The organism is Nitrosovibrio sp. Nv4, from assembly GCF_900215485.1.
GTDB lineage: Bacteria > Pseudomonadota > Gammaproteobacteria > Burkholderiales > Nitrosomonadaceae > Nitrosospira.
Genome location: NZ_OCMZ01000001.1, coordinates 633,942 through 691,612, shown reverse-complemented (window position 1 = coordinate 691,612; position 57,671 = coordinate 633,942). Strand labels below are relative to the sequence as shown.

At 53.5% G+C, this 57,671-nt stretch carries 51 protein-coding genes and 1 pseudogene (2 of these 52 cut by a window edge); 14 read left to right on the top strand and 38 right to left on the bottom strand.

All coding sequences use genetic code 11. The features are described from left to right. The 18 genes and pseudogenes from pstC to CRO05_RS15440 all read right to left on the bottom strand — a co-directional run. On the bottom strand, positions 1 to 210 hold the 5' portion of the coding sequence (pstC, locus tag CRO05_RS03110) for a phosphate ABC transporter permease subunit PstC (RefSeq protein ID WP_097065767.1). It extends 669 nt beyond the left edge of the window; only the first 210 of its 879 coding nucleotides appear in the window; its start codon is at positions 208 to 210; its stop codon lies off the left edge, out of view. Then, positions 164 to 997 (bottom strand): phosphate ABC transporter substrate-binding protein, encoded by an 834-nt coding sequence (locus CRO05_RS03105; protein ID WP_097065766.1) that lies wholly within the window; start codon positions 995 to 997, stop codon positions 164 to 166. Before CRO05_RS03105 ends, pstC begins: the two co-directional genes overlap by 47 nt. A gap of 168 nt (positions 998 to 1,165) precedes the next feature. After that, positions 1,166 to 3,298, bottom strand: coding sequence for an FAD-dependent oxidoreductase (locus CRO05_RS03100; protein ID WP_097065765.1), 2,133 nt, complete (start codon positions 3,296 to 3,298; stop codon positions 1,166 to 1,168). Between the two features lie 110 nt (positions 3,299 to 3,408). Continuing rightward, positions 3,409 to 4,362, bottom strand: a complete 954-nt coding sequence (locus CRO05_RS03095) for a radical SAM protein (RefSeq protein ID WP_097065764.1) — start codon at positions 4,360 to 4,362, stop codon at positions 3,409 to 3,411. A gap of 2 nt (positions 4,363 to 4,364) precedes the next feature. Beyond that, complete coding sequence (locus tag CRO05_RS03090) at positions 4,365 to 5,417, bottom strand: methyltransferase domain-containing protein (protein ID WP_097065763.1); 1,053 nt, start codon at positions 5,415 to 5,417, stop codon at positions 4,365 to 4,367. Between the two features lie 36 nt (positions 5,418 to 5,453). Beyond that, on the bottom strand, positions 5,454 to 6,149 hold the full coding sequence (locus tag CRO05_RS03085; protein WP_097065762.1) for a TIGR04283 family arsenosugar biosynthesis glycosyltransferase: 696 nt from the start codon (positions 6,147 to 6,149) through the stop codon (positions 5,454 to 5,456). Further along, a complete protein-coding gene (locus CRO05_RS03080) occupies positions 6,142 to 6,828 on the bottom strand; it encodes a DUF2064 domain-containing protein (protein ID WP_097065761.1) in 687 nt (228 codons plus the stop codon). The genes CRO05_RS03085 and CRO05_RS03080 overlap by 8 nt, the downstream gene beginning before the upstream one ends. 393 nt (positions 6,829 to 7,221) lie before the next feature. Beyond that, a pseudogene (locus CRO05_RS03075) lies at positions 7,222 to 8,990 on the bottom strand (asparagine synthetase B). Between the two features lie 189 nt (positions 8,991 to 9,179). After that, a complete protein-coding gene (locus CRO05_RS03070; protein ID WP_097065760.1) occupies positions 9,180 to 10,415 on the bottom strand; it encodes a pyridoxal-dependent decarboxylase, exosortase A system-associated in 1,236 nt (411 codons plus the stop codon). Beyond that, entirely contained in the window at positions 10,412 to 12,001 is a 1,590-nt protein-coding gene (locus tag CRO05_RS03065) for an acyl-CoA ligase (AMP-forming), exosortase A system-associated (RefSeq protein ID WP_097065759.1), read from the bottom strand. Before CRO05_RS03065 ends, CRO05_RS03070 begins: the two co-directional genes overlap by 4 nt. Before the next feature lie 76 nt (positions 12,002 to 12,077). Next, the gene (gene prsR, locus CRO05_RS03060; RefSeq protein WP_097066635.1) at positions 12,078 to 13,430 is read right to left on the bottom strand and encodes a PEP-CTERM-box response regulator transcription factor; all 1,353 of its coding nucleotides are present in this window, start codon (positions 13,428 to 13,430) and stop codon (positions 12,078 to 12,080) included. A 203-nt stretch (positions 13,431 to 13,633) separates the two neighbouring features. Further along, a complete protein-coding gene (gene prsK, locus CRO05_RS03055) occupies positions 13,634 to 15,712 on the bottom strand; it encodes an XrtA/PEP-CTERM system histidine kinase PrsK (protein ID WP_097065758.1) in 2,079 nt (692 codons plus the stop codon). A gap of 209 nt (positions 15,713 to 15,921) precedes the next feature. Further along, positions 15,922 to 17,319 (bottom strand): TIGR03013 family XrtA/PEP-CTERM system glycosyltransferase, encoded by a 1,398-nt coding sequence (locus CRO05_RS03050; protein ID WP_097065757.1) that lies wholly within the window; start codon positions 17,317 to 17,319, stop codon positions 15,922 to 15,924. Positions 17,320 to 18,114: 795 nt separating this feature from the next. Continuing rightward, entirely contained in the window at positions 18,115 to 18,780 is a 666-nt protein-coding gene (locus CRO05_RS03045; RefSeq protein WP_097065756.1) for a response regulator transcription factor, read from the bottom strand. Positions 18,781 to 18,807: 27 nt separating this feature from the next. Next, complete coding sequence (locus CRO05_RS03040; protein WP_097065755.1) at positions 18,808 to 19,293, bottom strand: response regulator transcription factor; 486 nt, start codon at positions 19,291 to 19,293, stop codon at positions 18,808 to 18,810. A 190-nt stretch (positions 19,294 to 19,483) separates the two neighbouring features. Then, positions 19,484 to 20,269: a serine protease gene (locus CRO05_RS03035; protein WP_097065754.1), complete on the bottom strand. Its 786-nt coding sequence runs from the start codon at positions 20,267 to 20,269 to the stop codon at positions 19,484 to 19,486. 81 nt (positions 20,270 to 20,350) lie between these two features. Further along, positions 20,351 to 20,608, bottom strand: a complete 258-nt coding sequence (locus CRO05_RS03030) for a DUF2024 family protein (protein ID WP_097065753.1) — start codon at positions 20,606 to 20,608, stop codon at positions 20,351 to 20,353. A 38-nt stretch (positions 20,609 to 20,646) separates the two neighbouring features. Then, positions 20,647 to 20,802 carry a hypothetical protein gene (locus tag CRO05_RS15440; RefSeq protein WP_159462691.1) on the bottom strand — a complete coding sequence of 52 codons (156 nt, stop codon included), beginning with the start codon at positions 20,800 to 20,802 and terminating at the stop codon, positions 20,647 to 20,649. A gap of 148 nt (positions 20,803 to 20,950) precedes the next feature. Between CRO05_RS15440 and CRO05_RS03025 the strand changes: the two genes are divergently transcribed. Beyond that, positions 20,951 to 22,639, top strand: a complete 1,689-nt coding sequence (locus CRO05_RS03025) for an OprO/OprP family phosphate-selective porin (protein ID WP_097065752.1) — start codon at positions 20,951 to 20,953, stop codon at positions 22,637 to 22,639. An 85-nt stretch (positions 22,640 to 22,724) separates the two neighbouring features. On the opposite strand, the gene CRO05_RS03020 is transcribed toward CRO05_RS03025, so the two are convergent. Beyond that, on the bottom strand, positions 22,725 to 25,856 hold the full coding sequence (locus CRO05_RS03020; protein ID WP_097065751.1) for a DUF748 domain-containing protein: 3,132 nt from the start codon (positions 25,854 to 25,856) through the stop codon (positions 22,725 to 22,727). Positions 25,857 to 25,989: 133 nt separating this feature from the next. Continuing rightward, entirely contained in the window at positions 25,990 to 26,379 is a 390-nt protein-coding gene (locus tag CRO05_RS03015; RefSeq protein WP_181319854.1) for a DUF2784 domain-containing protein, read from the bottom strand. Positions 26,380 to 26,783: 404 nt separating this feature from the next. Here CRO05_RS03015 and CRO05_RS03010 point away from each other — a divergent pair, with 404 nt between their 5' ends. Beyond that, the gene (locus tag CRO05_RS03010; protein WP_097065750.1) at positions 26,784 to 27,761 is read left to right on the top strand and encodes a sulfite exporter TauE/SafE family protein; all 978 of its coding nucleotides are present in this window, start codon (positions 26,784 to 26,786) and stop codon (positions 27,759 to 27,761) included. Between the two features lie 470 nt (positions 27,762 to 28,231). Next, a complete protein-coding gene (locus CRO05_RS03005) occupies positions 28,232 to 28,957 on the top strand; it encodes a DUF2490 domain-containing protein (protein WP_097066633.1) in 726 nt (241 codons plus the stop codon). Positions 28,958 to 29,172: 215 nt separating this feature from the next. Here the strand turns inward: CRO05_RS03005 and CRO05_RS03000 are convergent, their stop codons facing one another. The 4 genes from CRO05_RS03000 to CRO05_RS02985 all read right to left on the bottom strand — a co-directional run bounded on the left by CRO05_RS03000 (position 29,173) and on the right by CRO05_RS02985 (position 33,090). Next, positions 29,173 to 29,724 (bottom strand): TlpA disulfide reductase family protein, encoded by a 552-nt coding sequence (locus CRO05_RS03000; RefSeq protein ID WP_097065749.1) that lies wholly within the window; start codon positions 29,722 to 29,724, stop codon positions 29,173 to 29,175. A 118-nt stretch (positions 29,725 to 29,842) separates the two neighbouring features. Next, entirely contained in the window at positions 29,843 to 31,798 is a 1,956-nt protein-coding gene (dsbD, locus tag CRO05_RS02995) for a protein-disulfide reductase DsbD (protein WP_097065748.1), read from the bottom strand. A gap of 16 nt (positions 31,799 to 31,814) precedes the next feature. Continuing rightward, positions 31,815 to 32,144: a divalent-cation tolerance protein CutA gene (gene cutA / locus CRO05_RS02990; protein WP_200814296.1), complete on the bottom strand. Its 330-nt coding sequence runs from the start codon at positions 32,142 to 32,144 to the stop codon at positions 31,815 to 31,817. Then, positions 32,107 to 33,090: an SDR family oxidoreductase gene (locus CRO05_RS02985; RefSeq protein ID WP_097066632.1), complete on the bottom strand. Its 984-nt coding sequence runs from the start codon at positions 33,088 to 33,090 to the stop codon at positions 32,107 to 32,109. Before CRO05_RS02985 ends, cutA begins: the two co-directional genes overlap by 38 nt. Before the next feature lie 57 nt (positions 33,091 to 33,147). Between CRO05_RS02985 and CRO05_RS02980 the strand changes: the two genes are divergently transcribed. Continuing rightward, positions 33,148 to 34,188 (top strand): CDP-6-deoxy-delta-3,4-glucoseen reductase, encoded by a 1,041-nt coding sequence (locus CRO05_RS02980; RefSeq protein WP_097065746.1) that lies wholly within the window; start codon positions 33,148 to 33,150, stop codon positions 34,186 to 34,188. A gap of 99 nt (positions 34,189 to 34,287) precedes the next feature. Here CRO05_RS02980 and CRO05_RS02975 read toward each other — a convergent pair whose 3' ends face one another. Genes CRO05_RS02975 through hemC form a run of 4 tightly spaced genes read right to left on the bottom strand, consistent with a single transcriptional unit; the run spans position 34,288 to position 38,319 of the window. Then, the gene (locus CRO05_RS02975; RefSeq protein WP_097065745.1) at positions 34,288 to 35,499 is read right to left on the bottom strand and encodes a heme biosynthesis protein HemY; all 1,212 of its coding nucleotides are present in this window, start codon (positions 35,497 to 35,499) and stop codon (positions 34,288 to 34,290) included. Then, positions 35,496 to 36,557, bottom strand: coding sequence for a uroporphyrinogen-III C-methyltransferase (locus tag CRO05_RS02970; RefSeq protein ID WP_097065744.1), 1,062 nt, complete (start codon positions 36,555 to 36,557; stop codon positions 35,496 to 35,498). Before CRO05_RS02970 ends, CRO05_RS02975 begins: the two co-directional genes overlap by 4 nt. Further along, complete coding sequence (locus CRO05_RS02965) at positions 36,554 to 37,357, bottom strand: uroporphyrinogen-III synthase (protein WP_097065743.1); 804 nt, start codon at positions 37,355 to 37,357, stop codon at positions 36,554 to 36,556. Before CRO05_RS02965 ends, CRO05_RS02970 begins: the two co-directional genes overlap by 4 nt. Next, a complete protein-coding gene (gene hemC / locus CRO05_RS02960) occupies positions 37,354 to 38,319 on the bottom strand; it encodes a hydroxymethylbilane synthase (RefSeq protein ID WP_097065742.1) in 966 nt (321 codons plus the stop codon). Before hemC ends, CRO05_RS02965 begins: the two co-directional genes overlap by 4 nt. Before the next feature lie 125 nt (positions 38,320 to 38,444). Here hemC and ppc point away from each other — a divergent pair, with 125 nt between their 5' ends. From ppc to CRO05_RS02910, 9 genes are all read left to right on the top strand, one after another. Beyond that, entirely contained in the window at positions 38,445 to 41,258 is a 2,814-nt protein-coding gene (gene ppc, locus CRO05_RS02955; RefSeq protein WP_097066631.1) for a phosphoenolpyruvate carboxylase, read from the top strand. 112 nt (positions 41,259 to 41,370) lie between these two features. Then, a complete protein-coding gene (gene miaB / locus CRO05_RS02950) occupies positions 41,371 to 42,717 on the top strand; it encodes a tRNA (N6-isopentenyl adenosine(37)-C2)-methylthiotransferase MiaB (RefSeq protein WP_097065741.1) in 1,347 nt (448 codons plus the stop codon). Positions 42,718 to 43,158: 441 nt separating this feature from the next. Then, complete coding sequence (locus CRO05_RS02940) at positions 43,159 to 44,133, top strand: PhoH family protein (RefSeq protein WP_097065739.1); 975 nt, start codon at positions 43,159 to 43,161, stop codon at positions 44,131 to 44,133. After that, entirely contained in the window at positions 44,117 to 44,671 is a 555-nt protein-coding gene (gene ybeY / locus CRO05_RS02935; protein WP_097065738.1) for an rRNA maturation RNase YbeY, read from the top strand. The genes CRO05_RS02940 and ybeY overlap by 17 nt, the downstream gene beginning before the upstream one ends. A gap of 79 nt (positions 44,672 to 44,750) precedes the next feature. After that, the gene (locus tag CRO05_RS02930; protein ID WP_097065737.1) at positions 44,751 to 45,587 is read left to right on the top strand and encodes an HlyC/CorC family transporter; all 837 of its coding nucleotides are present in this window, start codon (positions 44,751 to 44,753) and stop codon (positions 45,585 to 45,587) included. Between the two features lie 46 nt (positions 45,588 to 45,633). Continuing rightward, on the top strand, positions 45,634 to 46,146 hold the full coding sequence (locus CRO05_RS02925; RefSeq protein WP_097065736.1) for an inorganic diphosphatase: 513 nt from the start codon (positions 45,634 to 45,636) through the stop codon (positions 46,144 to 46,146). A 130-nt stretch (positions 46,147 to 46,276) separates the two neighbouring features. Next, a complete protein-coding gene (locus CRO05_RS02920) occupies positions 46,277 to 48,199 on the top strand; it encodes an ATP-binding cassette domain-containing protein (protein ID WP_097065735.1) in 1,923 nt (640 codons plus the stop codon). A gap of 134 nt (positions 48,200 to 48,333) precedes the next feature. Then, entirely contained in the window at positions 48,334 to 48,627 is a 294-nt protein-coding gene (locus tag CRO05_RS02915) for a cytochrome c (protein WP_235001263.1), read from the top strand. A 25-nt stretch (positions 48,628 to 48,652) separates the two neighbouring features. Continuing rightward, positions 48,653 to 48,979: a cytochrome c gene (locus CRO05_RS02910; RefSeq protein WP_097065733.1), complete on the top strand. Its 327-nt coding sequence runs from the start codon at positions 48,653 to 48,655 to the stop codon at positions 48,977 to 48,979. Between the two features lie 276 nt (positions 48,980 to 49,255). Here CRO05_RS02910 and CRO05_RS02905 read toward each other — a convergent pair whose 3' ends face one another. Genes CRO05_RS02905 through CRO05_RS02890 form a run of 4 tightly spaced genes read right to left on the bottom strand, consistent with a single transcriptional unit; the run spans position 49,256 to position 52,139 of the window. Further along, positions 49,256 to 49,684 (bottom strand): DUF1841 family protein, encoded by a 429-nt coding sequence (locus CRO05_RS02905; RefSeq protein WP_097066630.1) that lies wholly within the window; start codon positions 49,682 to 49,684, stop codon positions 49,256 to 49,258. Positions 49,685 to 49,730: 46 nt separating this feature from the next. Further along, the gene (gene nth, locus CRO05_RS02900; RefSeq protein WP_097065732.1) at positions 49,731 to 50,363 is read right to left on the bottom strand and encodes an endonuclease III; all 633 of its coding nucleotides are present in this window, start codon (positions 50,361 to 50,363) and stop codon (positions 49,731 to 49,733) included. Continuing rightward, entirely contained in the window at positions 50,360 to 51,097 is a 738-nt protein-coding gene (gene rsxB / locus CRO05_RS02895) for an electron transport complex subunit RsxB (protein WP_097065731.1), read from the bottom strand. Before rsxB ends, nth begins: the two co-directional genes overlap by 4 nt. Before the next feature lies 1 nt (position 51,098). After that, positions 51,099 to 52,139, bottom strand: coding sequence for a quinone-dependent dihydroorotate dehydrogenase (locus tag CRO05_RS02890; RefSeq protein ID WP_097065730.1), 1,041 nt, complete (start codon positions 52,137 to 52,139; stop codon positions 51,099 to 51,101). Between the two features lie 252 nt (positions 52,140 to 52,391). Here CRO05_RS02890 and CRO05_RS02885 point away from each other — a divergent pair, with 252 nt between their 5' ends. Beyond that, complete coding sequence (locus CRO05_RS02885; RefSeq protein WP_097065729.1) at positions 52,392 to 53,339, top strand: tetratricopeptide repeat protein; 948 nt, start codon at positions 52,392 to 52,394, stop codon at positions 53,337 to 53,339. A gap of 45 nt (positions 53,340 to 53,384) precedes the next feature. Here the strand turns inward: CRO05_RS02885 and CRO05_RS02880 are convergent, their stop codons facing one another. The 6 genes from CRO05_RS02880 to pal all read right to left on the bottom strand — a co-directional run. After that, the gene (locus tag CRO05_RS02880; RefSeq protein WP_097065728.1) at positions 53,385 to 54,140 is read right to left on the bottom strand and encodes an arginyltransferase; all 756 of its coding nucleotides are present in this window, start codon (positions 54,138 to 54,140) and stop codon (positions 53,385 to 53,387) included. Then, positions 54,124 to 54,822 carry a leucyl/phenylalanyl-tRNA--protein transferase gene (gene aat, locus CRO05_RS02875; protein ID WP_097065727.1) on the bottom strand — a complete coding sequence of 233 codons (699 nt, stop codon included), beginning with the start codon at positions 54,820 to 54,822 and terminating at the stop codon, positions 54,124 to 54,126. The genes CRO05_RS02880 and aat overlap by 17 nt, the downstream gene beginning before the upstream one ends. 91 nt (positions 54,823 to 54,913) lie before the next feature. After that, entirely contained in the window at positions 54,914 to 55,588 is a 675-nt protein-coding gene (queC, locus tag CRO05_RS02870) for a 7-cyano-7-deazaguanine synthase QueC (RefSeq protein ID WP_097065726.1), read from the bottom strand. 42 nt (positions 55,589 to 55,630) lie between these two features. Further along, the gene (queE, locus tag CRO05_RS02865) at positions 55,631 to 56,323 is read right to left on the bottom strand and encodes a 7-carboxy-7-deazaguanine synthase QueE (RefSeq protein WP_235001338.1); all 693 of its coding nucleotides are present in this window, start codon (positions 56,321 to 56,323) and stop codon (positions 55,631 to 55,633) included. 52 nt (positions 56,324 to 56,375) lie between these two features. Beyond that, entirely contained in the window at positions 56,376 to 57,269 is an 894-nt protein-coding gene (gene ybgF / locus CRO05_RS02860) for a tol-pal system protein YbgF (protein ID WP_235001262.1), read from the bottom strand. 62 nt (positions 57,270 to 57,331) lie between these two features. Continuing rightward, positions 57,332 to 57,671 carry the 3' portion of a peptidoglycan-associated lipoprotein Pal gene (pal, locus tag CRO05_RS02855; RefSeq protein ID WP_097065723.1) on the bottom strand. 176 nt of this gene lie beyond the right edge of the window, so only the last 340 of its 516 coding nucleotides appear in the window; its start codon lies off the right edge, out of view; its stop codon occupies positions 57,332 to 57,334.

Here is a 57,671-nt window from a genome sequence, read left to right as displayed (position 1 = left end):
GTACATGCTCTCTCCGGGATTCCATGACGGATCGATGAGAAAGCGCCCGATAGAGATATGTCTTAACGCGGGCCAGGACTCAACCAAGAGGAACAAGAAGATCAGCAACACCAGAGCAGTCGCGGTGCCGGCTGCGCCGCGCAGCAGCCATAGCATCCGTGCATCAGCGGACGCTGACGGGGACGAAATATTGTGCCTCGACCAGATCATATACCTGCTTCGAGCGAGTAAAGTCAATGAATTCCCGGGAAAGCCCTTCCGGTGGAGCTCGTGTCACCAGGTTAAGCGGACGAGAAAGCGGGAAAGTACCGTTACGCACATTTGCCACCGTCGCGGCGATGCCATCGAGCGGCAATAATTTGATCGGGACACCGTGTCCTGCTTCGTATTCCGCCGCACCGATCGATACGTAGCCGACGGCATTCGGGTTGCCGACCACCGTCTTTATTCCCTGCGCGTTGTCGCCGATGATCACGTGCGGCCTGATATCGCTGTTCTTCAACTGAAAATAAGCCAGAAACAGCTCAAGTGTCGAGCGTCCTTCAGCCTTGTTAACAACCGCGATTGGCGCATCTCGTCCGCCCACCGTCTTCCAGTTGTCGATTTTACCGGTATAGATATCGGCAATCTGCTGCCGGCTTAACGCGGCGACCGGGTTGCTCGCGTGAAGGATAATCCCCACACCATCCCAAGCGATGGTATGCGCTTGCAGATCCTGCTCTTGCGGTTTCAAAGGACGGGATACCATGCCGATGTCGGCAGTTCCATTGCGGGCGTCATTAATGCCGCGCGCAGAACCGCCGGTCTGCACATCTATTCGTGTTCCGGAATGCTGCGACTCGAAGCGCCTGCCGATTTCCGTAGCCAGCGGCGCGATGGTGCTGGCGCCGGTTAAAACCAGTTTTTGTGAAGCGGCATTAACGGGCTGACTCCAGCCGGAGCCCGACAATAGGACAGCGGTAAATATCATGTAGTGTATTGCTGATATGATTTTCATGCTCCTAGCAGCCTGTCGGATTTAAAGGGAATCGGCTGCAAAAGCGTCTGGCTGGTCCATATTTCGCCGCTTTTTCGGCCAATAGAATAACTATTTGCCTTCAAAATCCTCAAAATCTGTCCTCACCCAGTCACTTTTTTGCTTCGATTCTTCAAGTCCGACAGGCTGCTAGCCACCGCGCCGCCAGGCATGGTATTTTTCCGCCCAGTCGAGCAGACGACGCGGCATGTGTGCCCCGCGCCATTCGCCGGCAGCATTTCTGTTAGCCTCTGCCCAGGTCGGATAAGTATGGATGGTGCCGAGTATCTTGTTGAGGCCAAGGCCATGTTTCATCGCCAGTACGAATTCCGCCAGCAGTTCGCCAGCGTGCTCTCCAACAATGGTCACACCCAGAATGCGATCCTTTCCCAGCGCCGTGAGTACCTTGACGAAGCCGTGTGCCGCCTCGTCGGTAATGGCGCGGTCCAGGTCTTCCAAACCGTAGCGGATTACCTCGAACTTGATGCCGCGCTTGTTCGCTTCAGCCTCCGATAATCCGACTCGAGCAACCTCCGGGTGCGTGAAAGTTGTCCACGGGATTACCGAGTAGTCCACCTTGAAACGTTTCACGCCGCCGAACAATGCATTGACTGATGCATACCATCCCTGATGCCCCGCGACGTGGGTAAATTGATATGGTCCGGCCACATCGCCACAAGCATAGATGTTGGGATAGAGTGTCTGCAACCACGCATCCGTTTCAATAGTGCCCTTTGGCGAAACCGGAATTCCTAACTCTTCCAGACCGAAACCTTTGGTATGCGCTGTTCGTCCCACTGCGCATAACATGGCGTCGAACGGAAGCGCTTCTTCAGTTCCATCCGGATGACGCACGAGCAACCGTTGCTCACCGGCTTCGCTTTCACAGCGGATGGCATCGGTTTGAGTCAGTACCCGCACACCGTCGGCGCGGAGCGCGGCTTCAATCAGCGCGACGGCATCGGCATCCTCACGCGCCATCAAACCCGCCCTCTCCACTTGCGTAACCCGACAATCGAGGAGCGCAAAAGCTTGAGCCAATTCGCAGCCGATGGGCCCGCCGCCCAGAACCACCAGCCTTTCAGGGCGTTCAGTAAGTGCCCAGATGGTGTCGGACGTATAGTATCGTACCTGCTCCAGGCCGGGAATCGCGGGGATAGCTGGGCGGGAACCGGTAGCGATAACAATCGCGCGGGTAGTCAACGTTTGCCCGTTGACCTCGACCGTCCAGGGTGAGGTAATGCGCGCACTGCCTTGAATTACGTCCACCCCCAGTTTTGTATAGCGTTCCACTGAATCATGCGGCTCGACTGTTTTTATGATGCGATGTACACGCGCCAGCACCTCGCCAAAATTGTATTCCGCTGCGGCGCGCGCAATACCGATGTCATTGGCATATCGCGTCTGCCGGAGGAAAGTAGCCGAACGAATCAATGCTTTCGAGGGCACGCATCCAAAATTGAGACAGTCGCCGCCCATCTTGTGTGCTTCAATCAACGTAACTTTGGCACGGGCAGTGGCCGCAACGTAGGATGCCACCAAGCCTGCCGCGCCCGCGCCGATAACCACCAGATTGCGGTCGAACCGACTTGGCTTGGACCAATGCGCATGTATTTTCCTCATCCTGACACGACCCACACCCCATTTTGCCAGCCAGGGAAATACGGCGAGCAGGGCGAAGGAACCGATCAGCGCGGGCGAGAGAATATCGGAAAGGCTGGTGAGCGAACCTAGCTGGGTCCCCGCGTTGGCGTAAATTGCTGTGCCGGGCAGCATGCCCAACAGGCTTGCCCAGAAGAAGGTGCCGGTCTGTATGGCCGTCAATCCCATTAACAGGTTGATGACGAAAAAGGGAAATACCGGGACCAGGCGTAAAGTGAAAAGATATAATGCGCCGTCACGCCTGATACCCGCGTCGACCGCCGTCATGCGGTCACTGAAGCGTTGCTGTACCACATCCCGAAATACGTAGCGCGCCATCCAGAAGGCGAGCGTCGCACCCGCGCTGGCGGAAAGGACCGCCACCGGAGCGCCAACCCCCAGCCCGAAAATCGCGCCGCCCGCCAGCGTCATCACTCCGGCGCCTGGCAGAGAGAGTGCCGCTATGACAATATAAACGATGGCGTATAAACCAACTGTTTGCAATGGCCGCGACCGGTAGGCTTGCTGCAACTCATCGCGGCCACTCTTGAGCGCTTCGAGGCTGAGGAAACGGTCGAGATCAAAGGCAAAGAACAATCCGGTCAACAACACCAGTAATCCGAGCAGCCACCAATGTTTCATAACGGGGCGCCTTCTATAAGTTTAACGCTGTAATAAAGCTCTTTCGTTCCCTTGGCGCGGAAAGCAAAGTTTATTCAATTGCCACGCTTCATCGCGTCGCATTCATTTCACTACTTCAGTTCACTACATGAGGCGCCGTATTTGAAGCAACTGTAACAGCGGTGGTGTTTCATGCTGACAGACGCCTGCATGGCTTCCGTCAGCGTTTTCCCGAGAATGTAATCCGGATCGTCATCCACGAGCGTGCAGGCGTAAACGTGCATGCGGCCGCAGCTTTTCGCGATCATCTTGCTGAACGCGCACATGAATTCACGACGGGTCTCTTCGGTGTGGAAATCCGTCATGCAGCGCTCGGTGATCTGCGGTGGTTTCACTTGCGCGCCCGGCGGGTGGAATTCGGGGAATTCGATACGCGGCAGATCGTCCGGCAGACCGGCCGCGCGGAAAACTTTGGCAAAGTGCGCGGAGACCACGTGTGGCGCAATGCCAGGCAAGAACTGGTTTGCCACCGACACTTTGAAGCCCATTTCCAGGAGTTCTCGCAAGCCTTCCAGCGCCAGCTCAAACATGCCTGCGCCGCGACCCGCGTCGTGTCGCGTAGCGTCGGAATAATCGAGACTGACGCGAAAACTCAGCGGCCACGGCCGATTGCGAAGCGGTTCCAGCTGCTTCAAGCGCTTGATCAGCGGCGCGGTTGCATTGGTCAGCACCAGGCAGGGCCTGTGCATCAATGCGTAATCCAGGATACGTATTATGTCTTTATTGACGAAAGGTTCGCCTCCGGTAAAGGAAAATTGCTGGACGCCAAGCTCAAGCGCCTCGTCCACAAATGGAGCAACCTCGTCAAAGCGCATCATTTGCAGGCGGTTGTCGCCGGGTTTCGAGCCCTCCAGACAAAATGGACAAGCGAGGTTACACGCAGTACCGGTGTGAAACCATAATTCATCCAACGCATGCGGCTGAATAAATCCGCGCGGCTCATCACTGGTTGTGCGGCGCCAGTATGGGGAACGGCTGTGCCGGGCTTCAGGGACAGGCGTGGCCTCGTCCCGCCGGAGGCTCATGGCTAGCAGCACCCCCCTGCCTGATTGCCGACATCTTTATTCGTACCATCAAAGGGCAGACCCATCCCACAACCAGGAAAGATACCGTAGTGCCGCGCAAAATTGCCATGGAAGTCAAAATGTGCGGCAAAGCGGGTGTCATGCAGCATGCGCCAGGTATTGCCGCAGACAGGAAAATGCTTTCCCATCTCGATGCGATGGTGCTTGTCGAGTACAAACACGTGGGGGTGGTGCGGTATTGTGCCGCGATAAACCACGGCCTGGCCATAATCTTCGCAAGCCGGCTCGAGGTCGTACAATTTGAATAAGCGGTAAGTGGCAGAGTAAAAACGAATGTTCCCGGTGCGCGCCGCCAGATCCGCGTTGCCAATGACAATCCCACGATCGTCGATCAGTCGCGGGTCGGCAAAGCCATGCTCACGGGACAGGTGGAGAAAGTCGTTCCAGTACAGCGCTCCACTCAGACACTCCCCGTATAACACCGGGTCGCTGGTGAGCATGCCCGGTACCCGTCGATCAGTATAAACATCTGAAAAATAAAATTCGCCGCCCGGCTTGAGCACACGCCAGGCTTCTTTCAAAACAACCGACTTGTCCGGCGCAAGATTTAGCACACAGTTGGACACGATTATATCCACGCTGGCATCAGACAGGTCGAGTTCCGACAGGCGCTCGATATAGCCATGCAAAAAACACACATTGCCTGCAGCATAGCCGAATACTTTCCGGTGATATTCCTCGTGCCGGCGCGCGACCGCCAATTGCTCTTCAGTCATGTCCACGCCGATTACCCGGCCGTGCTCCCCCACGAGTTTCGACAGCACGTAAACGTCGCGTCCGGCGCCACAGCCCAGATCAAGCACCGTTAGACCCTCGAGCGATTCCGGCAGCACCAGGCCACAGCCGTAATATCGCGTCAGTACCTCATGATGTATCTGCGTCAGTATCGGCTTTACATATTCAGGCAGGCCCGCATCCGTCTTGCAGGCGTTAGTCTGAAGATCAAGCGAAGAGCTCAGCGTATCGCCGTAGTATTGCTGGATAGTGTCATGCATAGTCTTACCTCGTATAGTCTCAGCTCGTGATTGGAGTCAGACCGTCGTGGAGCGATAGCGGGCAGCGAGCTTGTCGGGCGGCGCGCCGCGTGCAAAGGCTAATGCCAGATTGCGGTTTACCCAAGTGCGGTACCACCAGCCATCCCGATGCCAGCGGCGCGGATCGATGAGAATGGGTTCGCGTAATGGCAGAAAATGCCCCAGGCGGCGTAACCCGCGTACCAGGGACACTTCCTCGAACAGTGGCCAGGGCGAGTGTCCGCCTGTCTCTTCATAGGCGCGTCGCGTCATGAACAACCCCTGATCGCCGTAGGGAACGCCAAACCGGCAACGGAAGGCTATAGCCGGTTCCAGCAGCAGTGCGGGCCAGGCGCGCGGAGCGTCAAAACGGAAGCGGAAATAACCGCCTACCGCGCCTTGCTCAAAAGCGCGTTCCATCGCTACTATTGCGTCGGGAGACAACCGATTGTCAGCATGCAGAAACCAGAGTTTGTCGCCTTGCGCCAGCGCGGCGCCTGTCAGTAATTGCCGCCCACGGCAGGGTTCGCCTGGCACCCAGCGCACGCTGTATCCATGGCAAACCTTGCGGCAGGCGTCGTCGGCAGCACCATCCACCACGATTACCTCCATCGGCTGGCGATGCAAACGACGCAGGTTTTGCAACTGGCGAAGCAGGTAAGCCAGCCTGGTTTCATCATGATAGCAGGGAATAATCACACTAAACCTAGACATGATTTTCTTCTTTTGAGTGGATCAGATCACAGGCCAGTGTGCGCAATGCGCTTCGCGCCGGACGCTGATCGGTTTTCAAGGCTGCGATCAATCGAACGACGTCATCTTGCTGATCCACGTCGAAACTGTGAGTCAGCGTCGCGATGGATTTCCCCGCGGCGCGGCAACAATCGGCCAGCGCTGCGCCCAAGCGGACTGTGCTCCAGGGCAAGCCGCTCAGCATCGGCCACGGCTGGCGGCTCGCCATCAGGACCACTCCGCCATCCGCCGCGGGCTTCAATACAACATCATGCTCCAGCAAAGCCTCGCCAGCTGCTGCGTAGTCGGCTGCTCCGAGCAGAGGAGCATCACTGCCGATATAAACCAACTGCTCCAGTCCCCGCATGCGCAGCTTATGATCCAGCGCATTCAGCCGTTGTCCCAGATTGCCCGTTGTCTGCGGCTCTATATGTACTTTTGACCGCTGCGGCAATAACGCGCCGCCCCAAGCGTAATCTTCAGGATGCGCGGGCGCAATGATCACGGGGCCCGGCCAGTCGCCTGCGTCTTCGAGCGCGCAGGCGAGCAATGCCTCGGCAATGCGGCTCGCCGCTTCCAGACCCAGGCTGGCGGCCAGCCGTTGCTTGCCGATGCCCGACGCCGGCCGCTTGCATACGAGCACTAGAGCGGCCTTGGTCATACCGGCTCCTTTTGGGCGGAAGTTGGCATAAAATGTTTAGTTGATGGCATGACTGCCATGGGCTATTTTATCGATTACCCTGAACGACGAAATTCCTTACATCATAGACAGCATTTGTCTGTTGAGCATCAAAATTTTCGAGGTGAATCGTCCAATCGACTATCCAGAGGCGACGCGCGACGAAGCCTCTGCCAGTATCATGAACGTTGGCGAATTTTGCAATCGGAGTGGGATAGATTGGGAATGGCCTTGGGGGAGCCCCCTTGAGGCTTATCCGCATCGCGCTACGTGAAGTGCGCCAAATGGACCTTGTACGAGCGCGGAGGGGGCGAGAGTCAGCAAAAAACAGACGATTGCAGCCTCGATTACAAGTCACGAGAATCGGGTTTGGTACTACCTCTGCCTGTACCACTGCTCCAGCATCATCAGCACCCAAACCATGGTGCCGTGGTATCCCGCATGTTCGTCCAGATGCTGATCCAGTAGCTTGTCGATAAAATCAGCGCGTATGATGTTACGTGACTTGAGGTCGCTCAGGCTGTCCGCCGCCAAGGCCTGCAATGGCTTGTGAGTTTGGAGCCATACGCCGAAAGGGAGTCCGAAGCCGTGTTTTTGCTTGGCGATGATATCGTCCGGCAGGAATCCTCGAAGCGCTTCTTTGAAAAAATAACGCAATTTGGTGCCCTTGAGCTTCAGATGAGGTTCAAGCCGCAGGGAAAAAGCCACTATCTCGTCACTGATAAGTGGAAACGCCACATCCATTCCTGCCAGCTCGCAAGCCTTCGCTACTTTGGGCAGATCATTATCCGCAAGCGTGAACTTTCGATCGAAAGCGAGCATGCGGTTTATCAAACTTTTGGCATTGCCCCGGTGGTAGATTTCGCTTAAAAGGCCAGCCGGATAGCCGGGGTTTACCGTATCCAGAAATTCCCGGGTAAAAACAGCTCCATGACCGTAGCGGTCCAGCAAATTATAAGTCTCCGTACGCGCCGGCATCGGGATCGATGCCTGCTCGATATAACTGCGGGCCTTGCTTATCAGCGGCAAGGCCGCTCCGCCGGGAACGCCGAAAACCAGCGGCTCAATAATTCCCTTGCGCACCAGGGACGGCGCTTGCTCATAGAGGGAAAACAGATGCTGCTTGGCATAACGAACATTGCCGCCGAATAGTTCGTCCCCCCCATCTCCCCCAGCATCATGGTCAGACCGTCAGCTTTAGCCATGCGCGCACAATAATAGGCGGGTATTGCGGAAGAGTTACCGAAAGGTTGATCGAAAATCGCAGCAACCTGAGGAATGGCGGCCACGATGTCCTCGGGCGTGACATAGTATTCCTGGTGCCGGGTAGCGAAATGTCTCGCTGCAATGCGCGCGTATTCCATTTCATCATAACCGGAGGCATCGAAACCAATGGAATACGTGCGCGCCGGTTGTCCGGTTACTTCGCCCAATATTCCAGCTATCGTCGAGCTGTCGGTTCCGCCGCTAAGAAAAGCACCGACCTCCTGATCTCCAGCCGCATCGCGCACACTTGAACGTAATACGTTCAGAAAATCCTGCTGGAGCTCCTGAAAAGGACGCCTGTCATCTTCCAGGAATTTCATTTCCCAATACTGGCCAGCCTCAACACTTCCGTTTCGATAAACCAGATATTCACCAGGCAAAAGGCGCTTCTGCCCCTGATAAATCGTGTCGGGGCCCGGCACCATGTGAAAATAAACGTAGTTGTACAAGCTCTGCGGCGCAATCTCCGATTTAATCATCGGGTGCAAGTTTATGGCGTCCGCCGAGGAGCCGAAGACCAATCCTCCTGCTGACGCCTCATAGGAAATGGGGTATGTACCCATACGGTCGGTTGCCAGTGCGACCTCATTGGCGTTTTCGTCCAGGATGCAGCAGGAAAACGCGCCTGTCAGACTCGTAAAAATTTTATCCCTTCTTTCCCTCCAATTGTCAGCCAGTGTTTTTGCAACACCCTCGGATTGCGCAAGCTGGGCCAGGCGCGGTTCGAGAAAGCCGGCTCGTCCCCATAATGCAACGTGAAGCCCGTCCTTTTGATAAATACTGGCACTATGGGCATGCGCGACCACTGCCAGAGCGCCATTGACTCCTGCAGATGTATGCGCACCACTGCCGTCGGCACGGGCTAGCGGCCCGGCCATTAGCCGGACAAGCTGCAAGTTTTCAGCAACGGAATTACCATGACCTATCCAGCCGCACAATCCGCTCACAGCAACTCTCCGTTTTTTTTGAACATTATCCTTCCCATGCTTTTGGTAATTGCTGGCTTCCTGCCATGCGCGTGAATGGATGGCGCTGCGTCGCGAAATCCATAAATGTTGCTGTTGTTACTAAACCAGCACTTCTGCGGGTGCCGGATGGCTGAGGAATGCCGTCGGACTCGCGGTCAAGCCGTAAGCGCCCGACTGAAAAACGACAATCAAGTCGCCCGCTTCCGCTTTGCTCATTTCCATCCTGTCCGCCAGCAGATCCAGCGGCGTGCAAAGCGGCCCCACAACCGAAACAATTTCCCGTTCTGCGCTTTCCACCCGATTGCCGACGACAACAGGATAATTCTTGCGGATCACCTGGCCAAAATTTCCGGAAGCGGCGAGATGATGATGCAAGCCGCCATCAGTCACCAGGAACAATTGCCCCCTGGATTCTTTTCGTTCGAGTACCCGGCAGACATAAATGCCAGCCTCCGCTACCAGATACCGTCCGAGCTCGATCACTACGCGCGCGTCTGGAAGCTGCCGTTTGACCTCAGGCATGAGCTGCCGCAGGTTTTTGCCGACCGCCGCCACGTCCAATGCTTCATCGCCTGGGAAATACGGTACACCGAAACCGCCACCGATATTCAACAAACGAACTGGACCGGGGGCGTGTTCGGCAAGCGCGATGCCGAGCTGGATTGTTTTTTCATGGGATTCTTGAAGGGCCGCCACCTTCAGGTTTTGTGAACCACTGAAAATATGAAACCCTTCGAAATCCAGCCCAAGTTTCCCTATCCGGGCAAGCATGGCGGGGACCCGCTCTGCGTCGACGCCAAATTGCTTCGGGCCGCCGCCCATTTTCATGCTGGAGGATTTGAGTTCGAAATCCGGATTGACACGAACCGCTACCTTAGGACGTATGCCCAAGTGATTCCCCAGTTTGGCAATACGCTCCATTTCCTGCTCTGACTCCATGTTCAGGACGATGCCTGCGGCAATCGCGGAGGAAAGTTCGTTGTCGGCCTTTCCTGGTCCGGCAAAACTGATCTGACACGAAGACGTTGGCGTATCGAGCGCGATTTTCATTTCGCCTGCCGATGCCACATCTATCCCATCCACCAAGCTCGCCATATGCTGCACGACCGCAGGCATGGGATTCGCCTTCATCGCGTAGTGGAGGTGAATCTCTGCAGGCAGATGTTGACGCAGAAGGGCAACCCGTCCGGTAATCCGTTGCCGGTCATAAGCGTAGAATGGAGTTCTGCCTACTCGCTGCGCCAAGCGGATGAGGGACATGCCCCCGATCTGAAGACAGTCGTCGCGAACTGGAAATTGAATGGCGGGCGCGTGCTTCGGCCGAACATTACTCATACCTCAGGTTCCATGGCATCCTGCAGTTCCTGTGCAAGGAGTCTGCGATCAATTTTGCCGTTAGGGTTGCGGGGTAAACTGCCCTCCCTGCATTCGATCCGGCTGGGCAGCATAAACGCGGGAAGCTGAAGCTTGCAGGCCGCCAGCAATGCGTCCTGGTCAAGCTTCGTGCCCGCCCGGGGCGTTGTGATCAAAACGATAGCCTGACCCAACACCGGGTGAGGGACGCCGACCGCAGCAGCTTCTCCCACCAGTTCAGTGCCATAGATCACTTCTTCGACTTCGGTAGGGCTGACACGATAACCGGACGTCTTGATCATTTCGTCGCGGCGCCCGATGAAATACAGGAAGCCTTCTTCATCCATCCGTACGGTATCGCCCGACCATACCGCCAATTCGGGAATAGTCAGCCCGGATTGCTGGGATGGAACGGGTTTGAAACGTTCAGCAGTCTTTTCCGGATCGTTCCAATATCCCATCGAAACCAGCGCGCCCCGATGCACCAGCTCTCCCGGTTCTCCCGCAGTGCAGAGCGACCCATCGTCGCGCACCACCATCACTTCGGCGTTTGGAATGGCCTTGCCTATGGAGTCGGGACGCGTCTGCACTTCCTCCGGGGGGAGAAAAGTCGACCGAAACGCTTCAGTCAGGCCATACATAAGATATATGGCGGTACCGGGAAGGGCACTGCGCAACGAGTCGAGCGTCGCGCGCGGCATAGCGCCGCCGGAATTGGTAATATAACGCAGCGAAATATTCCCTGGCCAGTTCAATCGGGTCAATTCAATCCACAAGGGAGGCACGGCAGCAAGACCTGTGATCTTCTCTTCCTCAACGGTATCGATGATATCCCTCGGAAGCAGATAATTCATCAGGACGCCGGTAGCGCCGACATGAAATGCCGTGGTAAGCTGGCTGAGCCCGTAGTCAAAACTCAGCGGCAGTACCGACAGAATCCTGTCATCCGGGGTATTTTTCAAGTACTGGGCTACGCTCTTTGCTCCTGCCACCATGTTGCGGTGGGAAAGAACTACACCTTTTGGCTTTCCGGTGCTTCCGGAAGTGTAAAGAATGGCGGCCATATCGCCGTCGATACTATTACTATGATGGGCCTTGATGTGCCCGCCTTCAACGAGCGCGTTCTCCCAAGGTACGATGTTCAGACCCGAAATGGTCGTTGGAGCCGCTGCAGGATTGACCACCATCACTGCGTGCAGGTCGTGACACTGGCTTAAAACCGTGGAGAGCAGTTTTAACCGGTCGGCTGAGGTCACCAGAATCCTTACATTGCAATCGCGCAGGATATAAGCGACCTGTTCCGGTTTCAGGAGCGGGTTGACCGGTACGAAAACACCGCCCGCCGCTGTCGCGCCGAATAGGGCGATAACGGTTTCCAGGCGCTTTTCCAGATAAACGGCAACGCGCTCCGCCCGGCCAAGTCCCAAAGCCAGCATGGCCGCGCCAACTGAATTAATATCCTTGGCCAGGTCGGCATAGCTTATCCGGTTTTTCTGATGAATCAACGCTTGCTGGTCGGGAAAACGATCAGCGGATCTAAAAATGAACTCGTGGAGGAGGTCTGTCATCGGAATAAGAAGCCGGCAGGTAAAAGAGAGAGCTTGAAAGATGTTATTGCTTAAAAGATGTTATATATAGCTGGGTCTATTTTAGACGGTGCCGACTCATCAGATCGTATATGGTGGGGCGGCTGACGCCCAGCAGTTCCGCCGCCTTGACCACATTCCCATCCACTCTTGCCAGCGCTTTCATCAAGGCATCGCGTTCTGCCTTGTCACGCACCTGACGGAGGTTGATTGGTTCCGTTGAACCGGCTGAAGCCTGCAACCCGAGATCATCCGCGCTGATGATGGGACCATCAGCCATGATTACGGCGCGCTTGATGCAGTTCTCCATTTCCCGCACATTGCCCGGCCAGGGATGGCTTTCAATCGCCGCAAGCGCTTCCTGGCTGAAATTGAGGGAGGGCCGCCTCTCCTGGGCACTGAACTTATTCTTGAAGTGATGCGCAAGCAGCGCTGCATCTCCCACCCGCTCTCGTAATGGAGGAATTGTGATAACGATTTCGCTCAGACGGTAATAAAGGTCTTCACGAAAACGGCCTTCTTCTATCAGTTTCTTCAGGTTCTGGTGCGTTGCGCAAACAATACGGACGTCGACCGGGATTTCTTTACGCCCTCCGACTCTTTCGATTACCCTTTCCTGCAAAAAGCGGAGAAGTTTTGCCTGTAACGGCATGGGCAAATCACCGACCTCGTCAAGAAAAAAAGTACCTTCATTCGCCAATTCAATTTTACCCGGAGTCTGTTTGACCGCTCCAGTGTAGGCACCTTTTTCATAGCCAAATAATTCGCTTTCCAGAAGCGTTTCGGGAATCGCTGCACAGTTGATCGCCATGAAGCGTTTCTCTCGCCTGGCGCTGGATTGGTGAAGCGCTCTTGCCAGAATTTCCTTACCTGTGCCGCTCTCGCCCAATAGTATAACTGTGGCATCCGATGGCGCCACTTTTTCGACGTTGCGACACACCTTAACCAGCGCCGGGTCGCGGGTTAAAATTCCACCGATAAGTGAATACGCCTGGGTTTGCAACAATCTGAGGTTCTCTTGCTGCAATGCATACAAGTAGTAAGCTCTTTCCACCACCAGGCCCAGCATGTCCGGGTCAAAAGGTTTCTGGTGAAAATCGTAAGCGCCGGCGCCGATAGCCTTTAACGCGTTTCCGTGATCCTGATTGCCGGTTAAAACAATCACTTTGGTGTCTGGCGCAAGCTCAAGAATCTGGGCCAGCGTAGCCAGTCCTTCCGAAGCGCCGTCGGGGTCGGGGGGAAGTCCCAAATCCATGGTAACAACAGCCGGCTCATGCCGCCGAACCAGAGCGAGGGCGCTTTCACGATCACTTGCAACCAGCACCTCATGAGCATCAAAGCTCCAGCGCATCTGGCGCTGAAGGCCCGGGTCATCTTCAATTATTAACAGACTCTTTTTATCTTGACTCACTTGGGTCCTCTTCATTAACGGATACTGATATGGATCAATCCAACTTGCTTCTTAAAAAACATCTACTATTCGAAACGCTACTCAACACTCTAAACGCCAGGCATTGACCAATGAATGAGATGACATAGTTTGTCAGCTCGCTTCGCGCTTGGATCGGACGTACCTTACTGTCATCTGCCAGGAGTATCGAATTTATCATCACGCTATGTAACCGCTTTGAAGACCTGATCTGCTTGATGAAGAGGCAGGACGATGCGAAAAACGGTGCCATTCGATTCGCTGCTGCTAACCTCCAGTTTTCCGCCCAATTCAGAGACATATTCCCTGCTTTCAAAGACACCTATCCCCATACCGGCGGATTTCGTGGATTCAAACGGCTTGAAAAGCTTTTCACGAATGAATTCTTCGCTCATTCCATGACCCGTGTCCTTTATCTCGACTATGGCAAATTCTTGTTCTCTTTTCAGCCGAACCTGGACCTGCCCATTTCGTGAAGTCGCTTCAATCGCATTCTGAATCAGGTGGCCGAGAACGCGTTCAAGGCGCGATGAGTTTGCGCATACTGTAATGCTGGAATCCTGTATATCAAGGAGGGGTTTTGGCTCGGCAACGGATTTGCTCTTTACTGCCTCTTGTAACAACCGCGCAATAACGAGAGGAACCGCTTTGTCCGGTGAATCGCTGCTGCTCAATTTTTCCAGGAGCCGTTTCATCTTTTGAACCGAGAGATATACGGTTTCGACCATATCCCGCTGAAACTCCGGATTTGTCTTATGTTTTTCGGCATTGGAAAGCAAAAGAGATAATTGGGAAACCAGATTCTTCAAGTCATGCACGACGAAAGTCGACATGCGGTTAAAAGACTCAAACTGGCGCGCCACCATGAGCGCATTGGCCGCCTCATGCTGCGCAAGATAACTTGCTGCCTGATTGCCGGCCACCTTGAGCAGGTCGCTCACCTCCCAGTTCAGTTTGACTCTGCTTCTCGGCTCCGCCAACACCACAAAACCAAACAATTTCCGGTGCTGGATCAGTGGTACCACAAGCCACGCCCTGTAGATGTGTGGCAACCATTGGGGCAGGGGGACTCCCGAATATTTTTCGGGATTTGCAGCGTATTCCTGCAAATCAATCACCCATTCCCTGTTTCCCAGAAATAGACAGAAAGGGCTATCCAGCGGCTCAAGTCCGCCCGCCGACGGCATATTCCAATGTGTTACAGGTTCGCAATTACCGGATTCCCGGCATAACCACAAGCCGCCGCCGGGGCTTTCCACCAGTTGCGCCAACGCCTGGATCACGCGTTCTCCCAGTCCGTGTTCGCCCTCTGAGAGAGTGCGCGTAAAATGCAGCCATTCTTCCCGATAGTCGTAGTTGTAACTGAAAAAATGTTTACTGATAAAGACTCTGAGCCAGGAACGCAACGTGCCCGAGAACAGTACGACCAATAGCAGAATCACAGCGCCAAACAGGAAACTCACCTGCATGACCGTGCCCCAGCCCCCCCCGAAAAAACGCAGATAGTAACCGGCAGCGGCCATTGTCAGCAGATATGCGGCGGCGCCAAACAGTGCGACTGAATAGAAGAGAATGCGACGGGACACCGTGATGCCGACCGACCATTGGGGATTACGTGCAGCCGACACGGCGATAAGTGGAACGACCAGCGCATTAACTATCCCGCGCGCGGCCCAGATTTCGGGGTTCACTTGCCTAAGGAGCAATGCGTCGCTATAGAGAAAAAAATCATAAGCAAAAATTGCACCTATGCCGAGGCAGGCGAATTTTATGCCCCAACGTTGCTTGACAGGCGTATTCCTGTAAAGCTGCTCAACCAGAATCATGCCGAGTATTGCCATTGCCAGACTTCCAACAATGTTGTTGATGAAGTCGATCGTTTCATGCGACGAAAAGTCGAAATTCCCGTGAGAGTAAAAGGCGGCAATAATGCACCCAACGTAAAGCGCCACGATTGCCGCCATGACCGGACTCATCTTCGGAAATGATGAATTTTCCCGTCGATACAGCCCCAGCAATGTAATTAAAAACGCGGACCAGCCTGCGTTTCTTAGGATTTCCAGCACATCTGTCAAAAGAGATAGAGCAAGATCATGGATAGCTCGAGACGCGAGCAATGCCGCCCACAGCGCAGAAAGGAGACAAGCGACAGGCAGCACTATCCCATGCAGACGACCCCGCCAACTCGTCAACAGGAGCACGGCCAGAGCAAAATGCGCCACTGCAGCGATGGAATAACTGGCTGTCGCGATGCTCGTCAGCATGTCAGACCGCTGCTCGGTCGACGGCTGAGCTGTCAAAACCCGAGTGCCTGCAGGTGACGAGACAAAGGCCGGAGCCGGCGCATCCACCTTGATTGAGGCGCCCGAGGGTGGAACGCAATGGATATCCGGTTTTGCCGCTCATTTCCCAACCGGTTGAAGAAATAGCGATCCGTTCCACCAGACTCGGGGCCTATTCAGAGATTCCCGAATCATCTCCCGCCCTTACCCAGCACAACAACTTCAACGGTATCTATCAGAATAATGACATCCAGGAACAAGCTATGGTTCTTCACGTAGTACAAGTCGTACTGAAGCTTTTCGATGGCGTCATCCACGGACGCGCCATACCTGTAGCGGACCTGTGCCCACCCCGTGATTCCCGGCTTGATGCTGTGCCTTACATTGTAATAAGGAACTTCCATGCAAAGCTGGTTTACAAAATATGGCCTTTCCGGACGAGGACCGACGAAACTCATATCCCCGTTTAAAACATTGAATATCTGTGGAAGCTCGTCAATTCTCAATTTTCGGATAATTCTGCCCACGCGCGTTACGCGAGGGTCATCTGCTGCCGCCCATTGCGGTTTCCCGCTCTTCTCCGCATCATTTCGCATACTGCGGAATTTTAGAACCATAAATGTTTTCCCGCCTTTTCCAACCCTTTCCTGTCGGTAAAAAACGGGCGCACCGTCCTCAAAAAGAATACAGAGAGCCGTGACGAGCATTACAGGTAACGTAACAGCCAGAAGAACGCCGCTCGCAGCAAGGTCGAAAATACGCTTGATACCGGATCTGAGGAGACTTTGATCGAACCCCCCACCAAAAACCAGCCAGCTCGGATAAAGGGAATTCAACCGGATCTGGCCCCGTTCCCGCTCGAAGAAAGCGGCTGAGTCGGTCACTTTTATTCCGTTCAGCTTGCATTCCAGCAGGTCTTGAATAGGGAAGCAGCCGCCTCTACGTTCCTGAATCGCGATGATGATTTCCCGCACGCCGTAGCGGTTGACCAGCGACATTAACGAATCCACTTTGGGCAAGACAGCGGAGGCTGGGACATGAAGCTCTTCATCTGGCAGCGGGACAAAACCAACGATCTGGAATCCCCGGCGGACAGGGTCATTTTTAGCCTGTTCGATGAATTCCTTTGCCTTGCTGCCTATGCCCAGGACGACCGCCTGAGATTCCAGAATGCCCAAACTTGACCACTTGAGAAAAGCGGCTCGCGTCAGGAGAATCCCGGGCAACGCAAGAAACATTACTAATCCCAGTATGCCCCGGCCAAGATAGAGGTCGGGAAGCAGATAAAAAATCAGGGTCGTTACTCCGAACCCCAACACCATGGATGGCATGAGACGGAATAAAGTGTCCTTGATATCCAGTCGGGAATCGAGTTGATACAGCCCCATGACCGACATGGACACAATCATGACGAAGGTGAAGGTGACGGCCTCTGGAAACAGGGATGAGAAAGAGAAGGGAAAGAGTTTAACGGGATCAAAAAAACGAATAGCGGCTCCCAGATAAACCATAAACATCAGCACGCAAACTTCCGCACTAATAAGCAGAATGACCGTTCTGGAAATGAAATGGTTATAGATACGAAACAATTTTCTTCCTCATCAGTGCTCTGCCACACTTTTTTTCTATGGGTCCGCCTGATGGCGGTATCGGTTGCTTGTCTGGTGCTCGTGCCGCGCCTGCATCACAGTTTACATCCGACTAAACGCTTGGGGCCTCGGCTAGAAACTTCGTTTCCTCTCGTTATGCTGCGGAACACCTGTTCTGAGAAGATGATTTGGCCTGTCGACAATCCCGAAATATAGCCTGAGCAGTCGTTTTTTGCCTTCCAGATACAAGAAACGTGACTTTCCTTTCGCAATGGATTGCTGAACTGTCACGGCGATCAAGCACCAACCCATCATTTCAGCCAATTGCAATAACTGGCCTACCAGAGATAAGTCCCTAATTTATGAAAGCATTATATGAGATGATTCTTCCAATGAGTAGTCATCTTTGCGCCAGGCAACAAGCGCATCATATCAACTTCACCAGCAAGAACAATTGGACCTTGGTACGCTAATGGAGGGACGGGCCTTCGGAGGTTTTCAAACCGCTTGATTTTTCCCGGGATGGCTTGAAAGGGGACGATATGATTGAAGAATAAAGCAAAGCGAATCCCAATTGATTCGAGTTATCGGTCTGCGGAGATGCAGCATGAAAGCGCCCAGGATGGAAGCGGAACGGCACTATTAACTGCCCCCGGAATTGGGTCGTCGATTCAGTTACAGGCGGGTTCCTGTTGGCAAATATCGACCTATGCCAGGTGGAGATTTTTCAGATTAGGACTACGAATACGAACGATCAGAATGAAACAGGCAAGCGTAAAGGGTAAAGGCATAATACTAATGTTCTATTTGCGTCGGGTTGCGTGAGGATATGGAACCTTTTACAATCAACGCCAGCTTGAGCCGGTCGGCAACGTCCAGTTTGCGAAAAACCTCGGTCAGATGGGCCTTCACTGTGCGCTCGGTAATAGCCAACCGGCGTGCGATCTGTTTGTTGGTTTCACCATTTCCGACAAGCGTCGCAATTTCGTACTCGCGCCGAGTCAGATTTGCGAGTAAATCGCCTACGGCCTGCTTGATCTTGTTCTTTTCCCGCGTAATCACAACCAGTTCATTCAGCAGATGCCAGCTAAGCGTACGTCGTATCCACAGTTCGCCTCGCTGAACAGCTATAACGACATTTTTGAGCTGCTCAGGTTCGATATCTCGCCGGCAGCATCCCCTTACTCCCGTCCTGAATAATCCCCACTCTACCTCGTCGCCTATCGCGCCGCTCAAGATAACGACTTTAGTCTCCGGATTCAATTTCATGAGGGCCGCAATTCCGCTCGGCCCATCCAATTTGGGCAAATCGTGATCGAGCAAGAGGACTTGAGGCTTTATCCGCACCAGTTCATCCCTGAGCGAGGCAAGGTTGGTTGAGCAGAATACGGGAGCGAGGCTATGCACCCCCTGTTCCCAGCCATACAAGTCGTCCTGGGACGAACTAGCAAGCAAAATCAAGAATCTCTCCCATCAAAATTCGTGGTATCAATGCAATACCTTATCCATAATTTTACCCAGCATTTTACGTGTGACCCAGATCTCACCGCGATCAACCACACGCACAGCCTTTAAAAAATAAAATGGATCCGCTTCGTGGCTCAACCAACCACGCGCGCCATTAGCCAGAGCTTGAATTATCTGCTCCTCCTGCGCCGCCCTATCGGTTAATAACAGCACAAGTGTCTCCGGACATTCGCGGTGCAAAGCCTCCAGCAAGGCAAAGTCTCCATAGATAATCTGATCCAGATTGACAAAAAGGATGCGAGGCTTGAGCTGGCTGATTCTGGCAACTACCTCGTCAATTGCTATAACGGCCGCAGGGGGCTCAAGTTGAGGATCGTTTGAAATATCGCTTCCAGCGTGCATGACATTTGACAGCACCCTGATGCCCGGTCCGCCTTGCAGGAACTGTTCTAATTTTGTTCGCCTCCCGGAGTCTGTATCCGCTATTGCCACGGTAACCATTTGCATCGTTTCTCCTTCCAGCCCGCTCGTCAATTATTGAAGGTAAAGAAGCTGTACCATTCATTCACTCAATTACCTTTCAGGCCATTTTGCGCTCAACCCCTAACCCTGTTTACAATGGTCCAGGATCGGAGCCCATGAACAGTACAGGGTGTCATGAAATGGGGCCTTTAAAACAGTTCGTGTTCATCACTGATTACTTGTGCTGCAGCAGCTCGCGGATATAGTTGCCGGGAATGGCATATGTTATGCCGCTCGGATTGCTGAGCGCAGCCTCCTTTTTACCCTTTACAAATACCATATTGATCACGCCGTATACCAGCCCGGTTTCAGGGTCATAGAGAGGGCTTCCGCTGCTACCCGGATAGGCAGTGCCATCCAGTTGAAATACTGCGTAAGCGGGTTTTTGCAACTGGCTGATCATCTTCGCATTAAGTTGCCTCGAATTGTGCGCAGGCAAAATGATCGGCGTAATCGAGGAAACCATGGCGCGGTGAGTGACCGGATAAAATCCCAGAATCATACCAATCGGGAATCCCGTAAAAATGAGGGTCTGTCCTTCGCGGACCTTGCTCGCGTCCCCCAGTTGCATGGCGGGTAAGGCCTCCCCGCTGATTTTTAGCAACACCAGATCATGATCCTTATCGATCGCGGCGACGGTTGCTGCCCTGAGTTCCGGTTTTTTTCCCTTGCCTGTAATCACCGTATACGACTCATTGTTCGCATTATCCAATACCTCTGGAACAACATGCGCGTTGGTGATTACGTGAAGGCCATCGTCCAGCACAAAACCGGTACCCAGAAAATTTACCGGTGGCGACCGCGTTTTCTGGACAGTTCCTATTCCGACTATCGATGGTTTGACATGTTCGATAGTTTTGACAAGCTCGCTCCCCCACAGCGGAGAAACAAATACAAGACAGAAAATACCGATGTTAATACGGCAGGCGAACAAGGTCGGGAGAGTGTGCCGAATATTCATCGTCTTTCAAATTCATTCGCCGTTTCTACCCCCACGATTCTCTCATGCTCATGCCGTCTTCCTCTTGAGCGCGAATGAGAACTAACTGCACCCTTCCATCTTGTAGATGAAATATCCATCCTTGTTGATTGCGTCAGCAACATTAGCGGGGGCACTTTGACTGTGGCAAAAATTGCACTCTCTATTGGTCACTGCGGCATCGCCTTCACCAATGGAAGTTAACCACTGTTTCGCGTATTCGATTGCTTTCTTGTCGTCTTTTACTGCGGTAAACACATCAAAGTGCATCGTGTGGCCATCTTTAGCTTTGACATAGGTGTCATATACGTGAATTTCCATGCTGTTCCTCTTCAACGGTTATGGATGATGGAGCGAAGCTAGACCGGTTTACTCAATAGCTCAAGTAACGACGCATAGACTATCACGGCGGCGAGAAAAGTGGAATGCACGACATGTCCATAGGAATGGATGCCGTATTGTCTATGGTCAATACGTTTTTCAGGACCGGCCAATCCCGCAGTAGCTTGCTTCAAATTACCCGCCTAAATATTCCCTAGCCCAAACTCATCATCTTTGTCATAAAACTGTTACAAAACTGTTACAAAACTGCAATCAAACAGACATTTTCCCGCAGTATTCTCCCACCAGTTTTTTTATAAACAAACCGAGAAGAGAAAACTGATGAGACTATCCCGACTTACCTTAGCGATCACCGCCGTGTTAGGCTCGAGTGTATCCACCGCGGCTTTTGCCATCGACCTTTATGTCGATACCAAAACCGAGCAGATTTATGCAAAACCGGGGCCCGGCCGCGTGCATATGGGCTCTTTTGTGAAAGAAGATGCGGCAAAGCCGGCCGGCAATATGACAGACAGGGCCGGAGACAAGGCAGTTGCCAAGACAGGTGACACCAGGGCAGACAGCACGGCTGATAGCGCAACCGAAAAGACCGACGCGGCAGAGGTAATGGCCCTCCGCAGGGACATAGAATTGAAGGCCAAAATGCGCGAAGCGCGTCTTGTCAGCGATATGGCCTCGCTCGAAGAGCGAGTCAAGGAAACCGAAAAAACCAAGATGAAGTATGGACCAGGGTTGCATTTTGAAAGCAAGGATGGAAATTTTACGGCGGCGATTGATGGACGGCTGCAAGTCGACTCTCAATACAATATTATCAATGATGTCCAGTCGCCCGCTGCAGAGGACCGACCTTATGAATTAAATAGCGGCGCCACCATCCGGCGCGCCCGTCTTGGTGTTGAAGGGACGTTTTACAAGAAGTGGGATTATAAATTCGAGTACGATTTCAGCCGCGGAAATGGCGCGGTGACGTCCGGGATCACGGATGCTTTTATCCGTTATAACTTCGACAATCCCTTGTCAGTCAAGGTAGGCTCGTTCAAGGAACCGTTCAGTCTGGAAGAAGCTACCAGTAACCGCTTTTATACCTTCGTTGAACGTAATATGGCCGTCAACACGTTCCTCGATAACCCCAACGTCTATAAAACCGGTGTAGGCGTCAACTACGCTGTCCCGCGCTGGCAAACCGGGATAGCGTTTCAAACCGAACCGGTTGGCAGCTGGTCCAGCGCCGCCACATCGATTAACCCGAATGGCAACAATAGCCGCAACAATGGTTCGGGCGACATCAGCTGGGCGAGCACAGGGCGTATATCGGGCAGGCCGTGGCTGGAAAGTGAAACCAAATTCTTGCATATAGGGGCTTCGGCATCGCACACCAGAGTCAATACCCAATACTTCGGCAATGGCAATTTTGCGAATGGCGGGATGAGTTTCGGCGCATTTCCAGCCGTCAACGTGGATCGTACCAATGTATTGAACACCAGCAACTTGAGCACGGGAAACAAGAATGACCCTGACTCGCGCCGGGTAGAAAGTTACAATCGCTGGGGAGCGGAAACTGCCCTGGTTTATGGGCCCTTTTCGGCTCAGGCGGAGTATCTGCAGACAGATATTTATGGCCATGGTTATAGCGGCGAGTCGTTGTTCGGCTATTACGGCTATGCCAGTTATTTTCTAACGGGTGAATCGCGAACCTATCACGTCAAGAATGGCGCCTGGAATCGATTAAAGCCCCACCAAGCCTTTCAGTTGAACGGCCCGGGTTGGGGCGCTTGGGAAATTGCTGCTGGTTATGACTATCTGAATATGAACGATGGGGTAATCCGGGGAGGGGAGGCTGATCTCGTCAAATTCGGCCTTAATTGGTATCCTCATTCGAATATGCGCGTAATGACCAACTATGTTCATGTGCTGGATGTCAATACGGCCGGGGTTACTGACAGACGCAGTGCCGCCTTCAATAATGCCAACCTGGACGCGTGGGTAACGAGGTTTGCAGTTGAGTTTTAAGGCAGCGGGAAGTACGGTCGGCGGCAAGCGTGGATTGCGAAGATTTCCGGTATTTCCGGAAATCTTCGGCAAATGGCTGAGTGGCTCACCTGAGCGAGAATTCCACCCCGCTGCCGGATTTCGTGCCGCCAGCTTCCGCCTCGATTTTTGGCGCAAGCACAAACATTCGATCACCCGAAACGCCGCCATGCTCGATTAGCCAGTCTCGTACGGTCATCGCGCGGAGCGCGGCAAGTTCCCGCATTTCGCTGTCCCCCGCGTCGATGTTTGCCAGCATTAATTGCTCCATTTCGGGTACCGGCAGGCTTTTTGTAAGCCCAATCACATTCTTTGGCTTCTCGAATTTTTCTTCTTTGTAGGCTAGAGTCAGATACTTGGCATACTCCTCGGGTTCCAGCTCGACCTCATCCAGAGAACCTGCCGCCTCTCCCTTTTTTACCTTCTCCGACAGCTTTTTTGCTTTAACTCGACGTTCAAGAATCGTATGTTTCAGAGCTTCAGGATCATTTGAGGGATCCGCCCGGCCCGTGATCTCGAGTTTGAGGGCGGGCCGGTCTGCCAATGCCTTCGACAACGTCTCAAGGCGTTTCTCGGCTTCGGACGTAAGCTGTGCCTGACCCGGTAAAAAGGTTATTTCGGATAACTCTTCACCTCCAAAAAGTGAGCCCAGCATCGCGAAAGGCGCGGTCACAGCTTTTGTAAGCAGATTGATGATGGCATTGACTATTACTCCACCCAGGCTGAACTGCGGGTCACTGAGGGAGCCGCTTATTGGCAGATGAACATCAATTTCTCCCTGTCTGTTTTTTAGCACTGCCAGCGCGAGATTTACCGGAATAGACAGCGCATCCGGGCTTTCAATTTTTTCGCCGAAAGTCAGTTGATCAAGGAAAATGTTGTTTTCCGCCGTCAATTCCCCTTTTTCGACGTGATAATGGATATCGACCGATAACTTGCCTTTTTCAATTGCGTAGCCAACATATTTGCCGGAATAAGGGCTGAAAGTGGGCATATCGATGCCCTTTGCCGAGGCCGTGACGTCGAGGAAGAGCTCGCTCCCCAATGCATCGACTTTGCCCACGATTTTTAGTGGAGCCGTTTTATCCACGGCGCCACGTATATCGATTTCTCCAGACTTCCGGGGATCCAGAGGACCAACCCGGCCGGCAAGACCCGTCAATCTTGCCCGATAGTTGGGTTTGATGAATTGGTCGTTGAAATTGACGTTTCCTCCCTGCATCACAATGCGTCCGATATGAACGGGAATGCGCTTGCGAGCTGGCGGCTGCGACGCATCTGTCGCGGTAGTCTGCGTAGCCTTGGCGGAAGCAGCTTGCTGCTCCACAGGACGCGGCTCGGCCGGAACTGCTTGCGCTGGCGTCCGTCCGCTATCGTCCTGTCGAACGATATGCTTAAGATTAAGTTCTCCTTCCGGAGAGAGTACGACACGGGCAAAGAAATCGGCAATCGCGATAGACGCTATATCTACGCGCAATGGTTCATTAACAAACTTGATGTCGTTAATGTCAAGACTTCGCCAACGCATGAGATCCGTCGTGCTGACCTTGTCTAGAACGTTGAAATTGGTAAAACGGCCCTTGCCGTTTACCGCCACTTTTAATGGCGACCCATCTGCGTTGATGTTGCCATGGAAGGATGCGGCGCCTTGCGTGAGCAGTACATTCAACCGGTCACCCGCCCAACCCTGAAGCGCGACCAGGTCAACATCGTTGGCATTTACCGCGAAATCAGCCGCTAATGGCGCCCAAGCCAGAGAACCATTTGTTTCAACGCTTCCATGTTGATTTATTGCTGCTTTCAGCACCAGTTTCAGTGGCGCTGCGCCACTGAAGTCGATGTCGTTAATGGTCAAATCCAGTGGATCGACAACCATTGGCGCTACGTTTATCAGTGTATCGTCTTCAAAGCGCAAGGCCGCGGCGGTTAACTTCAAGCTGCCAAGCTGTGCCGCCCATGGCTTCCCCGTCTCCGCTTTAGCAGGGGACTCCGGCACCGATTCAGTCCCCGGCGCCTGCGCAACAAGTTTTACCAGGTCGAGGCGGCCATCGGCCTCGCGGCGCGCGGCGGCTTTGAACCGATCCAGCACCACTGCGCCTATGGCCACACTCTGCCGTTTGGAATCGATCACGACCTCATCCACACTTAACGTCGGCAGCCTCAGCACCGGATCCGACTCACCTTTTCGAACCACTGCGGCTTCGGTCAAGGCCAGTGCGGCATGCGATGGTTTCGACCCGTTGAGATTGATTTCAGTCAACTTGACATCGAGCTGGTCGAGCTTTGCGCGATAAGGCATCTCCGCTGCCTGATTCTCGATTTCCACTCCCCGCAGCGCCGCCCGGCCTGTCAAAACCATACTTGGGGATTCCCCGGCAACCTGGGTAAAAGTCACCAATAAATCGCTGTCAAAATAGCCTGAAAGCAGACTGATGCCTGTCGGGATCGGTGAATATTCATCTATATTGGTCAAATCGACGTCATTGAGCTTGAGCTCAAGCGTTGCTTCGCGATTTTCAGTGAAAGGTCGCAGTTTACCGTTCAGGGTGAGCGGCGCCCCATTGACTTTGGCGCTGAAATGCGGCTCGACCCAGGTTTCCTCATCACTTTCAAAGTTGGCAATAAACGGTACGCCGACGCGGATCTCGGAGATTTTCTGGCGACTCTCTTTGAGTCGATCGACAAATTCGAACTGTCCATCTTCAATAACAATGTTGCTCACGGAGAACATTGCTTCATCGCCTTTATCGGCCTCGTCGGGCCGTTTCATCAAATTTTCGATCAGGTCTGTAATATTGAAACGGTTTTCGGCTTCCCGAACCAAACGCAGCGCGGGTGCCTTTAGCGATACGGAACTGATCACCGGTGCACGGCGTGCAACAGAAGCAATGCTGAGATTGGTATACAACTCGTCGAGCGAAAAAAGAGCCTTCCCGGCGTCAATACCCGATTCCTTTTCGCCGATGCGGAAACCACGCACCGTCAGCTCCAGCGTATAGGGTTGAATATCGATTGATTGCACTGTCACCGGCCGCTGCAGGGCTTCTGACAGGGCATTCTCGAGCTTGTTTTTGGCGTAGCCCGGCAGCCAGAAATAACCCAGCAGTCCGAACAGGACAATGACAGCAACAAAAATGCCGAGGCCGATACCTAAACGTCTGTGGCGGGCGAAACGATGAAGGAGTGTTCTCGCAGACATGTTCGTACGATTTCCTGGAGGTGGTTCTAGCAGCGACAAAAAAGCTTGAGAGCAGAAACCTCAACCTTTTCGAGCCCAACTTTACGCTTAGCCGAAAGATGGGTCAATTATCCCCGCAGAAATCAAATGTGATTCATGGATGAGGCTTACGAGGGCGCGGCGGAACCAGCCTGAAAGTAATGATGACCAGAAGCGCAAACAATACATAAACTATTGGAAATACCCATTCCGGAATCTCATAGAAGAGGATGCGATGCAACCAGCGTTCAATGAAACCAGCGCCGGTCGGCCTGTTGCGTAAAGTGTCTTCCAGCCATGTGAGCGGACATATCATGCCAATGAGCGACTCGGCGGCAACGTACAGGATAGCGGCAAGATGCGCAAACCGAAACCGGCGGTTGCGCACTAAACGTGATCTCATCCTTGCACCGACCCAGATCAGCGGCAAACTGCCGACGACAAATAACACGAACATGAAATGAATGATAAGTACAATATCAGCCAGCAGGCCGCCAAGGTTCATCGTAGAGTACAAAATCTATTTATGAATACATGGGAACCCTGAGCCGTCCCTTGCGGATCGCCAGACCGGCAAACAATTGCAAAATGGAATGATCAGAGACGCGCGATACTAACTTCAGCCTAGTCGATGATGCCAGAGAGTGCAACGCGGTGCGCCCAGTTTTCCCGCAATCCGGAGGTCGAGGCCCGGCTTAAGCTATCGCCAGACGCAATTAGATAGGGCCCAGTCATCCACTGGTTTGCTATTGGCGCTTGTCCTGCGCGGAAAATGCCGCGCTTTTTGATCTCTCTCCTCCTCAAGGCCGGGAAAACAAAAGAATAAACATATTCTATTAGGTTATTTCTTCATAGCTGCTCGTATCGGTATAGTGTTGCGACATATGGAAGAGGCAGGAAACAAAGCTTATGAAGATTCGCAATCTGGATCTGACCGGTAATCCGATAAACGTGGAACACCAGCAGTTGGGGCTTCCTCCTGTTGAGGAACCCGTCTCCCATCCTGGCGCCCACCCTCTCCTTCAGGCTGCGGTGTGGTTCGTTGTTGTGGTTATGATCGGGTTGGTCCTCTTTTTGACTGGGCGTTTTTTTATTTCCAATAACTGGTTCGGCGGTTGGCAAATTATTGGCGAGACACTCAGCGGCACGATGTTCTGGAGCGCGGTACTGGTCGGGTTTTTTGCACAAGTGGTGGACGGCGCGTTGGGCATGGCTTATGGCGTGACGGCAACGACGTTCCTGCTGGCGACGGGCGCCACTCCCGGTGCGGCGAGCGCCAGCGTTCATATCGCCGAGATTTTCACCACCGGCGTTTCAGGAATTTCGCACGTAAAATTCGGTAACGTAAATAAGGCGTTGTTTATACGTTTGCTGGTGCCGGGAATTCTGGGCGGCATATTGGGTGCAGTACTGGTGACCCAGGTCGATGGCGCTATGTTCAAGCCATATATCTCCACGTATTTGCTGCTGCTGGGTATTTACATCCTCAGCAAGGCGTTTCGCCCGCTACGCTTGCGCGACGATGCTCCCAGGCACGTCGGGAAACTGGCGCTATTTGGTGGTTTTGTCGACGCAGCGGGCGGCGGCGGCTGGGGTCCGGTGGTGACATCAACATTGATGAGCTCGGGAAATGATCCCCGTACCACCATCGGCTCGGTAAATTTCGCCGAGTTCTTTCTGACGCTGACAGGCGCCACCGTTTTTACATTGCTGATGGAAACAAATACATGGTCCATCATCGTGGGACTGGTATTTGGCGGATTGTTCGCGGCACCGTTCGCGGCAGTGCTATGCAAGAAGCTCCACGCGCGCACGCTGCTTATACTGGTGGGGACGTTGATTATCATTATCAGCTCATACAATCTATACCGAGCCCTTGCTGTCTAGCAAAAAACGATTCAATCTCCGGCGTTCCCCGAGCCCGTTGGGGCGGAATGAAAAAATTTCGCGAACGCGGCCACTGTTATAGAACCGTCCCCCTGTTGTTCAGATAGCAAAACTTCTGCTCTGAATCCATGATTTTGATCATGTCAGGTATGGTTTTTTATGAATTATGCGCAAATTTACACTCATGTCCCCACTTAAAATACGTGCTTCACAATTTTCTCACATCTACATGATGCTTTCTTGACGTGTGTTGTGATAATTTCACGCAAAATTCACTTTTAAGTAACAGATTGCTATTTCGGACAGATGGTTTAAGGGCGCGAGATATCGAGCGCATCTGCATCAATCCTAACGCGTCAGCCTGCTTTACGGCCGTGCAACGCATCGTCATCATTCTGCGAGGGCGCAGTTTTCAGCGACTCGTTTCCCGTTCTTTGAAATTATTTTCCATATCAAATGAAGGAGAGCACGTGCGACAAAACATTTTTACGGCGTTAGCGCTATCGGGTCTGATACTTCTTTCCAGTCCAGTAGCTGCTCAAGAGTTTGCGGACGATTTATCGGATTTCCAAACCTGGGGTAACATCACGGCTACCGGTAATTTCGGATTCGTCAATCCAGATAACCCAACCTTGAAGAAAGTACTGTGGTGGGCGGAAGGACAAGGGCGTTTTGGCGACAATTCAAGCAAGTTTTCTCAAGCCCTGATACGACCCGGCCTGGGTTACAAGATTAACGACACTACCAGTATCTGGGCGGGATACGCCTGGGCCCCAACCTCGACACCATTTGTCAGCGTTCCGTTTGACGAGCAGCGAGTGTGGCAGCAATTATTATGGAGCGATAAATTTTCGTTCGGGAAAGTCACCGCTCGCAGCCGTCTGGAACAACGCATGGCTCCCCGTCTCGGGGATGATGTCGGCGTGCGTTACCGGCAGCTGCTTAAACTCGCGGTACCGCTGACTTTTGCGCCAGGCTTCAGCTACATAATTCAAGATGAGGTTTTCGTCGCCCTCAACACTAACGATTGGGTTTCTAGAAGAGGTATGGATAACAATCGGTTCTTTACCGGAATCGGCTATGCCATCAATAAAAATATCACAACCGAAGTCGGCTATATGAACCATTATGTTATCAGGCGGGGAGCTAACCTGATGGATCATATATTATCCGCTAATCTTTTCTTGAACTTTTAAATGACATGCTGCCACGGAGATCAGGGAGCTTGTTCTTCCTTTCTTCGTGGCGATCAATGGCAGAATATGACATCGGTTTGAACGTGCTACCGTTTGTCAAAGATGCGCTTCCAAACCAATTTCTCTCCTGAGTATCCAGAAACATCGAAGTAATGAAGCCCCACCTACAAACCAATCCGGCTGGGATATTTTAACGCTTGAAAACAAGGCCGCGTCTACAGTAAGGGCTTGACCATGGATTCAAGTTTATCCTGGCTGAGGCGGCCCAATTTGGTTCCAATGATTTTCCCGCTCCGGTCAATAACAACCGTGAAAGGGAGCGCCCCCTGGCGATTTCCCGCTGCGTCGGCCAATTCCATGGCTTTCATATCGCCTACCAGCACCGGATAATTGATCCCTATCTCCTTGCTGAAAGCGATGGCTTTTTCTTTCTGATCCACTGCAATACCGATAAAAATCAGTCCACTATCCCTGAATTTCTCCTGCAGTTCGATGAACTCCGGAATTTCCTTGCGGCAGGGTTCGCACCAGGTCGCCCAGAAATTAATGACCATGACTTTGCCGCGCCATTGCGAGATGGCCTGATTCGTGCCCTGAAGATCGGGCAAGCTCGCGGCAAATATCGCCTCGGCCCCTTTGGTTGGCACCGCTGCGTCAGCACCAGGCTCGGCATTACCGTTCATCAGGTGGCCGCGCAACAAAAAACCGGCAGTCACTGCAAGCACTGCGATGCCTGCATACAACAACGTCTGTTGCAATTTCGTCATTTAGTCATTAACCCCGAGGAAGATAACTTCATAAATCCCGTGGCCGGATCCACACCAGGCGAATACACTCACTCGCGCAAAAGGCGTATCAATGTATACAGTGGATTGAACGGGGCGCTTAGATCAACACGGCATTGAGTATTTTCAGAAAGCTATCCGTGTCCTGGTACCCAATGAGCCTGACTCCCTTGATCTCACGCCCCTCGCGATCCAGGAACAGTATGCCGGGGGGGCCGAAAAGCTTGAAACGCTTGAGCAATGCGGCATCATCAGGGGTTCCGGCGGTAACATCTACCTGCAACAGTACCACGTCTTTCAGCCGCGACTGCACTTTCGGATCGGTAAACGTGAAGCGCTCCATTTCCTTGCAGGAAATGCACCAGTCGGCGTAGAAGTCCACCATCACGTATTTATTTCTCGACTTGAGAATATGCTGTTCAAGTTCCGCTACCGACTTCACTCTCTGAAATGGTAAATGCCCCGCTTGCTCGGTCCCATTTTTTTCCATTGCAGCCGCATCAACTGCGGCGACGTTTATCTTCGAAAGTGGCTGCAGGATATCGCGGCTGCCGGAAAAAACGCCGATCAGCAGGGCAATCCCCGTCAGCAGCGCGATCATGCCCAGACCCTTCAGGAATTTCTGAAAGCCTGAAGCACCCGGACGCAACGGGTCGACGGCATGTAAATAAATGGCTGAGACGATCAATAGCGCAGCCCAGAGCAGCATGTGCACCACCGCCGGAATCACCGGGGATATCAGCCATATTGCGACTGCCAGCAACAAAACACCAAAAGACTGTTTGACCGCCTCCATCCATGGACCCGCTTTTGGCAACAGCGCCCCTGCGGATGCGCCCAATAACAGGAGTGGCACGCCCATGCCCAAGGCCATGGCAAACAGCGCCGAGCCGCCCAGAACCACGTCTCGCGTCTGACTGATGTAAAGCAATGCGCCGGCCAGCGGGGCAGCCACGCAAGGTCCGACAATCAGTGCGGACAATGCTCCCATGCCAAATACACCCGTCAGATGCCCTCCTTTCAAATGACCTGCCTCCTCGGAGAGTTTGCTCTGAAGAAAGGTGGGCAATTGCAATTCGTAGAAGCCAAACATGGAAAATGCCAGCGTTATAAAGACCAGCGCAAACGCCCCGAGAACCCAGGCGTTTTGCAAAGTTGCGGACAGCATCGCGCCGGAAAGCCCCGCTGCTACGCCAGCGGCGGCGTAAGTAAGCGCCATTCCCATAACATAGGCTAACGACAGGATAAAACCGTGTGTCTTTGTAATGTGCTCTCCCCGTCTGGCAATGATGCCCGATAAAATGGGAAACATCGGAAATACACAAGGAGTAAATGCGAGAAGCAGGCCGATCCCGAAGAAACCGGTCAGAATCAGCCAGAAATTGCCGGTCTCGAACATTTGCTCTATTTTGCTGGATTCCGTCTCGATGGCAGGCGACCCACCCGGCGACGGGGACTGGAACAGTTCTGCGGCTGGATCCGGCTTCGCTGCTGACGAAGTCGACGCCGCGGCTGCATCCCCACTTACGGCATTGGCGACCGCGCCGGCCGCGGCTTTCGCCACGGGAAGGGTCAGTTCAACGACTTTGTTGATAGGCGCATAACAAACGCCTATTGGCTCGTTGCATCCCTGATAAGTCGCAACAAGCGTCAACTTTTCTGTTGAAGAGGGATCGCGCTTCAAGGAGATCAGCGCTTCGAACGGCTGATAAAAAACCTCCACTTCCCCAAAAGTAAGATCGCTCTTGACTTTCCCCTGAGGTAGAGAGATTCTCTCGATCGAGGTCTGGGTGTTTTGCGGCTTGAACGCAACCTTGTCTTTATAAAGATAATAGTTTTTTGCTGGTTCGAACTGCGCTACCAGCGTATTCTCGTCCCGGACCTTGACAGTCAATTTGAAAGCCTGATCCGGGGGAAGCAATTCCTGTTCGTTTTGCTCCAGGCTTGCGCCAAGCTGTTTTAACCCGGAAAGAAAGCCGGAAGCCTGCCTCTCCTGGGCGAAGAGATTTACGCTGCAAAAGCAGATCAATAGCAGGAAATATCGACTCAAATGCATGGAAAACCGGTTTTTTTCAATTGTTGGCTGGAGTTAACGTTTCGTCCGCAATCCACTTCAAATAGGCGGGCAATCCGCTGCTTATTGGGACAGCAATGATTTCGGGTAGTTCGTATGGGTGCAGGGACGTTATCAATTGCTCCAGCCGGACGTAATGCCGCGCAAGCGTTTTGATCAGTACCGGAACCTCTCTGGTACTCTCGGTTTTCCCCTGCCAATGATAAACAGAAGTGCATTCGGCCAGTACATTGACGCAGGCGGCCAATCGCTCGTCGACCAGTTTTTCAGCAAGCAATATAGCCGCTGCTCTATCGGGCAGATTGGTAAAGATGAGTATCGGTTCCATCGCAATTGCTATCGGCATTCCTTGAAGCAGATCGAATTTTACTATTTTCCCAGGCATTCACTACGGCGCACCTTGCAAAACACTCGGCCACAGTGGGATAGCGAAGATTCACGTGCAACTCATGCTTGATGCGTGTGTTGATCAACCGCCGCGATTCCCGCATGAACGATAACATGCCTGAAGATATGCGCCCCTCCGCCTGGGCTCGGGCGATGCGTGGCGGTCGTGGCAGAGCCATCCTGTCTGCCACCAGATCGAAGTACTCGCCCATTTTCAAGTCTGAATCGTCACTGGCATGATAGATCCTCCCCGGCTTTGCATGGCGCAGCGCGGCAAAGAGGATATGCGCGAGATCCTCAGCGTGTATGTGGTTTGTGTAGCTGTCTTCTTCCGGCAATAGCGCGGGAACGCCCTCGCGCAAACGGGCGAGCGGTAGGCGATCGTCCGCGTAAATTCCTGGCACACGAAGGATTGACACATTCACGCCATTGCGCAGTCCCCAGTTGCGGACCTGTCTCTCTGCATCGGCACGGCGCCATGCGCGTCCTGTTTGGGGATTGATCGAACGGGTTTCATCTATCAGCGCACCTTTGCAGTCACCGTATACGCCACTGGTGCTGATGTAAATAAGCCGTTGTGGTAATATTGCCCCCTTCATCTTTGGCCGTTTTGTCAGTGCTGCCAGGAGATTCGCAGTACGGGTATCTCGCTGACCGCGAGCAGGTGGTGGAGCAAGATGCAGAACTGCATGAGCTCTCCCACCCAGTTTGTCAAGAGTGCGGGGCGCGTCGAGATCTCCAAACACTGGCGTAATTCCGTGCAAACGCAACGAAGCTCTTTTGTCCGGCGTCCGGTACAGGCCCAGCAACCGATAATGCGGCTGAAGCAGGGGCGCGGCGCGCAAGGCGACGTCGCCGCTGCCGACAATTAAAAGCGTCCGTTTCATGGTATTCATTTTGTTTGCGCCGGTTATCCTTGTCTTTACTGAACCATTCGTAATCAGATGCCGCATCAAATTACTATCGAGCCTAGCGGGCATGTTTTTTTCGCCCAACCCGGGGAAACCGTGTTACAAGCCGCGCTTCGCGAAGGTTATCCGCTTCCCTATGGCTGCCGAAACGGCGCCTGTGGTACTTGCAAGGGCAAAATCATACAGGGAAAGGTCGATTTCGGCAGCCATAATGAAAGTGCGCTAACGGAAGTGGAGAAGCAGGCGGGGATGGCACTGTTTTGCTGCGCAATCCCATTATCGGAGCTTGTCATCGAATGCCGGGAAATCGGGGCAATAAAAGACATTAAAATCAAGATGCTGCCGTGCCGCGTCCACAAACTGGAACGGGTCGCGCCTGACGTAATGATTATTTCCCTGAAGCTTCCAGCCAACGAACGCTTGCAGTTTCTCGCGGGTCAATATATCGATATTCTCATGAAAAATGGCAAGCGCCGGAGTTTCTCGCTGGCAAATGCGCCTCATGACGACGAACTGCTCCAGTTACATGTACGGAATTACCGCGGCGGCGCATTTGCCGAGCATGTATTCACGCAGATGAAGGAGAAGGACATTCTGCGTTTTGAAGGGCCGCTCGGCACCTTTTTCCTGCGGGAAGATTCGGATAAGCCGATTATCTTCGTAGCCAGCGGCACAGGATTCGCGCCGGTTAAAAGCATACTCGAACATATCTTTCACGTACAAGACTTCCGCGCACATGAGCGGCAGATGGTCCTCTACTGGGGCAACCGCACCAGGGCCGATCTCTATATGACGGATCTGGCGGGAAGCTGGCAGCGGGAACACGACAATTTTACTTTTATCCCTGTACTATCCGAGCCCCTGCCAACGGATAACTGGAATGGAAGGACGGGTCTGGTACATGAAGCCGTGCTGCAGGATTTCGATGATCTCGCCGGATATCAGGTATATGCTTGCGGCACGCCGGCGATGGTCGAAGCCGCGCACCGGGATTTCACCCGCCTGCGCGGCCTCCCGGAAGATGAGTTTTTTTCCGACGCATTCACGACTTCGGCAAGCGAACCAAAACCCTGATTTTTCCGCGTCATCGGTGCTCTGCTGCAATCCCCAAGAGTTGTCCCGGCGCGCTGTTATTTGGCATAAAGCGTCGGGGCGGCGCGAGTCGTTGCCGGTTTACTCCTGCGCCAGCGCGTCGAGTCGCTTCAATGCGAGTTCCAGACCCTTACTATAATGATCGCCAGCCAATTCAGGCCGGCCAAGTTTCTCGTTCAGTTGTGCTAACGCGAGATGCGCCGGGTAATCCGGTTCCACCGACAGACTCGCCTCCAGATAATTTTGTGCTTTGCCCCATAGTTCGCAGTGGACGCAAAGCTTGCCCAAAGCAAGCAGCAGAGATGCGTCGTTGGGATGAGACTTAAGCCACGCTTCGGCGCGTTCAATTTGCCTGATGGCATCGTTACCCGTACATTGTGCATACAGCTCAGCTAATTCGGAATCCCATTGGTTATCCAGACTCTCCTCAATAATCTGACGAGCGGTTGCAGAGTCGCCCATTGAGATATACGCACGCGCAGCAGCGGCGGCGAGCTTGCCGTCTTTCTTATCGGTTGAAGAGGTATTTTGCCAATACTCCTTCAGTGCCTGGGGATTCAGCCTTCTGCTTTTGAGACTTTCCACATGGGCGCGGCGTCTCAGCTGCCTCACCAGCTCCATGTCAACGGCATCACGCTGCTCCAACTCCCGCAGCAGATCCAGAACGGCATCCCAGTTTTTTGATCGCTGCTGCGCTTTAAGTTCCAGCCGCAGTGCGGCGGTAGGCTGGCGCGTCCCCGTTGTGGTCAGGGACTGCAATATTTTCAGTGCCTCATCGGGTCGGTGCTCATCCAGCAACAATTCGGCTTGTGTCATTAGCCGCAGCGTTATCTCTTTCGGTGCATTTCTTTCCGCTAAGGCAATAAACTCATCACGTCGGGAATATTTTCTCAGTTCATGTGCGGAACGGGCAGCGACCATGGCATTAATCGCGTTAACGGCGGGAGACTCTTTCAGTTCCAGTGCGGCAGAGGAAGCTTTCTCGGCCTGGGCGTAGCGCCCTTCAAAGAACGCCTTGAGCCCGTCAAGCATTCTCGTACGTGCTTTCTCGTGGCGCCTGCGAGAACGGAATTCGCCCACCTCTGTTGGCAATCGCAGGGTAATGACAGCCAGCCGCACGGCGAAATAAGCGATAAAAATTACCGCCAGCAGTAACACGGCCAACAAATTGAGCGATAGCTCGACGCGATAAGGTTGAGCCACGACCAGCACATAACCATTGTTGTATCTGGCGGCGAGTGTCACCGCCACGGCAACGGAAAACAACGCCAGAAGCCATAGCGCCCACTTCATCTAATTCCTCGGTCGCGTGCAATCCGATAGTTGCGAACCGCATCGAGACTGGCAGAAATACGAGGCAATTCAATACCCACTTCGCTGTCTTGCAACTGACGCAGTGCTTCAAGCATATCGATGACGGATTTCGATTCATTGTCGAAATAGCGGCTGATCCATTCTACAGATGCATCGAGATCAGCCTTGAAGCTCGCTACATCGCGGGCAAATAGTGCGTGCCGAGCCGACAGCAGGCGCAACTTTAAATTCTCTCGCAGGAAATATGCCTGTGATGGCGATAGCAGGGCGAGATCCGGTTGATTCATATACTGGACCCGCACCAATCGCTTTACGTCTTCCCATGCCTCACGCGCGAACCTGAGCCATATATTTTCCGTTGCCGGAATTTGATGCGGGGAGGAGGCGGTTTCCGGTGGACGAAGTTCCATCTTCAACGGCAATGCATCGACCGAGGCCGCCAGATTGTCCAGACGCAGGCTGATCCCCACCGTGTCCACATAGGGTGCCGATTTCAGAAGATCCATGTCCTGCGCGAGGATCTTGCGCAATGGGGATAACTGGGGGCGGTCAATGCGCTGCAGGCGGGCATCGGCCTCTTGCATGGCGATCAGAGCAGCCTTGACATTGCTTGCCAGCTGCAACTGTTGATTGGCAATAAGAAGCAGTTGTTCCACTTCCTCCAGTGTTGCCTCATCGCGATTACGCGTAAGCTCCTGGTACAGCGCCTCCAGCGCCAATTGCTGGCTCTGCGATTCAGCCAGCTTGGCTTCCAGCAAGTTAACCTTTGTTTCTACCCGACGCCCTGCCTCGGTTGCCTCCGCCGCCAGGTTATGCGACTCTTTATCCGAAGCGTCCGACTCGGCCAGCCGTTTTGCCAGCTCATGCTGCAATCCAGCGATTTCATGACGGGTGTCGTACCACTGCCATGCCATTACCGGGATAAAGATCAGAGCAAGAAGCAAAACAGGGCTGATGCGCCCGATCAATCCCTGAGGCGGCCTCTTACGCGCTTCATGTGGCTTCCCGGCCTCGACAGATTGAGTTTCTGCACTCATGGTTTCGTTGAAATACGATTTTCGCCGCTGGCTTCTGGCTGAAAGTAATCCAACAAGCCTTCCATCAGCCCATCATCGCCGGCAGAGGTAAGGATCACGTGGGTAAATCCCAGTTTCCTCGCGGTTTGAGCTATGCGCTCGTGAGATACAAACAATGGCGTTTTTCGGAGCCACGCCTGACCGGATTCACCAACCATGTCGCATAAATTGCGCAACCCTTCACTGCTGGTTATCGTAATCACGGTCATTTTTCCACTCGCCCGGGCTCTCGCTAACAGAGCGGTATCCGAATGCGGCTTGACCCGGCGGTAACATTCTGCATATTCAAGGGTGGCGCCCCTTTTCAGCAAATTTTCCCCCAGCACTTCCCGTCCCCTGTCGCCGCGAAAAATTACGACGCGTTTGCCTTCCATTTGCCTTAATTCAGCCATGTCAAGCAACGCCTCGCTATCGAAACGTGTAGTCGGGGCGATTACGGCATTAACGCCAAAATTTCCCAGTTCCCGCACGGTCCCCTGGCCAACCGCCGCAATTTTAAGCCCGGTGGGCAATGTCCGCTTTTTCAGTATCAGACGCATTGCCTTATTGACCGCGTTGGGACTGATAAAAATTGCAAGGTCGAATTCGTCGAGACGTTCGATCAAATCCAGCAGTGGATGCTGATTCGTCGTATCCAGAATCTCCAGCACCGGAAATAAAACGGGATTACCACCTGCTGCGCGTATGCGGTCAGCAAGCTCGCCGGCCTGATGGGCCGGACGCGTGACCAGGATATTGGTCCCGGCCAGCGGTTTGGTCACGGATGGCTCACGGGCTCGGTCGCTCTCGATCCCAGCGCCGTCAGAATTTCTTCCGCGCCCTGTACCTTCAAATTCTGCGCCAACTGCGCGCCCATTACCGTCCCAGCTTCCGGATCGCCACTCAATTCATCACTTATCATGCGCATTCCATCCTGGCTGGCGACGAATCCGCGTAATCGCAGTATACCTCCGGCAATTTCAGCAAAGCCTCCCAGGGGCACTTCGCAGCTTCCACCCAACGCGCGGCTCATGGCGCGCTCGGCCTCAACGCACTGAGCAGTAGGCAGATGATGCAGCGGCTTCATCAACTCGATCAAATCGGTTCGATCGGTCCGGCACTCGATGCCCAAGGCGCCTTGGCCCACTGCCGGCAAACTCAGTTCGGGACTTAACAGTGCGGTAATGCGATTGCCCAGTCCCAGTCGTTTCAAACCTGCGGCCGCTAAAATAATAGCCGCAAACTGTCCCTCATCCAGCTTGCGCAGTCGCGTCTGCACGTTGCCGCGCAAGGGCTGCACCTGCAAATGCGGGAAACGCGCGCGCAGCTGGCTTTCGCGGCGTAGACTGGAGGTTCCCACCACACTGCCGGTCGGGAGCGAATCGAGCGTGGTATATCGATTGGAAATAAAAGCATCGCGCGGATCTTCGCGTTCGGCGATGGCGGCCAGCGCAAATCCAAACGGCATATCCATCGGCACATCCTTCATGGAATGCACGGCGATATCGGCGCGGCCATCTTCCAACGCCTGTTCCAATTCCTTGATGAATAATCCCTTGCCACCAATTTTGGAGAGGGATACATCCAGAATCTGATCGCCGCGGGTAGTCATAGCGGATATGCTGAATTCCGTTTGCGGGTATAATTTCGTAAGTCGATCCCGAATGAAATTTGCCTGCCACAGGGCAAGGACGCTTTCCCGCGTCGCAATAACGATTTTTGGTGGTATGGATGAATTAGGCATTATTATTACAATGAGAAAATTACGGAATTGCTGCTGGCATCCATTTTAGCATGCCGCGCGCCAAAGCTGGATTGAAGCGCGCGAGGCATCCGCTCGTATCTGCCGTTAAGAAAGAGGTTACGTTTATGAGTTCCCTTGCTTCCCGAAGCGGAAATTTCGATAAAAATCACAGCAATGATAAAGATCCGCCCGTGAAGGACGATCCCCTTCGTGAGGATATCCGCCTGCTGGGGCGCATGCTGGGCGATACCTTGCGTGAGCAGGAGGGAGACCCTACTTTTGATCTGGTCGAAAACATCCGCCAGACCGCGATTCGATTTCGCCGCGAGCAGGATCCGACGGCACGGCAGGAAATGGATATGATGCTCAATCAGTTGAGCAACAAGGCGACGGAAGCGGTCGTGCGCGCATTCAGCCAATTCTCGCAACTTTCCAACATCGCCGAGGACATGCATCACAACCGCCGTCGGCGCAGCCATCTTCGGGCCGGATCGCCACCGCAGGCAGGGAGCGTGGCATTGGCGCTGGATCGGGTCTTCAACAGCGGGAAGGACGGCGCCGCATTAAGCAGATTCTTCGCCAAGGCGGTCGTCTCACCGGTGCTGACGGCGCACCCGACCGAGGTGCAGCGCAGAAGCATACTCGATTGCCAATTGACCATTGCGCACCTGCTGAATGAGCGCGACCGCGTCCAGCTTACGCCGGACGAGTTGCGCAGCAACGAGGACGGGTTGCGCTCCGCCATTCAGATATTGTGGCAGACTCGCATGCTGCGTTCGCAGCGCCTCTCGGTGTATGACGAAATCAAAAACGGTCTGGCCTATTATCATTACACTTTTCTTACCGAAGTACCCCGTCTGTATGCGGAAATCGAGGATCTGCTCGAACGCCGCATGGGAGCCCACGCGCCGCATATTCCACCGTTCCTGCGCATAGGCAGCTGGATAGGCTGCGATCGGGATGGCAATCCATTTGTCACCCATGAGGTAATGCTGCATGCAGCCGAGCGTCAATCGGCGCTGGCGCTCGATTTCTATATGGGTGAAGTACATCAGATCGGCCGCAAGCTAAGTCTGACGGAGCGCCTGGTGAATGTGGATGAGGCATTGGCCAAACTGGCAGAGGCGTCGCCCGACCGGGCGACCAGCCGTGCCGATGAGCCTTACCGGCGCGCGCTGATTGGCATTTATGCACGTCTCGCTGCTACCAGCCAGGGCCTTGGTCACGTAATCCGGCAGCGGCGTCCGGTAGGACCCGCCGCGCCCTACAGGGAAAGCATGGAATTCGTGCGGGAGCTCGATATCGTCATCCATTCCCTCAAGCAGCACAAGTCGGAATTATTGGCGCGCGGTGAACTGCGTCACCTGAGACGCGCAGCCGAGGTTTTCGGGTTTCATCTCGCGCCGCTGGATATGCGCCAGCACAGCAATGTACATGAGCAGGTAGTGGCGGAATTGTTCGAGTACGGCGCCAATCGCACAGGTTATTCCGAATTGACCGAGACGGAACGTGTCCAGTGGCTGCTGACAGAGATCAGCTGCCCCCGTCCCCTGCGTTCACCTTATCTGGACTATTCCGAACTCGCTCAGAGCGAACTGTGCATTTTGCAAACAGCGGCGGAAATTCAACGGCGCTTCGGCCGCGCGGCATTGCCAAATTATGTTATTTCCAAAGCCGACGGCATTTCCGACATACTGGAGGTTGCGCTGTTGCTGAAGGAAGTGGGCCTCTTGCTAGCCGGAGAAAAACCGCATCTGCATCTCAATATCGTTCCATTATTCGAGACTATCGCGGATTTGCGCGGCTGCGGCGTCGTAATGGACGAGCTGTTCTCACTACCGTATTACCGCAAACTCCTCGCATCACGCGGTGATGTTCAGGAAGTGATGCTGGGTTATTCCGATAGCAACAAGGACGGTGGGTTCCTGGCCGCCAACTGGGAGCTTTACAAAGCCGAAACAGAGTTAACCAAGGTTTTCGCCAAGCACAAGGTTGAATTGCGTTTGTTTCATGGACGCGGCGGCACAGTCGGGCGTGGCGGCGGCCCCAGCTATCAGGCAATACTGGCTCAGCCTCCGGCCAGCGTCAATGGACAGATACGAATCACGGAGCAGGGCGAAGTCATCGGCAGCAAATATGCCGACCCGGAAATTGGCCGGCGTAATCTTGAAACTTTGGTAGCGGCCACAGTCGAGGCTACGCTGCTGAGCCACGATCCTCTTGGTCAACGCGCCGCTGATTATTATCACATCATGGAAGTGCTGGCAGGCGACGCGCTCGCAGCTTATCGCAATCTGGTATATGAGACGCCGGGGTTTACACGCTATTTTCAGGAATCGACTCCGATAAGGGAAATTGCTGGTCTGAATATTGGCAGCCGCCCGCCGTCCCGGAAGAAATCCGACTTGATAGAAGATCTGCGCGCGATCCCCTGGACATTCAGCTGGAGCGTCAATCGCGCCATGATTACCGGTTGGTACGGCTTCGGCACGGCTGTAGAAATGTTTGTCCAGCGCGAAGGCCGGGGTGCAAAGGGCCTGGGGTTTTTGCAGGAAATGCATCGTACCTGGCCGTTCCTGCAAACACTGCTATCCAACATGGATATGGTGTTGGCCAAAACCGACATGGGCATTGCCTCACGCTACGCTGAGCTTGTTACTGATATTGACTTGCGAGAAGAAATTTTTGGGCGCATACAGAGAGAATGGGGTTTGAGCGTAAAATGGCTATTTGCCGTGACCGGCCGCACCGAGCTGCTGCAGGACAATCCTACGCTCGCCCGCAGCATCCGCAATCGCACGCCCTACATCGACCCACTCAATCACCTTCAGGTAGAGCTGTTGCGCCGCTATCGTTCCGGCGATTCCACTGACGCGGTGAAGCGCGCGATACAACTCACCATTAATGGGGTGGCGGCCGGGCTGAGAAACAGCGGGTAAGGCTTTATATGAGCATCAGCCATGATTGCTCCGTGGACGGGCAGACCGGACCGATAGCACGTATTTTCTCAGGAAAGTCGAGCGCAACATTTGGTAATACTTTGGTATAGGCGTGGCTAAAAAACTTTACATCAAAACGTTTGGCTGCCAGATGAACGAGTATGACTCGGACAAAATGGCAGACGTGCTTCATGATGCACAGGGCATGGAAAAAACCGAAAACCCTGCTGATGCCGATGTAATTCTTTTCAACACCTGCTCTGTGCGGGAGAAGGCTCAGGAGAAGGTATTCCACGATCTGGGACGCGTCAGACATCTTAAAGCTTCCAATCCGGATCTGCTCATTGGTGTGGGCGGTTGCGTTGCCAGCCAGGAGGGTGCGGAGATTGTGAAACGGGCGCCCTACGTGGATCTGGTGTTTGGTCCGCAAACCCTGCACCGGTTGCCTCAGCTGATTTCCCAACGTCAAGCGACAGGCCGCCCCCAAGTGGATATTTCGTTCCCCGAAATCGAAAAATTCGACCACCTGCCGGCAGCGCGTACCGAAGGCGTGACCGCTTTTGTTTCCATCATGGAAGGATGCAGCAAGTATTGCAGCTTTTGCGTCGTACCTTATACGCGTGGCGAAGAAATCTCGCGCCCCCTGGATGACATACTGACTGAAATTGCCGGATTGGCAAGTCAAGGCGTCAAGGAAGTCACGTTGCTCGGGCAGAATGTCAACGCGTATCGGGGTGTAATCGGATATGCGGGAGAGGGGGAAGAGGGAGAAATTGGAGACCTGGCGCTGCTGCTTGAGTTTATCCACGAAATTCCCGGTATCGAGCGTATCCGCTATACGACTTCCCATCCGAGGGAATTTACCGCACGGCTGATCCAGGCTTACGAAACATTACCTAAACTGGTAAGTCATGTGCACTTGCCGGTTCAATCAGGGTCTGATCGGATATTGGCAGCGATGAAGCGCGGCTATACGACATTGGAATATAAATCCATTATCCGCCGGCTGCGCGCAGCCCGACCTGATATTTCACTTACTTCCGATTTCATCATCGGGTTTCCGGGTGAAACGGAGGCCGATTTCGAAGCCACCTTGAAGCTTGTTGAGAGGGTAAACTTCGATGGGTCCTTCAGCTTCATCTACAGCCCGCGCCCAGGCACGCCCGCAGCGGAGCTGACGGATACAACTCCTCATCAAATCAAACTTGAGCGGTTGCAACGCTTGCAGGAAAAAGTGGAGCAGCAGGCGCAAGCGGTCAGTCGAAGCATGATCGGGACGACGCAACGCATTCTGATAGAGGGTCAGTCTAAAAAAGACGCCAGCGAGCTTTGCGGACGTACTGATAATAACCGCATGGTAAATTTCGCCGGTCACCCGGAAAAGATCGGCCATTTCATAAATGTAAAAATTACTGCAGCGCTATCACATTCATTGCGCGGTGAAATTGTAAAGGCCTGAGATCAGGAAGTCTCTAAACAAACCCTTGCCGGGACGACGTTTTCTGGCGACAGTGCAGGACGAAGCAGTGTGTTCCGAAGGAAGTGGGGCCCGCGGCGGAATGCCGGCACCCGACGCTGCCCGATCCCCGCTTCGCGGGGCCCCTCGGCCGACGCCGACGGAACATTCGCGCAACTGCAGCAAAGCGACCGCCGAAACCGCGGTTGCGGCGCCCGACGCTGTCCGATCCCCGCTTCGCGGGGCTCCTCGGCCGACGCCGACGGAACATTCGCGCAACTGCAGCAAAGCGACCGCCGAAACCGCGGTCGCGGCGCCCGACGCTGCCCGATCCCCGCTTCGCGGGGCCCCTCGGCCGACGCTTTGGGCGCCCTTGCAAAGTACGTCTATCACTGCCAGAATTAAGACTTCACTATCGACTTACTGCGTCGCTTCACCGCGCCTTTGAAATCCACACCCGTCGAAATTTCTTTTTCCCCAGCCGATAACCAGCGTCTTGCCAACCTGTGCGGCGCGCTGGACGAAAATCTCAGGCAGATTGAAACCGTACTGGATGTCGCCATCGCACGCCGGGGGGAGCATTTCAGTTTGCGCGGTAAATCAGCCCAGGCTTTGCTTGCGGCAGAAGCATTGCAAAATTTTTACAATCAGGCACAGCATCATCTGAGCATTGAGCAAATTCAGCTGGGACTGATCGAAGCGATGAATCCTCATCATTCGAAAAAGCATGCTGCTGCCGGCGCGAAAGAAATTGTGGAACCAGCGCTGCTTACCCGACGAAGCGATTTGCGGGGCCGGACACCACGCCAAGTTGAATATCTGCAACAAATTCAGACGCATGACATTACCTTTTCCATCGGCCCTGCGGGCACGGGAAAAACTTATCTTGCCGTGGCAAGCGCGGTGGATGCGCTGGAGCGTGATCTCGTTGCGCGGATTGTGCTGGTCCGTCCGGCGGTAGAAGCCGGGGAGCGTCTGGGCTTTCTGCCTGGGGACATGGCGCAGAAAGTGGACCCTTATTTGCGCCCCCTCTACGACGCACTTTACGATCTGATGGGGTTCGATAAAACCAGCAAGCAGTTTGAGCGGAGCGCAATTGAAGTTGCGCCATTGGCTTTCATGCGCGGACGCACGTTGAACCAGTCTTTTGTCATCCTTGATGAAGCGCAAAACACCACCCCCGAACAGATGAAAATGTTCCTGACTCGCATCGGCTTCGGCTCCAAGGCTGTGGTGACCGGCGATATTACGCAGATTGATCTGGCGAAACACCAGAAAAGCGGTCTGGTAGAAGCAAAACAGGTTCTGGAAAAGGTGCGTGGAATCGCTTTTGCACATTTTGACGCAGAAGATGTGGTGCGACATCCGCTGGTGCAAAGAATTGTCAATGCCTACGAAAAGTATGAAAAAAAAGAGTAGCGCTTCCGGTTCGCCAGGAGGGGTTGCGAGTCAGGAAACGAAGTCTCCGAAATTGAAATTAACGGCACAATACGTTACTCACGCATCGGACGTGCCCCCTCGCTCGGCATTTCGCACATGGATCAAGGCAGCATTGACGCAGGATGCGGAAATTGTGTTGCGCATCGTTGATGAAACCGAGGGCCGCAGCCTCAACCGGGATTTTCGCGATCGAGATTACGCTACGAACGTGCTGACGTTTGTTTACGACGCTGTCGCACCCGATGCTCGATCTGGTCCACGATCTAATGGCGAGCGATTGGCTGGCGACATTGTGCTGTGTGCGCCCGTGATAGAAAATGAGGCGGGGCAGCAGCACAAAAGCCTGACCGCGCATTATGCTCACCTTACGATACATGGCGTCCTGCATCTACAGGGCTACGACCATGAAAACGACGCCGACGCAGCGGTAATGGAGCGACTGGAGATTGAAATTCTTGGAAGGCTGGGATATGAAAATCCTTACCGGGAACATCAGCGGTCTACCGAAGAACATTGATCATGAAATTGCGTCATTATCGGCTCTTTCCTGTTCAACGAAGTTAAATTTGATTTTTAGAGAATAATGTCAACCACTTATGGATGACCCTCCCAAACCTGGCTGGTTCGAACGCGTCAAGGCGCTTCTCCTGCGCGAGCCCGGTGATCGCGAACAGCTGACAGCGTTATTGCATTCCGCCTTTGAGCACAATTTGTTTGATTCGGACGCTCTGAGCATGATCGAAGGCGTGATACAGGTATCCGAAATGCAGGCTCGCGACATCATGATTCCTCGTTCCCAAATGAGTGTGATCGATATCAGCGAAACGCCGGATAAGTTCATCCCGTTGGTTATCGAAACTGCACACTCGCGCTTTCCTGTCATCGAAAATGATAGAAATAATGTGATCGGTATATTACTCGCAAAGGATTTACTGCGTTTTTATGCGGGAGAGGAAGAGTTTGACGTACGTGACATGCTGCGGCCAGTGGTATTTATCCCGGAATCCAAGCGACTCAACGTATTACTCAAGGATTTTCGCAGCAACCGCAACCATATAGCCATCGTGGTGGATGAGTACGGCGGCGTAGCGGGGTTGGTCACGATCGAAGACGTACTGGAGCAGATCGTCGGCGAAATCGAGGATGAACACGATTTCGACGAGGCCGAGGATAACGTTGTGCAGGACGCGAATGGCCATTATCGGGTCAAGGCTATCACTGAAATTTCGGATTTCAACGAAAGGCTTGGTGCCGAATTAAGTGATGTGGATTACGACACGATCGGAGGCCTGGTGCTGCACGAATTCGGACGGCTGCCCAAACGAGGCGAATCGGTAGTCGTTGGCGCTTTCAGGTTTACCGTGCTGCGCGCTGATAGCCGCAGACTGTATACACTGCTGGTTGAAAGAAATAGCGGCGAGATCGGGCAGTGAAACGGGGGCAAGGTTGGGAAAAAGCGGATAACGTCGGGATGAGGTTGTGAACGATGTCAATGAAAGCCGAAACACCGCCCGCCAGGATTTGCCTGACCCGCCGGTGGTGGAGGTAGTGGTGGAAGTTCCCAGGGGAAGTTTTCTCAAGCGCGGATCCTCCGGCACGGTCGACTTTGTCTCACCCCTGCCGTGTCCATTCAACTACGGCTCGGTGCCGGATTACCTAGGCCTTGACGGCGATCTCCTGGACGCGCTGGTACTCGGTCCGCGATTACCGCTGGGTGCGAGGATACAAGTCAGGACATGGGGCGCGGTGACGATGACAGATGGCGGCCTGATAGACGACAAGCTTATCTGTGCCGATTATTGTCCAGATGCGTTGCAACGCCGGAAGGTACTGCAATTTTTCCAGTTCTATGCCAAGTGCAAGGGATTGCTGAATATGTGGCGAGGCCAGCCGGGACGAAACGCCTGCGAAGGCTGGTGCGATGCAAGCCAGGCGCTGGCTCGCGCTCGGCCACTTTATCGAAAGTTGCAGCGCGAGCCGCTCGACCTCTGACGGGCGCGGTTCTTGCGCAACCAGGCAGGAATTGCTGTTGAAACTCGCGCCGTATTCTTTTGCCAAGCCGCGGCAGGCATGGCAGAATTGCGCCCCTTGTCAATTTTTGCTGAAATAGTTTTCCCTGTCCATGCCTCTTCTCACTCTTGAAAAAGCCTCTCTCGCCTTTGGCCATCACACGCTGCTCGATCACGTGGACTTGCAGCTTGATCCGGGTGAACGTATCGGGCTGATCGGCAGGAATGGCGGCGGAAAATCGAGTTTACTGCGCATTCTTGCGGGCCAAACCAGACCGGATGACGGCATGATCTGGCGCGCCCCGGCGCTGAGGCTGGCGTATGTTCCGCAGGAGCCAGACCTGGACCCCGCCCTCACTGTATTTGAGGAAGTATCGAAGGGACTGGGTGCAATAAGCCAGGTGCTGCTCCATTATCACGAAACGTCTCACCTTTTGAGCGACGGCGTCGGTGATACCGATGCCCTCCTTTCGCGTCTGGAGGATTTGCAAGCCCAGCTGGAAGCTCAGGACGGGTGGCGAATCCAGGCTAGAGTGGAAACCGCTATCGACAAACTGGACCTTTCCGCGGATGCAATGGTAGGGCAACTTTCGGGCGGACAAAAAAAACGGGTTGCACTGGCTCGCGCGCTGGTGCTATCACCTGATGTACTGCTACTGGATGAGCCGACCAATCATCTGGACTTTCTCTCTATTGAATGGCTGGAAGGACTACTCAGGAATTTTGCCGGGAGCGTACTGTTCGTTACACATGATCGCCGCTTTCTGAGCAATGTGGCAACGCGGATTATCGAACTTGATCGAGGCAATTTGACCAGCTTTCCGGGTGATTTCGCCGCGTACCAGCGAAAGAAAACTGAGATGCTGGAAATTGAGGCGGTCCACAATCAGAAGTTTGACAAGGTACTGGCGCAGGAGGAAATATGGATACGCAAAGGAGTCCAGGCGCGCCGCACTCGCAATGAAGGACGTGTCCGGCGGCTGGAAGCGCTAAGGCTGGAGCGAGCAGCCCGGCGGGAGCGCTCGGGAACGGTTAATCTCAACGTGGACGAAGGTGCAAAATCCGGGCGGATGGTGGCAGAACTGGAGCATGTCAGCAAAAGTTATGGCGACAAGGTCATCATCGACGATTTCTCCTGCCGGATCATGCGTGGCGATCGCGTGGGATTGCTGGGGCCAAATGGCGCCGGGAAATCCACTCTGCTGAAGCTGATACTGGGCGAACTGCAACCCGATACCGGCAATATCCGGCTTGGAACCAAACTCGCGGCGGCATATTTCGATCAGATGCGCGAACAACTCGATGAGGAAGCAACGCTGATAGATACGATTAGCCAAGGCGCTGATTTTATCGATATCGGCGGAACAAGGAAGCATGTCATAAGCTACCTGGAAGATTTCCTGTTTTCGCCACAGCGAGCCCGTTCACCGGTAAAGTCACTTTCGGGCGGTGAACGCAACCGGCTGTTGCTGGCGCGCCTGTTTACCCGGCCTGCTAATGTACTCGTCCTTGATGAACCAACCAATGATCTGGATATCGAAACCCTGGAACTGCTGGAGGCATTGCTGCAAAACTACTCCGGTACGTTGTTTCTGGTGAGCCATGACCGTGAATTTCTCGACAACGTGGTGACTCAGGTTATCGCTTTTGAAGGTGGTGGCCTATTGAGGGAATATGTTGGAGGATATGAAGATTGGGTGCGGGCGAAGGATCATGTAAAAATGCCGGCGAAGCAACCGGCGCCTAAACCGCAACAGCCCATGCCAGGCAAAACGCATGAATCACCCGTTCGCGCTAAACTGGGTTACAAGGAAACCCGGGAACTTGAAGAGTTGCCGGGAAAAATAGAGGTTCTGGAGGGGGAGCAGGCGGCGATTACTCGCCAGCTATGTTTGCCGGATATTTACCGTGATGATCCGGAAAAAACCAGAGTGTTGCAAGAACGTGCTGCTTTCATCGAAAGCGAACTCATGAATTATCTTGCGCGATGGGAGGAACTGGAAACCAAAAGGTCAACATCCGGACAAAAGATATAGAGATAAGTTCCTTATAACTTTGTGTTTTATTCATTGACCAGGAATGGCACATCGTTTAGAGTCGCTCTTTTTGAAAAAAGAGGGCACTAATAATGAAACCACCAGCAATAGGGAGTTTTTTATTTGCGTGCGGTATGCTTATGGCATTAGGCGGTACCGCTCAGGCAGCTGGAGATCCGGCTGCAGGGAAGAAGAAAAATACCGCATGTATCGGTTGTCATGGGATAGAAGGATATCGGACATCTTACCCGACAGTATATAACGTCCCCAGGCTAGGCGGCCAGCACGCCGAATACCTGATCAAAGCACTGCAGGCGTATAAAGACGGCAACCGGAACCATCCCACCATGAAAGCGATAGCCGATACGCTGACCCAACAGGATATGGAAGACCTGGCCGCCTATTATGCAGGCTCCAGCGAAAAATAATCACTCATTACCCAAGGAAAGGCTCATGAAAAATTTCGTAATTGCCGCAGCGAGCGGCGCATTGCTGCTCATTTCCGGCCTCGGGATGGCAGCTGATACAGAAGCTGGCAAGAAAAAAGCGGCTGAGGTTTGTGCGGCGTGTCACGGCCCGGATGGCAATAGTCCCGCTCCCGCTTTTCCAAAACTGGGCGGACAGCATGCAAGTTACCTGATGAAATCCCTCAACGAATATAAATCGGGTGTTCGAAAAGACCCAATCATGGCGGGTATGGCTGCCGCATTGAGCAAGGAAGACATCGAGAACGTTTCGGCATATTACGCCAGCCAGTCTGGTCTGAAGACCAAATATTGATCAGGCGAGCGCATGGGAAGAATCTTTCCTTCTGTTCGTTTAAGAACCTCTGAACAACTTCGTGCCAGATGAACTGTAAACCGGGCAATCACAACGCATAACAGAGACTGTGGTTGGCCGATGTCCATCGGCCACGCGCGCAACGAGTGGCCGATTTCCGCAACGCTACAAGATCCGCAGTCCCAACATGTGGAATTGTTCAGAGGTTCCTGAAAGGCAGGTAAACGTGCCCCTTCAGGATGTCCAGTTGCCGGAGGCATCGCCTCGCCAACCGCATTAATTTCCCCGCCGGTCCAGACATTCAAAATAAATTGAAGCATCAAACGCAGACTGGTTGCGCTGCGCCTGCCAGATCATTTCTGCGAGGCATTCCATTACCTCATGCATGGCAGCATGCTCATCGCGGGTTAATTTAAGCAGACGCTCGAATCGTTTGCGAATGCCGACGGGCTGGTCTATCGAAAGCTGCTCCTTGATGGCAATGTGCATGCTCATGTGCAGAAAAGGATTGGTATTGCCCATTTCCGGTAAATAATCCTTGTCCTGATAGCGCTCCGGGTCGTCAAGCATCGCATGATATTCCGGATGAAGCAAAATGACTTCAAGCGCCATGTCTTCCATAGGAGAAAGCATTTCCTGCTGCCGGTATTTTCGCCAGGTATCAAAGAAGAACTGGCGCGCCTGTTCTCTGGAGGGATTGAACATCAAGTTGTAATACTGCAGCAATACTGTTTTCTTTCAGGTTTTTTTGTCAAAGATTCTTTTCCTCATACTCGCACAAGTCATTGATGATACATATGGCGCATTTCGGTTTTCTCGCTACGCATACATAGCGCCCATGTAAAATAAGCCAATGATGAGCATCATGGCGAAATTCCCTGGGTATGCACTTCAGAAGTTTCAGCTCTACCTCCAGCACCGTTTTTCCACGGGCAATTCCGGTACGATTTGCTACACGAAAAATGTGCGTGTCCACTGCCATGGTGGGCTGGCCGAACGCGGTATTCAATACCACATTGGCAGTCTTGCGTCCCACGCCAGGAAGTCTTTCCAATTCTTCACGGGTCCCTGGCACTTCCCCGCCATGGTGCTCGATGAGCATGCTGCATGTTGCCAATATATTCTTTGCCTTGGTTTTGTATAATCCGATGCTCTTGATGACTTCCCGCAATCCAGCCTCCCCCAGCGCGAGAATTTTCTCCGGTGTGTTAGCCTTGGCGAACAGCTTGCGTGTCGCGAGATTCACGCCCTTGTCGGTGGCTTGGGCTGAAAGCACCACCGCTACCAGCAATTCAAACGGTGAACCGTACTCCAACTCGGTGGTAGGGTGAGGATTAACCGACCTGAAGCGCGTAAAAATCTCTCGGCGTATGCTCGAATTCATGAATTGGGAAAAGAAATGCCTGTCGATGGTTCTGCGTTGTTGTTTTTCTTCGAGGTCTGAGCGTAAGCAGTCCTCGCACGCTCCAAGGCGGCTTGGACAGTTGCTTTTTTGAGATTGACTGCCGCTGATGAACCGTTCCCAAGTGCCATTACTTCGGCTTTTTGGGCGAGTCTTTCCTGGCATTCCTGTTTTTCACGCTCAAGCCTTTCCGACCTGAACTGGTAACGCGAACGTGCGCGATCAGCCGCTGCTTTTTCGCGTTCGTATTCCAGGCCAGTATTCAGTCCACCAAGGGATTTATCCCAAGTGACAGGGGGTTGCCGGTTGGCTTGAACCATGTGGATACAGTCGACAGGGCATGGCGCCACGCATAGTTCGCAACCGGTGCACTCTGCAGCAATCACGGTATGCATCTGCTTTGCAGCACCTACGATAGCGTCTACCGGACAAGCCTGAATGCATAGGGTACAGCCTATGCATAATTGTTCATTGATCAACGCCACTTCTTCAGGGTTAGAGATACCATGAGCAGCATTCAGGGGCATTGGGCTCACCCCAAGCAATTCCGCCAACTTTCGGACACCCTTCTCTCCGCCCGGGGGGCATTGGTTGATCTCCGCGCGCCCCTCCACGATGGCCGCCGCGTATGGCCTGCAGCCAGGGAATCCGCATCGGCGGCATTGCGTTTGCGGCAGAATGGCGTCGATTTCCGCTACCAGTAAATTTTCTTTCATATTAAATCCGCGCGTCGGAATGCGGCGTATCCGCTACGCATAAAGCTTGCGCAATCTCGCGCACCAGATCGGGGCCGCGATAAATCAGACCGCTGTATACTTGTACCAGACTTGCTCCCGCCTCGATTTTTTCCTTCGCATCCGCCGCGCGCATAATGCCGCCGACGCCGATAATGGGCAGTGCTCCTTGCAGCATATCATGTAAGCGGCGGATGACGGCGGTGGCACGCTCTGTGAGCGGCGCTCCACTTAATCCGCCGGCTTCGCTCGCATGCGGCATTGTTTCTATTCCGGCCCGTGAGAGCGTGGTATTCGTGGCGATAACCCCGTCAACTCGATGTTTCATCAATAGCGATGCGATGGAGTCAATTTGTGGCGGCTCCAGATCAGGAGCGATTTTCACCACCAGGGGCGTATATTTTCCGTGTTCATCAGCCAGTTTTTGCTGGTTCAGTTTCAGTATGCGCAACAGATGATCCAATTCCTCTTCGTTTTGCAGTTGACGCAGGTTGGGTGTATTGGGCGAAGAAATGTTGACTGCGACATAACCGGCATAGCGATAGGCCTTGCGTAGGCAAATCAGGTAATCGTCAACGGCTTTTTCCACTGGTGTATCAAAATTTTTGCCAATATTGATACCGAGTATACCGCTGTAATTCGCATGCCTGACATTCGTCAGGAGATTGTCTATACCATGGTTATTGAAGCCCATGCGGTTGACAATGGCATTTACCCGGGGTATACGGAACAGCCGTGGTTTCGGGTTCCCCGGTTGGGGACGAGGTGTGACCGTGCCGACTTCAATAAAACCGAAGCCGAGCGCGGCGAGAGCCTCGATGTGTTCCCCGTCCTTATCCAGCCCGGCGGCCATCCCGACAGGATTGGGAAAATCGAGGCCCATGACATTGCGGGACTGGCAACGTATCGGACCACTGCCAAGCATGCCAAGCCGGTGAGCTTTCTCGAGTCCATCGAATGTAACGCGATGAGCTGCTTCTGGGTCTAGACTGAATAACAGCGGTCGGAGCAAGGAATAGAGCATGCATTCATTTTAACATTCGCAAATATAATGTTCTCTACTCTAATAGAGATCCCGATACGGATAAATGAGGCAAAAGCTGGACTGGATAATTGGCGGCAGATGAGCCAGCTATACAAGAACAATCGACGCCCGAAGATGGCCAACGGTGCCCGATTACCAATAAACCGGACTTTATTTTTGACATAATGGTGGTTTATTGATAATTACCAACGATTTGTTGTCATCTTTATTTGACCGTTAGTGGGAGTATTCATGAAGCTGTCCGGCCATTTTCTGGTTTTGGTTCTCATGACATTTTGTGGTTTGACTCATGCCACGACCGAGTGGGACAGACTCAACGATGAATTGGAGTCACTTTATCGCCTGGGTGACTATAAGGGCGCGACGACGGTGGCAAAGCAAGCATTGCAGACAGCGGAACAATCGCTGGATGCGGACCATCCCGACATTGCTACCAGCCTGAATAGCCTTGCACTGCTGTATAACGCTCAAGGTAAATATGCGCACGCCGAGCCACTTCTCGAACGCGCGCTGGCAATTTTTGAGAAATCGCTTGGCGCGGAATGCCCCGAAGTGGCTGCGACACTGAACAACCTCGCAATGCTGCATGGAAAACAAGGGGATTATGCGCGTGCACAACCTCTCTATGAGAAGGCCTTGGCAATTGATGAGAAGGCGCTGGGGCCGGATCATCCCAATGTGGCCGTTAGCCTGAATAATCTGGGGCAGCTATATCAAGCGCAGGAACAGTATGCGAAAGCAGAACCTCTCCTTAAGCGCGCACTGGTAATACTGGAAAAAACCCTCGGTCCCGACCATCCGAATGTGGCCATGAGTCTGAACAATCTTGCACTGCTTTACAATGCGCAAAAACAGTACGCTCAGGCTGAGCCGCTCTATAAACGGGTATTCGTAATTTCGAAAAAGGCGCTGGGCCCGGATCACCCGAACGTAGCCTTGAGCTTGAATAATCTGGCCGGATTATATAAAGACCAGGGCAAATATCCGCATGCCGAGCCGCTTTTCCGGCGTGCGCTGGCGATTTCAGAAAAAGCGTTGGGTCGCAATCACCCAAACGTGGCAACCAGTCTCGAAAATCTGGCGCAGCTTTACCGGGATATCGGTCATGCGGAAAAAGCGGAGCCTTTGGAAAAACGCGCATCCGCAATACGCACGGCACAGCAACAACCTGGAAGTTGAATCTGGGGCCAGCCCGAGGAATGATAGTCAGTGGAAAAAATACCGCTATGCGTGGTCCTTGATACCGGGAATCTCGATGCTGCTCAACGGCTCCCAGCGCCCATCAGCCAGACATTGCAATGGCCTGAATCCGGCTTTATATGCCATTTTCTGGCTTTCCTTGATCCAGTAACCCAAATAAAGGTAGGGTAGCTTCAGCGCGCGGCACAGTTGTACTTGCCACAAAATATTGTAGGTGCCGAAGCTGGCCCCGGGCACATCCGGATCGAAAAAAGTATATACAGACGATATTCCGTCAGGCAGCTCGTCAATAATGCTGATCATGCGCAACTGATCATTATCGTGGAACTCGACAAGACTGGAATTGACATTGCTTGGCAGCAGAAAATGGCGGTATTGCTCCCGGCTGTCCCGGTCCATGCCGCCGCCGCTATGGCGTTGCGCCTGATAGCGCAGATACAGCGCATAATGATCCGGGTGATAATACAAATCATGTTGCGTCGCAACCAGGTTCTGATGACGCTTCCAGGAGCGGCGTTGAGCACGCCTGAGAATCAATTCATCGACCACGATCCGTACCGGCATGCAGGCACGGCAGTTGTCGCAGTAAGGACGGTAAGTGAATGCGCCACTGCGCCGAAAACCGGCTTGCACCAGTTCGCCGTAGATATTGGTATCGATCAGATGGCTGGGCGTCGCCACCTGGGACCGCGCCAACTGCTCCGGCAAGTAGCTGCAAGGATAAGAGGCAGTAGTGTAGAACTGCAGCGCTGACGAAGGGAGGTCATTCAATTGGCTCATGATCGAAGCACCATTTTTCGACTCGTTCAGGGTAGTTTACCAATTCTTTCAATCTTTGACTAAATTCCTTACGAGGAATTTCCCGCGCACCGAAGGAAGCAAGATGAGCGGTTTTCATCTGACAGTCGATCATCCTGAATCCCCGGCGCTCCAGTTGTCTTACCAGGTACACCAACGCGATTTTGGATGCACCGGAAGCCCGGGAAAACATAGACTCCCCAAAAAACATTTTTCCCTGAGCCACACCATATAGCCCGCCCATTAATTCCCCGTCTATCCACGTTTCGACGGAATGGGCCATGCCTATTTCATGCAGGACAGCGTAGGCTGAAATCATCTCTTCATGAATCCAGGTTCCGGCACGTCCATTACGCGGCGCGGCGCACTCGCGCATGACCTGGTTGAAAGCGCTGTCGGTGCGAATTTCGTAATTGCCCTTCTTCAGCGTTTTTCCGAGTGATCGGGATATTTTAAGCTCGCCGGGAAACAGCACCATGCGTGGATCGGGACTCCACCATAGAATAGGTTCGCCGTCGTTGAACCAGGGGAAAATACCGCAGCGGTAGGCTTCGATCAGTCGTTGCGGCGAGAGATCGCCACCAATGGCAAGCAGGCCATTGGGCTGAGCAAGTGCGGTGTGCAGCGGCGGGAAATGAGATTCAGGAGTAAGCCAGGAAATCATGCGAGAGGCAATGCGCTACGATGCTCCAATTCTGGCAACGGACCAACGGACGGGCCAAGGCAACGGCAATCATGCAACAACAGTTGGGCAACTACGATTGATAACGCGTCACATCGGCGATATTGGCTGACTCGAACCCCGCTCGACGTAATCGGCACGAATCACACACGCCACAAGCGAGTCCTTCTTCATCGGCCTGATAACAGGATACGGTCAAGCTATAATCAAGGCCCAGCAACGCCCCCTGCTGTATGATTTGCGCTTTGGACAGCTTCATGAGCGGTGCATGGATACTTAGCCTGGCGCCTTCAATCGCAGCTTTGGTGGCAAGATTCGCCATCCGCTCAAATGCCGCCAGGTACTCGGGCCGACAGTCGGGATAACCGGAGTAGTCCACCACATTTGCTCCAATAAAAATATCGCGGCTCTCAAGAACTTCCGCCCAGGCCAGCGCGAGGGACAACATGATGGTATTCCGCGCCGGGACGTAGGTCACAGGAATGCCTGCTTCAGTTCCTTCGGTCGGTATGGCGCTGGACTTATCGGTCAGAGCCGATCCGCCGAAAGCGGACAGGTCAACTTTAATAACCTTGTGATCCCGAGCTCCAAGTGAATGTGCCAATTTTTCGGCAGCTGCGAGTTCCGATCCATGACGCTGGCCGTAATCGATACTCAAAGCATAACATTCGTATTTTCTGCTGCGGGCAATGGCAAGCGTCGTGGCGGAATCCAAACCGCCGGATAACAGCACTACGGCCTTTGCCATAAAAACCCGTGGAAAAAAATCATGACGCCTTCTTGCATGCTTTCATCGTCCTGGTCCTTCACCCCATAATAATTTGTGTAGCTGAACCTGCACTCTCACCGGTAAACGATCCCGCAATACCCACGCAGCCAGCGCAGCAGGATCAAGCCGATCATATACGGGTGAAAATAAAACCGGACAAACGAGATTCAGTTGATGCTTACGCATCACTTCAATCGCCCACTGGTAGTCGATTTCATCGCATAGCACAAACTTCACTTCATCATGGGGTGTGAGATAGGGGAGATTGGACCAACGGTTTCTTTCCGCTTCGCCCGACCCGGGCGTCTTGATATCCAGAATCTTTGAAACCCTTTCATCCACCATGGATACATCCAGTGCACCGCTGGTTTCGAGCGATACCGAGTAGCCCGCGTCGCATAATAGCCTGAGCAATGTGAGGCACTCTTTTTGCGCCAGCGGCTCGCCTCCGGTTACGGTGACATAGCGAGCGGCATAGCCGGCAACCTCCACAAGAATGTCGGAAATTGGCAGGCGCTTGCCGCCATGGAAAGCATACTCTGTATCACAGTAGCCGCAGCGCAAAGGGCAACCGGTGAGGCGCACAAATACCGTCGGTAATCCTACGCGGCTGGTTTCTCCCTGCAGGGAAAAGAAAATTTCGTTGACGCGCAAATTCCCGGCTTCGGAAGACTGCATGGCCTTGGATGGGGATGGAGATAAGGTTTGAACCATATCCTGCATGAGTAAGCAACTGCAGAAAATGAGCGGCCAGCTATAAACGGGACTACTTCAGGTTGACCAGCCGCTGTTTCGCTTTTTCAGCCGCCTCGCTACCGGGGTATTTGGCGACAAGGCTTTGCAAGGTTTTCCTGGCGTCAGCCTTCTTACTCATTTCCTGCTGACTGCTCGCAATGTTGAGCATTGCATCAGGAGCCTTGGCGCTGTCCGGAAACGACTTGATCAGCTTTTCCTGTGCGTTGACGGCGCTCTTGAAATCACGCAACGCGTAATGAGAATTACCGATCCAGTACTGAGCACTGGGCGCGAGATTTGACGCCGGATAATTCTTGATAAACTTATCAAACCGGGAAATAGCATCTTTATACCTGGCGCCCTTGAACAGATCATACGCTGCCTCATAGGCGCGACCCTCAGCACCATCGGCCGACGCGGTGCCCGCGCCAGAAGCAGATCTACCGGCGGCAGGCGTACTCGTGGGGGCAGACATACCTGGCGCCGGGAGAACCGCAACGGCCGATGCAGACGCAAGCTCTGCATCGGGTTCAGGCCGGTTGCCAGAACCGGATGCATAGGATCCCGCAGATTCAGGCGCAGCTGATTCAGAGGCAATCGGCCCAGATGCGGCAGCCCCGGAAGTGACGGGTTCGTCAGGCTGTTCGATCCGTCTCAGCCGGTTATCCAGATCAATGTAAAAATCCTTCTGCCGCTTCTGCGTCAACTCATTCTCATTGACCAGCACTTCAATCTGACCCTGCAGCCTGTTCAGGTCGAGCCTCAGGGCTTCGATCTGGCTATGGAGTTCCAGCAGGGGTTGATTGTTAAGCACTTCTTCGAGTTTTACAACGCGCCCTTCCAGGACTTGTCCCTGATCGCGCACGTCCCTGATCAGGGCCTGTTGCGCCGCAATCTGTCTGCGCGCCTCCTCGTCGTCGAACACACCCGCGTAACCTGAATTACAGCAGATGAGGAACAACAACCAAAAAGCGCGCAACCGCATGGTTACTCGCCCTGATAGCGCATATCCGCGCGGCGGTTCTCGGCCCAGGAAGCTTCATCATGACCTGTCGCCCGCGGCTTCTCTTCGCCCAGACTGACGGACTCGACCTGTGATTCCTTGGCGCCCGATAATGTCATCACATACTTGACCGCGTCCGCACGACGTTGGCCCAGTGCCAGGTTATATTCCCGGCTGCCGCGCTCATCCGTGTTGCCCTGCACCAGGGCTCTGGCGCTGCTGTTGTCGCGCAGATACTGACCATGAGCCACTACGAGGGATCTGTATTCATCCTTTACCACATAACTGTCGAAATCAAAATAAACGCTGCGTCTGGAAAGAATG

Coding starts and splice junctions, on each gene's coding strand:
- CRO05_RS03105 (WP_097065766.1), bottom strand. CDS start 997: ATGAAAATCATATCAGCAATACACTACATGATATTTACCGCTGTCCTA.
- CRO05_RS03100 (WP_097065765.1), bottom strand. CDS start 3,298: ATGAAACATTGGTGGCTGCTCGGATTACTGGTGTTGTTGACCGGATTG.
- CRO05_RS03095 (WP_097065764.1), bottom strand. CDS start 4,362: ATGAGCCTCCGGCGGGACGAGGCCACGCCTGTCCCTGAAGCCCGGCAC.
- CRO05_RS03090 (WP_097065763.1), bottom strand. CDS start 5,417: ATGCATGACACTATCCAGCAATACTACGGCGATACGCTGAGCTCTTCG.
- CRO05_RS03085 (WP_097065762.1), bottom strand. CDS start 6,149: ATGTCTAGGTTTAGTGTGATTATTCCCTGCTATCATGATGAAACCAGG.
- CRO05_RS03080 (WP_097065761.1), bottom strand. CDS start 6,828: ATGACCAAGGCCGCTCTAGTGCTCGTATGCAAGCGGCCGGCGTCGGGC.
- CRO05_RS03070 (WP_097065760.1), bottom strand. CDS start 10,415: ATGAGTAATGTTCGGCCGAAGCACGCGCCCGCCATTCAATTTCCAGTT.
- CRO05_RS03065 (WP_097065759.1), bottom strand. CDS start 12,001: ATGACAGACCTCCTCCACGAGTTCATTTTTAGATCCGCTGATCGTTTT.
- prsK (WP_097065758.1), bottom strand. CDS start 15,712: ATGCTGACGAGCATCGCGACAGCCAGTTATTCCATCGCTGCAGTGGCG.
- CRO05_RS03040 (WP_097065755.1), bottom strand. CDS start 19,293: ATGCAAATGGTTACCGTGGCAATAGCGGATACAGACTCCGGGAGGCGA.
- CRO05_RS03035 (WP_097065754.1), bottom strand. CDS start 20,269: ATGAATATTCGGCACACTCTCCCGACCTTGTTCGCCTGCCGTATTAAC.
- CRO05_RS03030 (WP_097065753.1), bottom strand. CDS start 20,608: ATGGAAATTCACGTATATGACACCTATGTCAAAGCTAAAGATGGCCAC.
- CRO05_RS03025 (WP_097065752.1), top strand. CDS start 20,951: ATGAGACTATCCCGACTTACCTTAGCGATCACCGCCGTGTTAGGCTCG.
- CRO05_RS03020 (WP_097065751.1), bottom strand. CDS start 25,856: ATGTCTGCGAGAACACTCCTTCATCGTTTCGCCCGCCACAGACGTTTA.
- CRO05_RS03015 (WP_181319854.1), bottom strand. CDS start 26,379: ATGAACCTTGGCGGCCTGCTGGCTGATATTGTACTTATCATTCATTTC.
- CRO05_RS03010 (WP_097065750.1), top strand. CDS start 26,784: ATGAAGATTCGCAATCTGGATCTGACCGGTAATCCGATAAACGTGGAA.
- CRO05_RS03000 (WP_097065749.1), bottom strand. CDS start 29,724: ATGACGAAATTGCAACAGACGTTGTTGTATGCAGGCATCGCAGTGCTT.
- dsbD (WP_097065748.1), bottom strand. CDS start 31,798: ATGCATTTGAGTCGATATTTCCTGCTATTGATCTGCTTTTGCAGCGTA.
- cutA (WP_200814296.1), bottom strand. CDS start 32,144: ATGGAACCGATACTCATCTTTACCAATCTGCCCGATAGAGCAGCGGCT.
- CRO05_RS02985 (WP_097066632.1), bottom strand. CDS start 33,090: ATGAAACGGACGCTTTTAATTGTCGGCAGCGGCGACGTCGCCTTGCGC.
- CRO05_RS02980 (WP_097065746.1), top strand. CDS start 33,148: ATGCCGCATCAAATTACTATCGAGCCTAGCGGGCATGTTTTTTTCGCC.
- CRO05_RS02975 (WP_097065745.1), bottom strand. CDS start 35,499: ATGAAGTGGGCGCTATGGCTTCTGGCGTTGTTTTCCGTTGCCGTGGCG.
- CRO05_RS02970 (WP_097065744.1), bottom strand. CDS start 36,557: ATGAGTGCAGAAACTCAATCTGTCGAGGCCGGGAAGCCACATGAAGCG.
- hemC (WP_097065742.1), bottom strand. CDS start 38,319: ATGCCTAATTCATCCATACCACCAAAAATCGTTATTGCGACGCGGGAA.
- ppc (WP_097066631.1), top strand. CDS start 38,445: ATGAGTTCCCTTGCTTCCCGAAGCGGAAATTTCGATAAAAATCACAGC.
- ybeY (WP_097065738.1), top strand. CDS start 44,117: ATGAAAAAAAAGAGTAGCGCTTCCGGTTCGCCAGGAGGGGTTGCGAGT.
- CRO05_RS02930 (WP_097065737.1), top strand. CDS start 44,751: ATGGATGACCCTCCCAAACCTGGCTGGTTCGAACGCGTCAAGGCGCTT.
- CRO05_RS02920 (WP_097065735.1), top strand. CDS start 46,277: ATGCCTCTTCTCACTCTTGAAAAAGCCTCTCTCGCCTTTGGCCATCAC.
- CRO05_RS02915 (WP_235001263.1), top strand. CDS start 48,334: ATGCTTATGGCATTAGGCGGTACCGCTCAGGCAGCTGGAGATCCGGCT.
- CRO05_RS02910 (WP_097065733.1), top strand. CDS start 48,653: ATGAAAAATTTCGTAATTGCCGCAGCGAGCGGCGCATTGCTGCTCATT.
- CRO05_RS02905 (WP_097066630.1), bottom strand. CDS start 49,684: ATGTTCAATCCCTCCAGAGAACAGGCGCGCCAGTTCTTCTTTGATACC.
- nth (WP_097065732.1), bottom strand. CDS start 50,363: ATGAATTCGAGCATACGCCGAGAGATTTTTACGCGCTTCAGGTCGGTT.
- rsxB (WP_097065731.1), bottom strand. CDS start 51,097: ATGAAAGAAAATTTACTGGTAGCGGAAATCGACGCCATTCTGCCGCAA.
- CRO05_RS02890 (WP_097065730.1), bottom strand. CDS start 52,139: ATGCTCTATTCCTTGCTCCGACCGCTGTTATTCAGTCTAGACCCAGAA.
- CRO05_RS02885 (WP_097065729.1), top strand. CDS start 52,392: ATGAAGCTGTCCGGCCATTTTCTGGTTTTGGTTCTCATGACATTTTGT.
- CRO05_RS02880 (WP_097065728.1), bottom strand. CDS start 54,140: ATGAGCCAATTGAATGACCTCCCTTCGTCAGCGCTGCAGTTCTACACT.
- aat (WP_097065727.1), bottom strand. CDS start 54,822: ATGATTTCCTGGCTTACTCCTGAATCTCATTTCCCGCCGCTGCACACC.
- queC (WP_097065726.1), bottom strand. CDS start 55,588: ATGGCAAAGGCCGTAGTGCTGTTATCCGGCGGTTTGGATTCCGCCACG.
- queE (WP_235001338.1), bottom strand. CDS start 56,323: ATGGTTCAAACCTTATCTCCATCCCCATCCAAGGCCATGCAGTCTTCC.